The following is a 57,671-nucleotide window of genomic DNA, read 5'->3' on the forward strand; positions in this document are numbered from 1 at the left end:
CTTCCCCCCCCCACGCTCTACCGATCTCCGCCGGCGGGGCTGGAGGGGGCGGGTCGGAGCCCCGGGGTCTGCCCGGACTCGCGCCTCAAACGCCGGCGGGGCTGGAGGGAGCGGGTCGGAGCCCCGGGGTCTGCCCGGACTCGCGCCTCAAACGCCGGCGGGGCTGAGGGTGGGCGTAGGGGGGCTCCCGTGCCGGCGAGGCTGGGGCGGCACGCCGGGGCTGGGTGACGGGGCCCGGGGGGCTTGGTGGCGGTGCCCCCGGGGAAGGCGGGGCAGGATGGGGGGATGCGCATCGTGGTCACCGGCTCCGCCGGTCTCATCGGGTCGGCCCTCGTACGTTCGCTCCGCACGGACGGCCACGACATCGTGCGCCTCGTCCGCCGCGCTCCCGCCGCCGCGGACGAGGCCGAATGGGACCCGCGCCGCGGATACGTCGCCCCCGGCACCCTCACCGGCGCCGACGCCGTCGTGCACCTCGCCGGGGCGGGCGTCGGGGACCACCGCTGGTCCGCGGCGTACAAGCGGGAGATCCGGGAGAGCCGCGTGCTCGGCACCACCGCGATCGCCACGGCCGTCGCGGCAGCGGAGCGGCCCCCCGCCGTACTGGTCTGCGGCTCCGCCATCGGCTACTACGGCGACACCGGGCAGCGGGCCGTGGACGAGAGCGCCCCGGCGGGCACCGGCTTCCTGCCCTCCGTCTGCGTCGAGTGGGAGGCGGCCGCAGCCCCCGCCCACGCCGCCGGCGTACGGACCGTCTTCGCCCGCACGGGCCTGGTCGTCGCGGCCGAGGGCGGCGCCTGGGGCAAGCTCTTCCCGGTGTTCCGGGCCGGCCTCGGCGGCCGCCTCGGCGACGGCCGCCAGTACTGGTCGTACATCTCCCTACACGACGAGATCGCGGCCCTGCGTCACCTGATCGACACCCCCGCCCTGTCCGGCCCGGTGAACCTGACCGCTCCGGAGCCCCTGACCAACCGCGAGGTGACCGCGGCGATGGGGCGCGTACTGCGGCGGCCGACCGTCTGCGCCGTACCGGCCGCGGCGATGCGGCTCGCGCTGGGGGAGTTCGCCGAGGACGTGCTGGGCAGTCAGCGGGTGCGCCCCGCACGGCTGCTGGAGTCCGGATTCGTCTTCCGCCACCCCGGGATCGAGGACGCGATCCGGGCCGCGCTGGCGTAGGCCCTCCCCTCGCACGGGCCCGGGCGGACCCGGGGCGCACCGCCGGGCGGCCGCCCCTGCCCGTGCGACCGTTCGTGACCCCCATGCGACCCGGATGTGTCCGCAGTGCGACCGGTACGCAACGGGAACTGTTCGAAAAAGCGCGTCCAACTCGGGTTCTGCTGGAGCCGGTTGGGGGAAGGAGGACCAGACAAGCCGCGCCGACCTCGGGGAGGGGCACGTGCTCAGCAGCGCACACCATGCGGACGTAGTCATCGTAGGAGCCGGAGTCTCAGGACTCACGGCGGCACACCATCTGATCGCAGCGGGGGTCAGCGTCACCGTCCTGGAGGCCGCCGACGATCCCGGCGGCCGGATGGCCACCGAGCGGACCGACGGATTCCGGCTGGACCGGGTCGGTCAGCTCCTCAACACCTCGTACCCGGAACTCGCCCGCACACCCGCCCTGGAGGACCTGGTCCTGCGGCCCTTCGCGCCCGGCGTCCTCGTCCACACCGATGGCAAACAGGTCCGGGCCGGAGCCCTCACCCCGGCCCGCGCCCTCGCCAGCGGCTCGTTCGACCAGGCCCGGCTCAGCGCCGCGCTCGGCCGTCTCGCCGCACTGCCCGAGGAACGGATCCTGGCCCGGCCCGAGCGCACCGCGCTCGCCGCGCTGCGCACCCGGACCCTGCCCCCGCGCACGGTCGCCGGGGTCCTGCGGCCGCTGCTCGCCACCCTGCTCTGCGACCCGGACCTCACCACCTCCAGCCGCGTCGCCGACCTCGCGCTGCGCCGCTTCGCCCGCGGCCGCCTCGCGGTGCCCGAGGGCGGCGCCGCCGCGCTGCCCGCGCTCCTCGCGGCCGGCCTGCCGCCCGGCACCGTGCGCACCGGCGTGCGCGTGCGCTCGGTGGCCACCAACCTGGTGACCACCGAGGAGCACGGCGACTTCGCCTGCCGCTCCGTCCTGCTCGCCACCGGCGCCCGCGCCGCGGCCGAGCTGCTGCCCGGCCTGCGGGTGCCCCGCTTCCACCAGGTCACCGTCATCCACCACGCGACCGCCGCCGTACTGCCCTGGGACGGCTCGCTCCTGCTCGACGGCGATCCCCGGTGGCCGGTCGCCCACACCACCGTGATGAGCGCCGTCGACCCGAGCCGCGCCCCGGCCGGGCGGTCGCTCGTCAGCACCACCGTCCTCGGTCCGCCGCCGCCCGCCCGGACGGTGGCCTCCCGCCTCGCCCGGCTCTACGAGACCTCCACCCGGGACTGGGAGCTGCTCGCCGTCCACCACACGCCCGAGGCCGTTCCGGCCATGCCCGCGCCCTACGACATGCGGCGCACGGTCCGGGTGCTGGCCGGGCTGTACGTGTGCGGCGACCACCGGGACACCAACACGGTCCAGGGCGCACTGCATTCGGCGCGCCGCGCGACGACCGCCGTCCTGCGCGACTTCGGCATCCCGGTGCCGGCCGCCACGCCCGTCGTCCCGGCGGCGGCCTGAAACCACCCGGTGCGGGGCCCGGTTCCCTCCCGGGAGCCGGGCCCCCGGTGCGCCCCGGGCCGGGGGCGCCTACGCGAGCGACGCCTACGCCAGCGACGCCACCCGGTCCCGGTAGGTCCGTACGGCCGCCGCGTCCCGGTAGGGCTCCAGCCGCCGCTCGAAGTCCCGTACGTACTCCACCGCGCGCGCCGAGCGCATCTCCATCGCCTGCTGCGCCGCCTCCGCGCCCAGCGCGCAGGCCTGGTCCAGCTCGCCCAGCCCCAGCCGGGCCGTGGCCAGCACCACGCGGCAGAACAGCCGCGAGCGCGCGAAGCCCGGCGCCCGCAGCTGGAGCGCGCGCTCGGCGTGCTGCGCGGAGGCCCGGTACTGCTGGAGGTCGCGGTGGCAGTGCCCGAACTCGTCGGCCAGCTCCCCCTCGTCGAAGGTGCGCGCCCAGTGCGGCACGTCGTCCCCGGGGCGCGCCGCGCCGAGCGCCCGCTCCGCCCGGACGAGGGAGGCGGTGGCCGCCCGTACCTCGCCCAGCACCGCGTGCCCCCGGGCCTCCGCCGCGTGCAGCAGCCCCTGGACCACCTGGGGCGGGCCCGAGCCGACGCCCTGCTGGGCGACCCGGGCCAGCTGGACGGCCTCGCGCCCGTGGCCGAGGTAGACCGCCTGGCGGCTCATGGTGACCAGGACGTAGGCGCCGTAGGGCCGGTCCCCGGCGGCCTGGGCGAGGCGCAGGGCCTGCACGAAGTAGCGCTGGGCCAGCCCGTGGGCGGCGATGTCGTACGAGGTCCAGCCCGCCAGCCGGGTCAGGTCGGCGGCGGCCGCGAAGAGCCGCCGGCCGGAGTTCTCGCTGTAGGTGCCGCGCAGCATCGGTTCGGCCTCGTGCTCCAGGTAGCGCACCAGGGCCTGGCGGGCGTGGCCGCCGCCGTAGGCGTGGTCCAGGGCCCGGAAGAGGTCGCCGACCGATCTGAGCGCCGCGATGTCCCCGGAGGTGACCCGTTGGCCGGGTCCCCGGTCGGTCTGGCGCTGGCGGGGCACGGTGGACCGGCCCTGGGCCGGGATCCGGGAGGCGTCCGCGTCCGCGCCGCGGCCGACCCGCTCGTCGGCCCGGCCGATCAGCCAGTCCCGGCTGGGCACGACGAGCCCGGCCGGGGTGAAGGCGATCTTCCGCAGCTCGGCGTGCGAACCGGAGTCCTTGCGCCACAGGCCGCTCGCGATGTCCACCGCTTCCTCGGGGGTGGCCGCGAACTCCAGTCCGGCGTAGACCGGAGCGCAGGCGTCCAGCCCGAGGTCCTGCGCCGAGAGCCGCCGGCCGAGCCGCCGGGTGAACACCTCGGCGATCAGCGCGGGGGTGGTCCCGCGCGGTTGCTGGCCGCGCAGCCACCGGGTGACGGAGGTTTTGTCGTACCGCAGATCGAGACCGTGCTCCAGCCCTAGCTGGTCGACGCGGCGGGCGAGCCCGGCATTGGAGAACCCGGCCTCGGCGATCAGTGCCGCGAGCTGCCGGTTGGGGACGCGCTGGGCAGGTCGTTCCGTCATCGGCTCCACGGTCTCCTGACGTGACGGACCGGTGTCCCGGCCCTGTGAACGGCGTGAATGTAGCGGTCGGCTCCGCCCGGACCGCCCCTTCTATCCCACATTCATCCGATCGTGCGAAGAACCGGGCAGGCGCTTTACGGACGCCTCCGCCACCCCCGCGCATAAGCTGCCGGTATGACCCGCTCGCCCCAGGAGCGGCGTTCCGTACCGGAAGCCGTCGCGGATGCCGCCCCGGACACCGCCCCGGACGCCGCGCCGGAATCGACCGCACCGCTTCCCGCGCCCGAGATAACCGAAGCCGAGTGCCGGCGGTGCGGCACGCTGATCGCCGGGCTCGACGGGCGCTACGCCTGCGGGGTGTGCGGCTGGGTGAACGACCACTCCGAGGGGCACCGGCGGCTGCCGCGGGCCGACGAGGACCCGGACCGCCCGTCCCGGGGCCGCCGCAGGACCCGCCGGCCGCCGGCGGCGCCGCCCGGGCCGCCGGGCCCGCCACCGGGGCCGCCGCAGGGCCCGGCCGCGGGGCCCGCGTAGGGGGCCTGCCGAGCGGCGGCGGGAGCGCCGTACGCTGGGTGGGTGCGATATGGGTGCGATATGCACGCACAGCGGGTTCAACGAGGAGGCGCTGCGGTGGCTGAGCTGCGGTTTGTCCATCTGGGCTTCGGGCCGGATGCCGTCGAGTACACCGAGGCCTGGGAAGAGCAGCGGCGGGTCCACGCCGCGCGCTTCGCCGACGAGACCGAGGACACCTGCCTGCTGCTGGAGCACCCGCCCGTCTACACGGCGGGACGGCGCACGGCCGACAACGAGCGCCCCCTGGACGGCACCCCGGTGGTCGACGTGGACCGCGGCGGCAAGATCACCTGGCACGGCCCCGGCCAGCTCGTCGGCTACCCGATCATGAAGCTGCCCCGCCCGGTGGACGTGGTCGCCCACGTCCGGCGGCTGGAGGACGCGCTGATCCGCACCGCCGCCGACTTCGGTCTGGAGACCACGCGGGTCGAGGGCCGCTCCGGCGTCTGGGTGCTCGGCGACCCCGTCGAGGACCGGCCGAAGACCGGCGGCCTGTCGCTGGACTTCGACCCGCGGCTGGCGGACGAGGAGTTCGACCCCCGGCTGAACGGGCCCGAGTACGCGCCGTCCAACGCCGGCCAGCGCCGCGAGGACCGCAAGCTCGCCGCCATCGGCATCCGCGTCGCCAAGGGCGTCACGATGCACGGCTTCGCGATCAACGTGAACCCCGACAACACCTGGTTCGACCGGATCGTCCCCTGCGGCATCCGCGACGCCGGTGTGACCTCGCTCTCGTACGAACTGGGCCGCGAGATCACCATCGCCGAGGTGCTGCCGGTCGTCGAGGGCCACCTCAGGGACGTCCTCACGGGCGCGGAGCCGCGGCCCCGCGTCATCGAGCCCGCGGCGTCGTAGTCGCGGGGAATGAGCCCGGCCGCCCGCAGGTTGGCCGACGTAAGAACGTATGAAATTACGGGCGTACCCTGGTGGGCGCCGAAGAATCGAAGTCACAGGGAGCCGGTCGTGTCCGCAGTCGCACCCGACGGACGCAAGATGCTGCGCCTTGAGGTCCGTAACGCCCAGACGCCCATCGAGCGCAAGCCCGAGTGGATCAAGACCCGGGCGAAGATGGGCCCCGAATACACCAAGATGCAGGCCCTGGTGAAGGGCGAAGGACTGCACACGGTGTGCCAGGAAGCGGGCTGTCCGAACATCTACGAATGCTGGGAGGACCGCGAGGCCACCTTCCTCATCGGCGGCGACCAGTGCACCCGGCGCTGCGACTTCTGCCAGATCGACACGGGCAAGCCCGAGGCCCTGGACCGCGACGAGCCGCGCCGTGTGGGCGAGTCCGTGGTCACCATGGACCTGAACTACGCGACCATCACCGGCGTCGCCCGCGACGACCTGCCGGACGGCGGTGCCTGGCTGTACGCCGAGACGGTGCGCCAGATCCACCAGCAGACGGCGGGCCGCGAAGGCGGCCACACCAAGGTCGAGCTGCTCGCCCCGGACTTCAACGCCGTGCCGGAGCTGCTGGAGGAGGTCTTCGCCTCCCGCCCCGAGGTCTTCGCGCACAACGTCGAGACGGTCCCGCGGATCTTCAAGCGGATCCGCCCCGGCTTCCGCTACGAGCGCTCGCTGGACGTGATCACCAAGGCGCGCGAGTACGGCCTGGTCACCAAGTCGAACCTGATCCTCGGCATGGGCGAGGAGCGCGAGGAAGTCACCCAGGCGCTCAAGGACCTGCACGGCGCGGGTTGCGAACTCATCACGATCACCCAGTACCTGCGGCCCTCGCCGCGGCACCACCCCGTGGAGCGCTGGGTGAAGCCGGCCGAGTTCGTGGAGCTGGCCAAGGAGGCCGAGGACATCGGTTTCTCCGGCGTCATGTCGGGTCCGCTGGTGCGGTCCTCGTACCGCGCCGGCCGGCTGTACCAGCAGGCGATGGACCACCGCACGACTGTGTGAATTCGCGCACAAAGTCTTACCAGGCAGTAACAGCACGGCGACGCGGCCCCTAGGCTCTCTCAAGGGAGACACCTGGTGGGCCGCGTCAATGTTTCATCACCGTTTGACCAGTCGGTCATGCCCTGGTAACACCAATCAGTGACGCTGGATCCACGCACCGCACACGCGCCGTACGCGGCGAGCGCGTGCGGCGCACGCCCCGGCGCACGCGCACCACCCCCGCACCACCGCGCACCACCCCGTTCCGCACCGCGGAACCACGCAGCTCCATCGACGAGAGCACCAGAGAGGGATCGACATGCAGGCCGCGCCCGTTCGCGCCATCGCCATCCCGTCGTTCACCGATGCCTTCCGGGGCATCGAGTCGCTGCTCATGAGCGGCGCGCGTCGCAACGCCTGGACGGCGGTCCTGGAAGACCGCCGAAGGGCCAAGGACCGGGTCGAAACCGAGCACGTACTCGAGGCCGCGGCGACCCGGACCCCGCAGGCCACGTAAACTTCGCTGCATGGCGAGGAAGTCAAACGCAGAGACTGCTGCGAACCCCGGGCGACTGAAGCAGATCGCCCTGACGTACAAGATGACCCGTAAGGCCGACCCCAAGGTCGGCCTCATCGTCGCGGGCGTGGGAATCGTCACCTTTGGTGTCTTCCTCGGGATCGGCTTCCTGATCGGTCACCCGGTCTATCTGGGCATCCTGGGTCTCCTGGTGGCGTTCCTGGCGATGGCGATCATCTTCGGACGGCGTGCCGAGGCCGCCGCCTTCGGACAGATGGAGGGCCAGCCCGGCGCGGCCGCGGCGGTACTGGACAACGTGGGACGGGGCTGGACCACCACCCCCGCCATCGCGATGAGCCGCCAGCAGGACATCGTGCACCGCGCCGTCGGCAAGGCGGGCGTCGTGCTGGTGGCCGAGGGCAACCCGAACCGGGTGAAGAGCCTGCTCGCCGCCGAGAAGAAGAAACTGGCGCGCATCATGCCGGACATCCCGGTGCACACCGTGATCGTCGGCACGGGCGAGGGCGAGGTGCCGCTGAAGAAGGTGCGCACGACGCTCCTCAAGCTCCCGCGCGTCCTGCAGGGCCCCCAGATCACCGCGGTGAACGACAAGCTCCGCGCCATGGGCGACCTGATGAGCAACATGCCCATCCCGAAGGGTCCGCTCCCCGGCCGCGGCGCCCGGGGCGGTCAGCGGCCGCCGCGCGGCTGACCCGCGCGCATTGCATACAAGACGACACACGCCACGTGGGGCGCCCCCGGTCGATGACCGGGGGCGCCCCACGTGCTCGTCCTGCTTCTTGTCAGATGCGGACCTGGACCGCGCGGGAGAGGCGGTCGTGCAGGCCGCGGGCGTCGCGGTCCCAGATGACCGCCGGGATGACCAGGGCCAGCAGCAGGGTACGGAGCACCACGCGCCCGAAGCCGAGGCGGCCGCCGTCCTCCGAGATCACCCGGAGGCCGAGGATCCGCTTGCCGGGGGTGAAGCCCACGGTGCCCACCGTGAGGACGGCCAGGGTGACGAAGAGCGCCAGCGTCCAGTTGCCCGTCGCGCTCGCGCCGCCCCGCGTGATCAGGCCGTACGCGATGATCTGGCAGCCGATCCAGTCGATGGCCACGGCGCCCAGCCGACGGCCGAACCGCGCCACGGAGCCCGGTCCCTCCTGGGGGAGGCCGAGCCGCTGGCCCGGGTAGCCGAAGTCGGCGCCCATCTCCTCGGCGGCCGCGCGCGGGCCGGAGAGCCACGATCCGATTGCTTGCCTGTTGTCCACCCGACCACGGTACCCGTGGTGTTCCCGGCGCCTTCGCCGGGACCCTGGTTAACTTGTGCGAAACAAATGGGTCATGCTTGAGAAATCCCGTCTGCTTATGGTCGGGTCAGCGTGCGCCACCGCACTGGACGCACCACGCGCTATGCAGCCCGCCCCCGCCCGGGGGGTCGGGAGTAGGAGGAGTTGGATGTTCCAGAACGCCGACGAAGTGAAGAAGTACATCGCAGACAACGACGTCAAGATGGTCGACGTCCGCTTCTGCGACCTGCCCGGAGTGATGCAGCACTTCACGATCCCGGCAGGCGTCTTCAACCCGGACGATGAACTGGCGTTCGACGGCTCCTCGATCCGCGGCTTCCAGGCGATCCACGAGTCGGACATGGCGCTGCGCGCGGACCTGTCCACGGCCCGTGTGGACCCGTTCCGCCGCGACAAGACGCTGAACATCAACTTCTTCATCCACGACCCGATCACGGGCGAGGCGTACAGCCGCGACCCGCGCAACATCGCGAAGAAGGCCGAGGCGTACCTCGCCTCCACCGGCATCGCCGACACCGCGTACTTCGGCCCCGAGGCCGAGTTCTACGTGTTCGACAACGTGCGCTTCGCGACCAGCGCGAACGAGAGCTTCTACCACATCGACTCCGAGGCCGGCGCCTGGAACACGGGTTCGACCGAGAACAACCGTGGCTACAAGGTCCGCTACAAGGGCGGCTACTTCCCCGTCGCCCCGGTCGACCACTTCGCCGACCTGCGCGCCGAGATCTCCCTCGAACTGGACCGCCAGGGCCTCCAGGTCGAGCGCCAGCACCACGAGGTCGGCACCGGTGGCCAGGCCGAGATCAACTACAAGTTCAACACGCTGCTCGCCGCGGCCGACGACCTGATGCTCTTCAAGTACATCGTGAAGAACGTCGCCTGGCGCAACGGCAAGACCGCGACCTTCATGCCGAAGCCGATCTTCGGCGACAACGGCTCGGGCATGCACGTGCACCAGTCGCTGTGGGCGAACGGCGACCCGCTGTTCTACGACGAGGCCGGCTACGCGGGCCTCTCGGACACCGCCCGTTACTACATCGGCGGCATCCTCAAGCACGCGCCGTCGCTGCTGGCGTTCACCAACCCGACGGTGAACTCCTACCACCGCCTGGTGCCCGGCTTCGAGGCCCCGGTCAACATGGTCTACTCGCAGCGCAACCGCTCCGCGGCCATGCGCATCCCGATCACGGGCTCGAACCCGAAGGCCAAGCGCGTCGAGTTCCGCGCCCCGGACCCGTCGTCCAACCCGTACCTCGCCTTCTCGGCGCTGCTGCTCGCGGGCCTCGACGGCGTGAAGAACAAGATCGAGCCGATGGAGCCGATCGACAAGGACCTCTACGAGCTCTCGCCCGACGAGCACGCGAGCGTCCCGCAGGTCCCGACCTCGCTCGACGCCGTCCTGCGCGCGCTCGAGGACGACAACGAGTACCTCCAGGCCGGCGGCGTCTTCACCTCCGACCTGATCGAGACCTGGATCGACTACAAGCGCACGCACGAGATCGCCCCGATCGCCCTGCGCCCGCACCCGCACGAGTTCGAGCTGTACTTCGACCTCTAAGCCGCGCCGTAGCACTAGCGCCAGCGAGGGCCGCCGTCTCCCCAGGGGAGACGGCGGCCCTCGGGCGTTCGTGCGGTTCCGGTCACGAGCGGGTACCGCGGCGGGCCGCTGCACGGACGCTGTGGCGAGGGTCGAGGGAAAGCAAGTCGAGGATCTCTTCTGCCGGGCGACATCCCCGCGAGGCGGCTCGAACGGCGGCTTCGGCCAGCACGCGTCGCACTCGGAAGTTACTGTCGTGGGCCAGTCGCATCGCTGTGTCCCGGTACTGCTCTGCGTTCTGCATGCACATGATGGCGCTTGCCTGGCGGACCCCGACGTGGCTGTGAGCGGCCATGAGGCTGGCGTCGACCCCGGCGGCGATCTCCTGCGGCAGCCTGCTGAGTGCGGTCGCCGCAGCATGCAGGTCCGCGGTGTCCTCGGTAGCGAGGAGGCTGATCGCCTGAGCGCAGACCCAGGCTTGGTCTGCTGGGCCGGTGGCCGACGCGAAAGCCAAGAGCAGGGCCGCACCGCGAAGGGAGGCCGAGCCCATGGAGATCTTGACCGAGCTGAGCGGGTGCGGCCTGCCGGTCATTTCGCCGTCCAGGTAGCTGTCTTCCTGCTCACCTTGGACGAAGCTCTGGGCGGATCGGAACACCTGCTGCCGGACCTCGGCGGAGGCATCGATGACCAGGTTGCGGGCACCGTCCAGGGCGTCCCGCCTGCTCATGGCGACCTCACGCGCGTCCCTTGCGATGTCCAGCAGCTTCATGAGACACAGGGTGCGGTCATCCTCGTCGAGGCTGGTGACCAAATAGGCGTCGGTCACCAGCCGCGTTCCGAAGGAGGCAACGCCCGGCGTGGGGGCGGGTCGCTGCCGAATGCGTACGCACGCCTGCGCCGCGCGCTCACGGACGGCACGATGCTCCGGGTCGACCAGGGACCGTGCGACATCGGCTAGGTAGAGGCCCTTGTCGTCAAGGTGGCCGATTCGGCTCCGCAGCGCTCTCAGGCCGGCCTCGGGCAGATCGTGGTCAGCTTTTCCGGCGGGGAGGCCCGCGTGAGGTTGTCGTTCCGCCAGCATTTCGATCACCTCGTCCTGCACGACGAGTTCGAGTGCCTTCTGCGCGCCGCCATCTGCGAGGTCGAAGAGTCGGGTGAGAGCGGCCAGGGCAATGGCGGGATGTGCTCGGGTCATGTCGAGGCACGCGGCTGCGTGGCAGTCGTCGGAGTGGTGGTACTGGTTGGGTCCTCGAGGCACGTCGGGTGCCAACAGGTCCAGAAGTGTCATAGCCTGGGACGGGGTTCCGCGTGCTGCCAGGGCACATGCGCTTCTCACAGCCTGGTGCGCGAGGTTGTGGAAGGGGGAGTCCATCAGCTCGCCTGCCCGGCCGCGCTCAGCCACAGTCGTCAACGTGCCCAGAAGCGAGCCGGCCAGACCATCGTCGATCAGGTCCGCTTGTGCTTCGATGAGCGTGGCGCGCGCGTAAAGCGTCCACCACGGTGAGTCATCGATGGCTCCCACAGGAAGCACGACATCGCCTTCGGCAGCCATCTCCTTGAGCTTCTTGGCCTTGCCGGCGCGCTCGTAGAATTTTGCCGCCAGAGCAGGCTCCTGACCGTCTCGGTAGAGGTCACCCAGAAATTCCAGCGCCGCCATCTCGTCCGCCCAACTGCCCGTGATGATGGTGTCAGCAAGCCAGCGGCGAGCGGACAGCACGGCTTCAACGGGCTTGTCGGCCACCCTCGCCCACAGCGCCTGCTGCTTGGGGTCACGCATTCGGTCGAGCAGGTGTCCGCTCCCCGTCGCCCGAATGGCCTGTGCCAGGCGATGTTCGTCATCGATGTCCGCGGTGACCGGACCGTACTGGGCGTTTACGGCTCGGATGGCATAGAGCCAGTCGGCGGCTTCGTCGGAGAGCCCGGCGTGAATGGCTTCGTAGACTGCGTCGCGCCAGCACTCAAGGGCTTCGTCCGGTCGGCCTTCTAGAGCGCACAGGCGCGCTTCACGCGCATTGATCAAAGCCGCATGACGTCCTGTGAATTCATGGCGGCGGGCCGATCGATTGAGTTGATTGCGTTCCACGGTGCTGTAAGAGGCGCGCACCAGACGCAGTCGAATGACGGTGTCCTCGGTGACTTGGTCGGATTGACGTTCTCCTGCACGGTGAATCGCGTTTTGGAAGAGTGAATCCAGGGTCTCGAGCCGGTCGGGATCCGACGCCAAGAGTTGCTCGCCCAGCAGCAGGACCAGGAGTGGCTGATAGGCGGGTGCCTCCGAGGAGCCTTCGTTCAGAGCGCGCTCCAGGCTGATGAAGTCGCCCGTGGGGTGCAGAACGCTTCTCACGGCCGCACCGATCAGCTGGGCGTGCAGCTGAGTGCGGGCGACGTGCCGAGTCATGGACACTGTCGCGTCGCGTGCCAGTTCCTCAAGCTGCTTCAGCAGTCTCCTTGGTTCGAGCCGGTCGCCGAAATGGAGAGCTGTCACCGCGAGAGGCGCAGCAAGCTCAGCAGCTTCGTCGGCAAGTTGGGCATCCACGAGGGCCGCTAGCTGTTTGCTCCGCATGGCGACGGCGTGTCCCCGGAAACCGGCGCCCTCGAGCCTTTCGGCCAAGTCGCCATAGATCCGTGCGGATTCTTCCGGAGCGGCCACACGCTGTCCCTCGGCCTGGCGGAGAAACGGAGCGACGTCGTTCACCTTCAACGGACCGACCAGGATCCGCTGTGCTTGCTCCTGGCGGTCCGGCAAGGGTACGGGGAACCCGAGGAGGGGGGCGCCGGTGCAGAACGTGACGGCTGTCTCACGGGTCCAGAATCGTGCGACCACATCACCTAGATGGCGCAAATGTTCGTTGATCTGCTCGGATCCCCACAAGTCCAGTTCAAGGTCGGCGTGCTCATCCTGAAGCGCGGCAAGCTTGTCGGCTACCTGCGTGGTCTGTGTGGGTGCCGAAGTGGCCACGATGAAGCGGTAGGCATCGAAGGGGCGCCTGCCCGCGGCGAATGCTGTTACGGCCTTCTGGAGGTCTGCCGCAGTGAACTCTGCGTAGTCTTTGCATTGGATGACGGAGTAACGACCATCCGGTTCGCGCCCAGCGAGATCGATACCGTGTTGTGTTTGCCCAGGGACACCGTATCGACGGAATCTGATTCCTCTCAGACCGAGCACATTACGCGCTACGGCGAGGGTCAGTTGTTCGAAGCGGTCCCATCCGATGTGCAGGTCGAGGTCGTCACCGTGCGGTGCGCGACCGGGTGTACCTGGTTCGGGCGCGGAGCTGAGGTGCGGATCGGCGGAGCAGGATTCCCAGGGTTCACCAACCGAGAGTGGATCGAAGGTGGAACCTGACGGGTGACGGAGACCTTGAGCAGGCGTCCGGGGCTGTTCGCGGTGATTCATGGATCCCTTACTGCTCTGAGGGCCGGCTCTTTGGCGGCCGTTTGTCCGCGCGGCCCGACAGGTAGTCGCTGAGCATGTTCCACAGCGGCTCGTAGAGGGCCTGCGCGATGCGGCGGTCATGCGGATCCACCGTGCAGGTGGAATCGAAGTAGGGGCTGAGGGCATCGAACATGCTCTGCAGCCGACTGGAACGCGCTGTGTCCGGCTGCTCAGGGGTCAGGTGCCTGCCGGAGCCGAAGGCGGAATCGACCATGACCACGTGGATGGTCTCGCCGCCGTCCTGGGCCAGTCCCATGACCTGAGCCATGGTCGCGATCAGATCCCAGGTGACGGCGCTCCGGTCGTCGCCCAGTTCTCTCCAGGTTTCGCCGCGGTTCAGCAGTCGCGTCCATTCCCTGTCGGCGCGCCGGCGCAGGGCCAGTCCCGCTTCATCGAGTCCGGCCCCGGAGCGTAGCCAGTTGGTGCAGTCCCCATTTCTGGTGGCGCGGGTGATCCAACTGTTCAAGGCGCTCACTGCGGTCTCGGGATCCTGGGGAAAGTGGCCGGGACAACTGAGGAAATACACGCAGCCGAACGCACCGATTCCGCGAAGGTTGAGCACCCGGTGTCGCGGATCAAGGGCACTCAGCGGCACGACCAGTACATCGGCGTTCCGGGTGGGGAAGTCACCGAGGTCGCTGCGTGCAAGGACGCGTGCGCCGTCGTCGGGAGTGTCGGAGGGCAAGGAAGCGGCCGTGTCGTCTCGAGCGAGCCTCATGACCCGGCCATGCCACCGTTCGCCCATGTTGTGCAGCGCGTCGGCCACGATCTGGGCTTCGTCGTAGCTGCCCACGGTCATCAGCAAGTGATCTCGTCCGTCAGGGAGGAGCATCAGCTGCCGTTCCAGCGGGCCACCCGTATCGGCGCCTTCCGCTTCGCTCGCCCCCAGGACGGCGATGGCCCGCCTGAGGGCGACGGTCCGTTCGTCCGATGGAATCTCGGACAGTCGTAGGGCTTCCGATCCGGCGAGTTCCGGCTCGTGCCTCATCACACCAAGGGAAGCGGGACCTCTCGATTCCACCAACACTCCGACGGGTACTGCCAGGTGGGCTCTGGTGGCGGCGCCGGCCCACCCCGTGCCTGACATCAGCAGGACATTGGCCTGGGGCAGCCCGTCCGCCACCGGCAAGGTGTGCAGGCCGGTCAGGAGTTCCCTGCCCACACCGTGGCAGCGGAAGAAGCTGAGCTCCCCCGTCCCCGACTTGCGCACAGCGAAACGGAACCCGAGTACTTCGCCCATGGGAGGTTCAGGAACCAAGGGCAGGAAGTCGGCTGGAATGGTGGCGAGCGGGTTGAATCCCGCTCGGACGACGGGGTTCGCGCGGTGCCACGTGTCCAGGAGCAGGCCGAGGCGCGATTCCAGCGCGGACAGGAGGAGAAACAGCTCGAAGCGGGTCACGAGCGCATCCAGCTCCCGTGCTGACCGGTGCTCTTCGCTCAGGCGGGGGGTTAAGAGCCGTTCTGTGAACCACGTCAGTCGCGCGTGGGTGTTCCTGGGGTCTCCTGTTGTAAGAAGGTCATGCAGCAGAGCGGTCAGTTCCGCATGCGGACGGTCTGACGCCGGTGGCCGCCGCTCCCCGAACGGATCCGTGCGGAACTCATCGAGTTGCTCTGCCAGCGTCGTGTCTGCCGGAGCGCCACCGGGTCGGCGGTGGGAGTCCTCGACGATTGCCCGCTGGATGCTCTGCGCGCTGAAGCTGTTGAGATCGAAATCCGCCCCTGAGGTGCACCGCTCTTCCAGAAGATCGTGAACTTTCCGCGCCGTGATCCGGCTGGTGTCCAGCGCACCGGCCCACGTATCCGCACTCCTGTCGGAGGTTTCCGCGCGTCGCCCGCTTCGGGAGGTGCGGCGCCTGCGTTCGTGGAGTTCCTCAAGGAACTCGCGCCGACCGCCCACCAATGAGCGTGCGGGTGCGAAAGCTCGATCCAGTGCCTGCTGCACGCGGTCGGCATGGTCGACGAGAACGAGGTCGCTGCGCCGGCATGCCAGCTCCAGCAGCCGGACCTCCTCGGGGTTCTGTGCCGGGTGGGGTGACACTTCGAGGAGGCCAGGCAACGTGGCGACCCAGATGCTCGCGTCGACCAGCTCTTGATCCCCTCGATGACGGGGGCAAGCCGACACCATGGGGCAGGTGCGCTCGCCCTCTGGCCCCGCTGCGGCGGACACCGGACGAAGCCCGTGGCACGGAGCATCCCCGAAGGACAGAGGCGTGTTCGTGCCGGGCTCGGTGCGGAGCTCGTTCAGCGCGCAGGCGGTGCTGAGGTAGTCGAAGGCGGTCTCGTCGGTGCACAGGAGGCTCCGCCCGTACCGGCGGGACTGTTCCCTGTGTGCCCGTTCGATGTGCCACGGTCGGCCCGGGAGGGCGAGCACCGGTGCTGCCGCTCCTCGGGCATGGGCGTTGTAGAGCCGTACGAGATGCAGCGCGTCGGTCTCCTCTCCGACGATCACAGTGACGCGACCACGTCGCTGCCGGACCATGTGCACGGCAATGACATCCCGGAGAGTGTGCAGCATCCCGCGTTCGCGGCTTGCGAGGTGTTGTATACCGTCGACGGCGAATTCTCCCGTCCCGGAGAAGCCGAACTCGGTGCGCTCCGACCAGTGGATCGCATCGAGCCGATCCACCCAGGCGGCGGGGTGCCGGGCGTCCATCTCGGCCGCGGTGGCACGTAGTTCCTTGTATGAGAAGCGGACCGGCGAGTCGCCACGACGTGTCGCATTCAGGTCGTGTCCGCGAGGTGGCCGTAGGTCGACCATCGGGAGTTCGACGTGCGCGGTCGTGCGGCCGGCCGGGAAAGCGTGAAGTCCCGGGCCGGCCGGGCGTAGGTCACGTGTCCTGAACGGAGGAGCCTGTTCGAGCAGGCGCTGGTACGTCTGCCATCGATCGACGGCTGTTGGAGGCCGCCGCCTTTCGGCAGGGTGCTGCGTATTGCTGATGTCGTATCCACGCAGTTCAGCGGGCACCGTACGGTATGCGGTCAACGCGTCGCTCCATGTGGTCCGCCGTTGAAATGGCCAGAGGGTACGACGTGCCGTCATAAATGCGGCACCGGTGGAGGCGTCGAGCGGCGGCGTGGCCCAGGCCCGGGTGAACGGGTAACCGCTGAAGGCAGTCCAGCCCGCTAGCACGGGGGTACCGGGCAATGTGGTTTCGAGGAACAGCAGACCGGTCTCCAGCAGGCACAACTCCTCCAGCTGCGTCCGGTCGAGATCGTGTCCTGGGTGTGCGATGAGTTCCTCCACGATCAGCCTGATTACCGGCGTGATGTCACGCATCTGCCTCCTTCAATGCTGGGGTGCGTGTCGATGAAACGGGCGTGCCGCCGAGATCCTCGGGGCTGGTGAGTACGACTCTCGGGCTTGCAGTCACATCCAGGCAGGTCTCGAACGCCGCGCGGAAGCCGCGGCGTCGGAAGTGGTGGTCGGGCACGGCCACGGTCAGTGTCGCCTCGGTGCCCGACAGGAACTCGGACACCCGAGCTGCCAGCAGAGCGGGATGCCGGCGGTCGTAAACCCCTAGAAGCCGCGGCTCTACATTGGGTGGGGACGGCAGGCGGAAGAGGCTTCGGCCGAGATCGTGCAATTCCACTTCGATCCCCCGCTCCGTCAGCGTCTCTAGGACAGTGCGCTCGGTAGGAGCGGGAAGACACAGGAAGGCACGCAGTGCCGGATCGAGCAACAACGTGCCTTCCGGCATCGCCCGCACCCTCGGCGGTGGGGTTTCCCTGCCGCATTCCTCGCGTTCGCAGAGAGTCCGGGTGGCAGGCAGCCCGCAGCCGCTGCACACCAGCAGCCCCGACCCGGCCCTGGCGTACACGTGGTGGACGTGTTCCCACACGCGCACGTCCTGGTCCTGGGGGCGGAGGACGACTGGATGGTGGCGGAGGAAGGTCCGGCATTCGCGGAAGAGGACCGCCGAAGGACAGCCATCGGCCAGCCGGGTCAGTAGCCGCACCGCCTCTTGTTCGACCAAGCCGTGCGGTCCGTACGACGCGAGCTCGACGCAGGTACGGGTCGGGTGCGCGGCCCGTGGAGACAGCAGCCGGGCATCCGGCGTCACCACGTGGGCCGGTACGTCGACGGGCAGTTCTCCGATCGTCCGGCGTCGACACCAGTTGATGAGGGCGGGAAGGCTTTCCGGCGGATCGGTCTGCCGGACGACGCACCGGAGCACGATCTGGTCCAGGGCCGACTGCGCCATGGACGGGTACGGAAGTACGAAAGCGTGTCGTGGGTGCGACCTGGAAAGGATGATCAGGGCTCTGGCGAGCAGTGCCAGAACTTCCAAAGCGGACTGTGCGACTTCCTGCGACCGGCCGGTGGCTACGGAGTCGTCAACGGGCAAAGGTAGCCCTCCTCGGGGATGGTGTGCATGCGCGGTGTTGTCATCGGAGATCGGTTCAAGGTGCTCGAGCAGGTCGGGGAGGGCGGTAGCGGTCAGGGGGAGGTGTACCGGGCTGTCGAATTGACGACCGGGCGGGACGTGGCTGTAAAGGTCCAGCTCCCGCGACTGTTCGAGGACTCCTCCGAGTACAAGGACAACGGGGAGGACATGGAGAGGGAAGGGAAGCGAAGTGGCCTGTTGGCGGGCGATGGCATTCCCGAGGTCTTTTGGAAGGGGTCGCACGGGAGTCGCTATTGCATCGTCATGGAGTATTTGGAAGGGCCCACTCTCGCCGAGGCCCTCGCGCAGTGCCGTCCGGTGAAAGTGCCCACTGCCGCCGCCGTCGTCGCCCAACTCTGTCGGATTCTCGGACGGGTGCACGGCGAGAAACTGGTGCACCGAGACATCAAGCCGACGAACGTCATGATCGTCGGGGAGTCGGGGCGGGTTCACCTCCTCGATCTGGGGTGGGCCGCGCGTGCCGGGTGCGTGCCGGAGCGCACGGGGGGCACGGGCGGATGGATGGCGCCCGAGCAGTTCGACCCCAGGGCGGTGGTGACACCCGCCTTCGACATCTTCGCGCTGGGTTGTCTCCTCCTGCACATGACGGTCCTGACCCTTCCCTACGGCTCGACCGCCAGCAGCCGTCCGCAGGAAGGGGCGCCAGTGCTCCCCGCCGACCGGTTGGCCGCGTTGCCGTCCGAGCTCAAGGACCTGGTGCTCGCCATGGTGGCCTGGGCGCCAGGGGACCGGCCCGCATCGGCCCAAGAGGTGTTTCGCTCCCTGGCTCCGCTGGTTCCGGTCCCCGGAAGTCAGGCTCCGGGACGGGCGTTGAAGCCCGATCCGACGGCGTACTACCGGCTGACCGGCCGGTACCGCTGAGTCGGGTCGTTCTCACGGACCCGCGCGTCCAGCTCGCGGGCTCGGCGCAGGGACGTACGCACCTCGGCGCGTGCGCCCTCCTGCAATTGGACCTTGGCCAAGAGCCGCCGTGCCTGGGCTTCCCGTGCCCAGTAGTCCAGGCGCCGGTACAACTCAGCTGCGGACGTGTAGCTTGCGGCGGCCTGCTGGAGGGATCCGTCGCTCGCATGGATGTCGCCGAGGGTGACGAACACGTTGGCCTGGCTGCTGAGGTCCGACGTCAGCGCGAACGTCGCCCGGGCCGCGTCCGCGTGCTGAAGGGCTTCCCTGGTTTCCTGCCGGTCCAGTTCCAGACGGGCGATGCCGTTCAGAGCGTTCCCGGCGCCGAGGCGGTCGTCCAACTCCTGGAAGACGGTGAGAGCGTGGAGGAAGTGCCGGCGCGCTTCGTCGGCCATTCCCTGCTTTCGCCGAACCCCCGCGAGCATGTTCAACGACAGGGCCAGGCTCGTCCTGTCCTTCTCCGGTGCCAGATGCTCCGTCAAGGCGATTGCGCTCCGCAGCTGGCCGGCCGCGGCGTCCAGCTTGTCCATGTTCAGGTAGGACCCGGCTACCATCCGGTGGATCATTGCGCGCTCGCTGGAGCTGGTGATGTCATGGGACGTGGCGAGTACGCTCACCAAGTTCCCGGCGGCCTCGGCGTAGCGGTGGCGTCGCCACTGGTAGGTGACCAGCGCCATGGACAGCAGCCAAACGGTACGTGTGTCGCCCCACTCACGGGCCAGTCCGAGCACGGCGCAGGCGGTCGGGTACTCCTGGTCGAGGTATTCCATCGCCTCCAGTTCGCTCTGCGGCTCGTAGACCTTGAGTTCGGGTTGGTGTGAAACCGGTAGGTCACGGCCCTCAACGAGGGTCCGGTCGCACCTCCACACTTGCTGGAGCGTGTGAGCACAGATGACCTGCACGGTGCGGGAGCGCACTTCCTCGCTGAGACCCGAGGCGTGTTCCCGGGCGTACTCACGGATGAGGCCGTGCAGCGTGTGCCGTTCGTCAGTCCGACCCAGGAGGCTGGCCGAGTCCAGTTCGTCCGCTGCCTGGCCGGGGGCGGAGATGCCGGACGCCGGGCCGAGGGAGACGAGCGCCTCCCAGCTGATGGACGGCCCCGGGTGTACGGCGAGCTGTTGCAGCAGGAGGGCGGCCGGGGCTGAAAGCTCCCGGTAGGAGCAGTCGAACGCGACCCGCACGCCGATCTGGCCCTTGTCCAACGCGTCGAGCGCGTCGAGCCGGGCGTGGTGGCCACGGATCTCTGCCACGAGATGCCGGAGATCGGACGTGGGGCGGTGCCGGATGCGGCTCGCGAGGATGGTGAGGGCCAGCGGAAGTCCCTCACACACTTCGACCAGTTCGCTGACGAGTTGCTCGATCCATGCCGGATTGCCGGCCCTGTGCTCCGCCCTTACCGCATTCCGGAGCAGGGTGGCGGCGTCCGTGCTGTCGAGGGGATTGATGCGCATGCTGAGTGCCTCCTCGTTGTCGCACAGCCCACGGAGGGCGTTGCGACTGGTCACGATGGCGGCGCTGGTACCCGGCCCGGGCAGCAGGGGCTGGAGTTGTTCCATGTCCCGTGCGTTGTCGAGGACGACGAGCACCGAGCGCCTCGCCAGGACGGACCGGTAGGAGGAGACCTTGTCACTCAGTGAGGCTGGAACGGGTTCGCCGAGGGAATGCAGAAATCCGGACAGGACCTCCGCGGGGTCCGCCCGGTCGGCGTGTCCTGCGGTGTAGCCGTGCAGGTCCGCGTAGAGCGTTCCGTCAGGAAACGAACGGTCCTGGAAATGGGGGACGCACGCCAGGAGGAGAGCGGTCTTCCCCACTCCGGGAAGGCCGCAGAGCACCAGGACCCGCCAACGGTGCCTCGCGCCGCCGACGAGCGCCCGCTTGATCTGCGCGCGTTCGCCGGAACGTCCGGCCAGCGTCCGGCGGCCACCGGGAAGCTGCCGCGGTACCCGGGGGAGGACGCCGTATCCGTCCATGCGGCGCCCCTTCGGGTGGGACGTGATCCACGACTCGATACGTGCCTGTACCGCAGCGCTCAGCGGGCCCCAACGGGGCGCCCATTCCTCGACCTCCCGTTTGGCGGTCCAGGTGCCGTGGCACCGGAGGAGGGCCTGCACTCGGAACTCCAAGAGGTCCTGGTCGCCCGGCCAGCGTGTGGCCAGCCGCTCCGTGTCCTCAAGCACAGCTCCCACGTTGCCGAGCGTCAGTTCTGCCTTCAGGCATTCCAGCCATGCCCGGCGTGCTTCCCCGGCCAGCTGGGAACGCTCCGTTTCGAAATGCGCCGACCGGCAGTGCTGGAGGGGGCCGACGCCATGGTGCAGGGGCAGCACCTCGCGGAGCGCCCGTACCCGTTCGGTAGGCCCCTGAGCCAGGGCTCGGTCACGGACATCGCGGAAGTGCGCGAGGTCAACGTCTTTACTCGCGAGGTCCAGTGCGTACGAGCCATCCCGTGAGAAGTCCATTGGGGTGCAGGGAACGGCCCTGCGGAGCTCCGTGAAGCACTGACGAACCGTCGAGCCCTTCACGGCGGGATCGCCCCAGACTGTCGCCCGTAGGTGGTCGGCCGACGCCCGGAACCCCGGTGAGATCAGGAGGGCCGTGAGGAGTCGTGTCTTCGTCTGGTGTCCACGGAGGGCGGGACACGCTGCGAAAAAGGCATCGGACGGCCCGAGTACCGCAAATGTCATGGGTGTTCCTTCAAATGTGCACACGCCGTCACTGCGGCGGATCGGTCAAGCACCGTCTGGATCCTGGCACTTGAGGCCGTCCTTCATGCCTGGATTTCAGTTATGGCGGTTATTGGACCCTGTGGCTGGCGCTCACCTGGCGCCCGCCTGGCGCTGTGCCACTGGGGCGGCCCTTGGGTGCTGCGAACATCGATTTCGTCCGAGGGGGGCGGTGACCTTCGAACGTTGTTCGTCGGCAATTCCACCTCTCCTGAATATTCGTACGACCGTTCGTTCCGTTGTATTGAAGAGAGAGGGATACCCGTGCTCAAGCGCAAGAGGAAAAGTCGTGGCCGCTTCGGACTGGGCCGCTCGGACGGCTCTCCCCGCGTCGTGTCGCCTGCGACGCCGCCGGCCCAGGAGGTGACGCAGGAGCGCACGAACGCGGCTGATCAGCCGCCCAGCCGGACCTGATCGAGGGGGTCGGGTGTGCATCTCCCAGATGGATGCCCGACCCCTCTACCAGCATGTTTCCCGCATCTGCGAGCTGAGGAGCACACCGTGGCGCTCATCCGTTGGAATGGCATCCATGAAGCGATCGAAGAGCACGTCCGGGGCTCGGCGTTCTTCGGGCGGACCGAGTTCCTCGTGCCGATGGGGACGCGGACCATCCCCGTAGCGGCGTCGGAAGGTCGTGACGTGGTCTACGGGCCGCAGTGTGATGTCGCACTACGTGCTGCTCTCTGGCAATTGGTGGTCCGCAACGCGCGCGACGAGTGCAGCGAAGAGGAGGACTGGCGCATGTACGCGGTGTGGCTCGCCTCGCCGGGACTGCGGCGCACGAGCTACCGCGCAGCATCGCGCATGGGCGCCGAGCGCAAGGACGTGGAGGCCGAACTGCTGCTCGCGCTGATCGAAGAGATCCGGTCGTGTGACCCGGACGCTCCTGACGTGGGTACCCGAGTGCTCCGGGCGGTCCACGGGCGGGCGTGGACCTACGCCCGGACGGGCCGCCAGGAGGTAGCCGTGGCGGAGGTGACGGAACAGCACGCATCGTGGGATCCACTCCGTGAGGGGAACTCCGCGGACTCCGATCCCTCTTGGGCCCTGGAGGTTTCGTCGGAACCAACCACCGCAGGGCTCTCGGCGACCGTCCGTTTCACCGGATCCGCCGCGCGTCTGGAGGGGGAGCGGCTCGGGGTGTTGGCGGAGCGGCTGGGCTTGGAAGACGTGGTGTTCCGGGCCCGGCGCTCGCGTCGCGGCCGCCGCGTAGGGTCCTTGGCCTTGTGTGACGGCCGGGACGGCCGATGAACGGGCGCGCGGAGCCCTCGCTCACCTTCGCCGAGGCGTTCGGTCTGCCGCTGTCGGTCGACCTGCGCACTGCGGCCCGGGCCTTCGGCCTGTGCATGGGGACGGCGTACAAGCTGGTACATGGCGGCGGATTCCCGTGTGCCGTCGTACGGGTGGGCCGCAAGTTCCGGGTACCCACCGCCGACCTATTGCGCAGCCTCGGCATCGAGGAGGTGCCCGTACACCTGAGCGACATAGAAGCCGGTGCGCGATGGGCCGCCGGGCATCGGCTTCCGGGAGGGAGTTTCCAGCTGGTCATCGATTGCTGATCCACACGGGTTCGGACGGCCGCCCCGGTCGATGTCCGGCGGGGGCGGCGAGGTCGTCAGCGGAGCAGTGGCATGCCGCTCGTGAGGTCGTGGAGGCACTGGAGGGCCAGGGCGGCGGGGGAGGTGGGGCCCGTCGTGGGGGCGTCCGTCGTGGACCAGACCTCCAGGGCGATGCGGATCGCGTCGGTGGCCGCCGCGGCGAGGAGGCGGACCGACAGGGCGTCCGCTTGCGGGCCGGCCAGGCGGGCCAGCAGGGGGACGAGCTGTTCCTCCGACTCCTGGTTGACCCGGTACCAGACGGCCCGCAGGGCCGGGTCGTGCGCCGCGGCGCGCAGCAGGCCCCGGGTCACGGCCAGGCCCTCGCCGACGGCGAGCAGGTCGGTGAGGGAGCGGGTGACGGCGCGTTCCAGGGCCTCGGCCAGGGGGGTGCCGGGCCGCTCCTCGGCGAGCAGGGCCCGCCACGCGTCGCCGCCGCCCGCCAGCAGCGGCGCCACGGCCTCCTGCTTGTTGCGGAAGTAGCGGTAGAACGTGCGCAGCGCCACGCCTGCCCGGTGCGCGATGTCCTCGGCGGTGGTCCCGTCGGGACCGTGTTCGGCGAAGAGTTCGCAGGCGGCGCGGGCGATGTCCAGCTGGGTGGCCGCCTTGCGCCGTTCGGTCAGCGACCGCGCTCCGGGGCCGGGCTGGGGCGCGTAGGGGCGTGGGGATCTCACCCCTGAAGCCTACCCCTGGGCGCGGAGAGGGAGTGCATTCATTGTCGCTCTGGCAAAACGTGTCATGGGGTCGTACGCTCGCACCCATGAACCGTTACGCAGGACGTCGCGTCCTCATCACCGGCGGTGGCTCCGGCATCGGCCGGGCCACTGTCCACCGCATCCTCTCGGAGGGCGGCCGCGTCCACACCGTGGACGTCAGCGAAGCCGGTCTGAAGGCCACCGCCGAGCAGGCCGCGGCCGACGGACACGCGGCGGCGCTCACCACCGCCGTCCTCGACATATCCGACGAAGCCGCCGTACGGGCGGGCGTGGCCGCGGCCGTCGCGGAACTCGGGGGGCTCGACGTACTCGTCAACGCCGCCGGGATCCTGCGCTCCGCGCACACCCACCAGACCACGCTGGACTTCTGGAACAAGGTCATCACGGTCAACCTGACCGGCACCTTCCTGATGATCCGCGAGGCCATCCCGGCGCTGATCGAGGGCGACCAGCCGGTCGTCGTCAACTTCAGCTCCACCTCGGCGTCCTTCGCCCACCCCTACATGGCCGCCTACGCGGCGAGCAAGGGCGGCATCCAGTCGATGACCCACGCCCTCGCCGCCGAGTACAGCAAGCAGGGCGTGCGCTTCGTCGCCGTCGCCCCGGGCTCCATCGAGAGCGGGATGACCACCGGCAACGGCCCGGGCCTGCCCGAGGACACCGACTGGAGCCTGTTCACGAAGCTCGCCCCGGCCCTCGGCCAGGGCTTCGCCGGGCCGCAGACCGTCGCGGGCGTCGTCGCGATGCTCGGCTCCGAGGACGGCGCCTTCATCACCGGTACGGAGATCCGCATCGACGGCGGCACGCACTACTGACAGCACTACTGAACAGCGCCCTGCCACAGGGCGCCCCGCGGCGGATCAGTCGCCGAAGCGGTCCCACAGCCGGGGGAAGTGCTCCGCCAGCGCGGCCTCGTCCTCCAGGTCGAGCACGGTGCCCTCCGGCTCCGCGGCCTGCTGCGGGACGCCCAGGTCCGGCGGCTCCGCGCCGGTCAGCTGCTCGTACGCCTCGTCCGCCGCGTACCCCAGCTCCTCGCCGTCCCCGTCGATCTCCTCGTCGAACTCGTCCAGCAGCTCGGCGAGGTGGTCCGGATCGTGCACGGCGCCCTCGAAGACCTCCCGGCCCTGGCCGATCAGCCAGCAGCGGAAGTAGTCGAAGGCGTCGTCGCTCGCCCCGTTCAGCAGGATCGCGGCCGCGCCCCACAGTTCCCAGGTGTAGGCGCGGTTGTACCGGGCCTCGAAGTGCCGGGCGAAGTCCAGGACGGAATCCGGGTCGAGGCGCACCAGCCGCTCGACCAGCAGGTCGGCGTGTTCCTCGGGGTCGCCTCCGGCGGCCGCGCGGGTGCTGTCGACAATCTCCCAGAACTCCGTCTCGTCCATCACGGCTCCAGCATCACGGCTGCGCCCCCCACCCGCCACCGCGCGTACGGCGAAAGGCCGGTGTCCGCCCCTTCCGGGGCCGGACACCGGCCTTATGGCTCAGCGCGCGTGCGGCTCGTGCGGTACGGCTCAGAGGCCGTAGCGCTCGCGGGCCTCCTTGACGGACGAGGCCGGGACCTCGCCGCGGCGGGCCAGCTGGGCCAGCGACGCGACCACGATCGACTGGGCATCGACCCCGAAGTGGCGGCGCGCACCCTCGCGGGTGTCGGAGAGGCCGAAGCCGTCCGTGCCCAGCGAGGTGTAGTCCTGCTCGACCCACTGGCTGATCTGGTCCGGGACCTGGCGCATCCAGTCGGAGACGGCCAGCACCGGGCCCTGGGCGCCTTCCAGCGCGCGGGTCACGTACGGGGTGCGCACCTCGCCGCGCAGCAGCGCCTCGTCGCACTCCAGCGCCTCGCGGCGCAGCTCGCCCCACGAGGTGGCGGACCAGACGTCGGCGGAGACGTTCCAGTCGGCGGCGAGCAGCTTCTGCGCCTCGAGGATCCAGTGGATCGCCGTGCCCGAGGCCATGAGCTGGATCTTGGGCGCGTCGGCGGCCGGGGCCGCCTCCGCCAGGTCGGCCGCGGTGTTGAAGCGGTACAGACCCTTGAGGATGCCCTCCTCGACGCCCTCGGGCATCGCGGGCTGCACCTTCGGCTCGTTGTAGACCGTCAGGTAGTAGAAGACGTCTTCCGGCTTCTCGCCGTACATCCGGCGCAGACCGTCCTTGACGATCACCGCGATCTCGTACGCGAAGGCCGGGTCGTAGTTCAGCGACGCCGGGTTCGTGGACGCGATCAGGTGCGAGTGGCCGTCCGCGTGCTGGAGGCCCTCACCGGTCAGCGTGGTGCGGCCGGCGGTGGCGCCGACGATGAAGCCCTTGCCGAGCTGGTCGGCGAGCTGCCACATCTGGTCGGCGGTGCGCTGCCAGCCGAACATCGAGTAGAAGATGTAGAAGGGGATCATCGGCTCGCCGTGCGTCGCGTACGACGTACAGGCGGCGATGAAGTCGGCCATGGCGCCGGCCTCGGTGATCCCCTCGTTGAGGATCTGGCCGTCCTTGGCTTCCTTGTAGTACATGAGCTGGTCGCGGTCGACCGGCTCGTACGTCTGGCCCAGCGGCGAGTAGATGCCGGCCGACGGGAAGAGGGATTCCATGCCGAAGGTGCGGGCCTCGTCGGGGACGATCGGCACCCAGCGCTTGCCGGTCTCCTTGTCCCGCATCAGGTCCTTGACGAGCCGGACGAAGGCCATGGTGGTGGCCATCTCCTGCTTGCCGGAGCCCTTGAGCAGCGGGGCGAAGGAACGGTCCGCCGGAGCGGGCAGGGCCACGTGCCTGACCTTGCGGGCCGGGGCCGGGCCGCCGAGCGCCGCGCGGCGCTCGTTCAGGTACTGCACCTCGGGGCTGTTCGCGCCCGGGTGGCCGTACGGGACCTGGCCGTCGGCGAAGGCGCTGTCCGGGATCGGGAGGCCGAGCAGGTCGCGCATGTCCTTGAACTCGTCGACCGTCAGCTTCTTCATCTGGTGGTTCGCGTTCTTCGACTCGAACCCGGCGCCCAGCGTGTAGCCCTTGACGGTCTGCGCGAGGATGACGGTCGGCGCGCCCTTGTGCTCCAGGGCGGCCTTGTACGCGGCGTAGACCTTGCGGGGCTCGTGGCCGCCGCGGGAGCTGTGGAAGCACTCGGCGATCTTCGCGTCGGTGAGGACCGCGGCGAGCTGCGTCAGCTCGGCGTTCGCGCCGAAGAAGTGCTGCCGGATGTACGCCACGTCGCGCGTCGCGTACGTCTGGAACTGCGCGTCGGGCACCTCGCGCAGGCGGCGCACCAGGGCGCCCGTGGTGTCGAGCTGGAACAGCTCGTCCCAGGCGGAGCCCCACAGGGACTTGATGACGTTCCAGCCGGCGCCGCGGAACTGGGCTTCCAGCTCCTGCACCACGCGGAAGTTGGCGCGGACCGGACCGTCGAGGCGCTGCAGGTTGCAGTTGATGACGAAGGTCAGGTTGTCGAGCTGCTCGCGCGAGGCCAGGGCCAGGGCGGCGGTCGACTCGGGCTCGTCCATCTCGCCGTCGCCCAGGAAGGCCCAGACGTGCGAGTTCGCGGTGTCCTTGATGCTCCGGTTCTGCAGGTAGCGGTTGAAGCGCGCCTGGTAGATCGCGGAGAGCGGGCCGAGGCCCATGGAGACCGTCGGGAACTCCCACAGCCACGGCAGGCGCCGCGGGTGCGGGTAGGACGGCAGGCCGTTGCCGCCGGACTCCTGGCGGAAGAGGTCGAGCTGCTGCTCGGAGATCCGGCCGTCGAGGAAGGCGCGGGCGTAGATGCCGGGGGAGGCGTGGCCCTGGATGTAGAGCTGGTCGCCCGATCCGTCGGCCTCCTTCCCGCGGAAGAAGTGCTGGAAGCCGGTCTCGTAGAGCCAGGCCGCGGAGGCGAAGGTGGCGATGTGGCCGCCGACGCCGTACTTGGAGCCGCGGGTGACCATGGCCGCCGCGTTCCAGCGGTTCCAGGCGGTGATCCGGGCTTCCATCGCCTCGTCACCGGGGAACTCGGGCTCCGCGGCGGTGGGGATGGTGTTGACGTAGTCCGTTTCCAGCAGCTTCGGCAGCGCGAGGCCGGCGGCCTCGGCGTGCTGGAGGGTGCGGCGGAGCAGGTATTCGGCGCGGCGCGTACCGGCGGCCTGGGCGACGGCGTCGAGGGAGGCCGCCCATTCGGCGGTCTCCTCGGTGTCGCGGTCCGGGAGCTGGTCGAGCTCGCTCGGAAGCTTTCCTACGGGGTCGGACATCGGTGTGCGCCGCCTTCCGGACAAGGAGAGGTGGTGGAGAAATCCCTGACGGGCAGGACAGGGTCGTCGGACCCTGTTGGGGTCCGCGATGACTGTAAAGCGCTGATCGATGATCGATCAAACGAAAGTGGCGAAAAAATGGCCACAGGGCAAAAGTCGGCACTGCGTGCCAATGCTCAGGGCACGCAGTGCCGGGCAAAACGGGTCGAACCGGGCGCGGGAGCGGGCCTGCGGAAGGCCTGACTCAGGCGCGCGGAGCGCACCCCAGGACGTGCCGCTTCACCAGGAGACCGATCTCCGGATCCTGGTTGCGGAAGGCCTCCACCAGCGCCGCGTGCTCCTCCGCGTACGACTTCTGCACGGTCCCCAGCCAGCGGATCGACAGCGCCGTGAACACCTCGATGCCCAGGCTCTCCCAGGTGTGCAGCAGCACGCTGTTCCCCGCGGCCCGCACCAGCTCCCGGTGGAAGCCCACCGTGTGCCGCACCTGCGCGGTGCCGTCCTCGCTGCGGTCGGCCTCCCACAGGGCCGCCACGTGCGGCTCCAGGGCCGTGCAGTCGGCCGCCAGGCGCGGCGCCGCCAGCTCCGCGGCGATCTGCTCCAGGCCCGCGCGGACCGGGTAGATCTCCTCCAGGTCGGCCGCCGAGAGGTTGCGCACGCGCACGCCCTTGTTGGGCGCCGACTCGATCAGCCGCAGGGTCTCCAGCTCGCGCAGGGCCTCGCGGACCGGCGTCTGGCTGACCTCCAGCTCGACGGCGATCCGGCGCTCCACGATGCGCTCGCCGGGCTTCCAGCGCCCGCTGACGATGCCCTCCACGATGTGCTCGCGGATCTGCTCGCGCAGCGAGTGCACCACGGGTGGCGTGATCATCGGGTCTTCATCTCCTGATGGGTGTACAGGGCCGTGCGGACCGGACTCGGGCGGTGAAGGGGGAGCGGCGGCCCGATGCCTAGGGCGTGTCTGATGGATCTCCGTGGCGTCGCGACGCCCGGCACGCGCTCTCGCCGCACCGGCCGAAAGCCCAAGTACGTCCAGTACGCGAGCTTCCGGCCGGCACACCGAGAGCACGCACCGGACGCCACTCCTTACCCACGGAGATCCATCAGACACCCCCTAGACAATACGGCGGCGCCCCCGCCCGGAAGTATTCCGGACGGGGGCGCCGACGGTGAGGCTCGTTACAGCAACGGCACTGCTAGAGGCCGAGTTCGACCTCGAACTCGCCGGCTTCCAGGATCGCCTTGACGGCCGAGAGGTACCGGGCCGCGTCCGCGCCGTCCACCAGGCGGTGGTCGTAGGACAGGGTCAGGTACGTCATGTCGCGGATGCCGATGTTCGTGCCCTCGGGGGTCTCGATGACCACCGGGCGCTTGACCGTGGCACCGATGCCCAGGATGGCGACCTGGTTCGGCGGCACGATGACCGTGTCGAACAGCGCACCGCGCGAGCCGGTGTTGCTGATGGTGAAGGTCGCGCCCGACAGCTCGTCCGGCGTGATCTTGTTGCCGCGGACCTTGGCGGCCAGCGAGGCGGTCGCCTTGGCGATGCCCGCCAGGTTGAGGTCACCGGCACCCTTGATGACCGGGGTCATCAGGCCCTTCTCGGAGTCCACGGCGATGCCGATGTTCTCCGAGTCGAAGTAGGTGATGGTGCCCTCGTCCTCGTTGATCCGGGCGTTGACGACCGCGTGGGCCTTCAGCGCCTGGGCCGCGGCCTTGACGAAGAACGGCATCGGCGAGAGCTTGACGCCCTCACGGGCCAGGAACGAGTCCTTGGCCTGGCCGCGCAGCTTCATGATCTTGGTGATGTCCACCTCGACCACGGAGCTGAGCTGCGCCTGCGAGTGCAGCGCCTTCATCATGTTGTCGCCGATGACCTTGCGCATGCGGGTCATCTTGACCGTCTGGCCGCGCAGCTCGGACACCGCGGCGGCCGGGGCCTTCGCGGCGGGAGCGGCAGCCGGCGCCGGAGCGGCGGCGGCCTTGGCGGCCTCGGCGGCGGCCTGGACGTCCTGCTTGCGGATGCGGCCACCGACACCGGTGCCCGAGACCGTGGACAGGTCCACGCCGGACTCCGAGGCGAGCTTGCGCACCAGCGGGGTCACGTACGCGCCCTCGTCACCGGCGGGGGCCGGCGCGGCGGGGGCGGGGGTGACCGGCGCGGCGGCGGCGACCGGAGCCGGAGCCGCGGCGGCCGGAGCCGGAGCGGCGGCCACGGGCGCCGGAGCGGCCGGGGCCGGGGCGGCGGGAGCCGGAGCCTGGGCGGCCGGAGCGGCCTGGGGCGCCGGAGCGGCGGCCGGAGCCTGCGCCGCGACCGGAGCCGGGGCGGCCGGGGCCGGAGCAGCCGGAGCCGGGGCGGCGGGAGCCGGAGCCGGAGCGGCCGGAGCGGCCGCGGGAACCGCGCCCGCCACGCCGATGACGGCCAGACGCGCGCCGACCTCGGCGTTCTCGTCCTCGGCGACCAGGATCTCCAGCAGGGTGCCGGACACCGGCGCCGGGATCTCGGTGTCGACCTTGTCGGTCGAGACCTCCAGCAGCGGCTCGTCGGCCTCGACCGACTCGCCGACCTGCTTCAGCCAGCGGGTGACGGTGCCCTCGGTGACGGACTCGCCCAGGGCGGGGAGCACGACGTCCGTGCCCTCGGCGGAACCGCCGCCGGCGGCCGCTTCGGCCGTCGGAGCGGGAGCCGGGGTCTCGACCTCGGTGGACGGAGCGGCCTCGGGAGCCTGCGGGGCCTCCTGGGCCGGAGCCGCGGGAGCCTCGGCGGCGGGGGCCGCGGCCGGGGCCTCGGCGCCGCTGCCGTCGTCGATGACGGCCAGCTCGGCGCCGACCTCGACGGTCTCGTCCTCGGCGACCTTGATGGACGCGAGGATGCCCGCGACGGGAGAGGGGATCTCGGTGTCGACCTTGTCGGTCGAGACCTCGAGCAACGGCTCGTCGGCCTCGACGCGCTCGCCCTCGGCCTTCAGCCAGCGGGTGACGGTGCCCTCGGTGACGCTCTCACCGAGCGCCGGAAGGGTTACGGAAACCGACATGGTTTCAGTTGCTCCTAACGGTGGGGTCTCCCCCAGCTCGAGCGAAGTCGAGAGCTTGGGGAAGTGCGGAAGTGGTCGTCGCGCCCGTGACTGCGGATTAGTCGTGGGAGTGAAGCGGCTTGCCGGCCAGGGCCAGGTGGGCCTCGCCGAGCGCTTCATTCTGGGTCGGGTGCGCGTGGATGAGCTGTGCGACCTCGGCCGGCAGGGCTTCCCAGTTGTAGATCAGCTGGGCCTCGCCGACCTGCTCGCCCATCCGGTCGCCGACCATGTGGACGCCGACCACGGCACCGTCCTTGACCTGGACGAGCTTGATCTCGCCCGCGGTCTTCAGGATCTTGCTCTTGCCGTTGCCCGCGAGGTTGTACTTGAGCGCCACGACCTTGTCCGCGCCGTACAGCTCCTTGGCCTTCGCCTCGGTGATGCCGACGGACGCGACCTCGGGGTGGCAGTACGTGACGCGCGGCACACCGTCGTAGTCGATCGGGACGGTCTTGAGACCGGCCAGACGCTCCGCCACCAGGATGCCCTCGGCGAAGCCGACGTGCGCGAGCTGGAGGGTCGGGACGAGGTCGCCGACGGCCGAGACGGTCGGCACGTTGGTCTGCATGTACTCGTCGACCAGCACGTAGCCGCGGTCCATCGCGACGCCCTGCTCCTCGTAGCCCAGACCCTGCGAGACCGGGCCGCGGCCGATGGCGACGAGCAGCACCTCGGCTTCGAAGGTCTTGCCGTCGGCGAGGGTGACCCGTACGCCGTTCTCGGTGTACTCGGCCTTGTCGAAGAAGGTGCCCAGGTTGAACTTGATGCCGCGCTTGCGGAACGCGCGCTCCAGGATCTTCGAGCTGTTCTCGTCCTCGACCGGGACGAGGTGCTTGAGGCCCTCGACGACGGTGACGTCGGTGCCGAAGGACTTCCACGCCGAGGCGAACTCGACGCCGATGACGCCGCCGCCCAGGATGATCGCGGACTGCGGAACGCGGTCCAGGACCAGCGCGTGGTCCGAGGAGATGATGCGGTTGCCGTCGATCTCCAGGCCCGGCAGCGACTTCGGCACGGAGCCGGTCGCCAGCAGGACGTGGCGGCCCTGGACGCGGCGGCCGTTGACGTCGACGGAAGTCGGGGAGGAGAGGCGGCCCTCTCCCTCGATGTAGGTCACCTTGCGGGAGGCGACCAGGCCCTGCAGACCCTTGTACAGGCCCGAGATGACCTCGTCCTTGTACTTGTGGACACCGGCGATGTCGATGCCCTCGAAGGTGGCCTTTACACCGAACTGGCCCGCTTCGCGAGCCTGGTCGGCGATCTCGCCGGCGTGCAGCAGAGCCTTCGTGGGGATGCATCCGTTGTGCAGGCAGGTGCCACCGAGCTTGTTCTTCTCGATCAGGGCAACGTCGAGACCCAGCTGGGAGGCCCGCAGCGCCGCGGCGTAACCGCCACTGCCACCGCCGAGGATCACTAGGTCGAAAACGGTGCTGGCGTCGTTCGCCACGTCACGTCCTCCATGCATGTGCGCCGGGCGCCGGCCCTCTGGGACCGGGCGGCGGCTGGTAACGGCCGCTTTTCTTCGGCCCTGTGGTGGGGGCCCTGTCCTGCCGAGAACCCATCTTCGCATTTGTCGGGGGAACGCGGGACGCCGGGCCCGGCCTGCGACGGGTCGTTCCGCCCGAACCGACGGTTACCCAGGCGTAGAAACCTACGGAGCCGTGGATTTTCGTCGAGAGTGAACACGGCGCCGAAAGAGAGCGCCCCCGGGACCTCGGCCGGGTCCCGGGGACGCCCCCTCACTCTCGGTTCACCGCCGCGCAGCGGTACGTCAGCCCAGGTCGCCCGTGGCCGTCCGCTCGGCCAGCCGCACCAGGGTGCGCACGGCCGAGCCGGTGCCGCCCTTCGGGGTGTAGCCGTACGGGGCGCCCTCGTGGAAGGCGGGACCCGCGATGTCCAGGTGCGCCCAGGTGATGCCCTCGCCCACGAACTCCTGGAGGAAGAGGCCGGCCACCAGGCCGCCGCCCATGCGCTCGCCCATGTTCGCGATGTCGGCCGTGGGGGAGTCCATGCCCTTGCGCAGGTCGGCGGGGAGCGGCATCGGCCAGGAGGCCTCGCCGACCTCCTCGGCGATCTCGTGGATCGAGGTGCGGAAGGCGTCGTCGTTGGCCATGATGCCGAAGGTCCGGTTGCCGAGGGCCAGCACCATCGCGCCGGTCAGCGTCGCGACGTCGACGATCGCGTCCGGGTTCTCCTCCGAGGCGCGGGTCAGCGCGTCGCCCAGGACCAGGCGGCCCTCGGCGTCCGTGTTGAGGACCTCGACGGTCTTGCCGCTGTACATGCGCAGCACGTCGCCCGGGCGGGTGGCGGAACCGGAGGGCATGTTCTCGGCGAGCGCGAGCCAGCCGGTGACGTTGACCTGGAGGCCCAGCTTGGCGGCCGCGACGACGGCGGCGAACACGGCGGCGGCGCCGGACATGTCGCACTTCATCGTCTCGTTGTGGCCGGCCGGCTTGAGCGAGATGCCGCCCGAGTCGTAGGTGATGCCCTTGCCGACGAAGGCGAGGGTCTTCTCGGCCTTGGCGTGGGTGTAGGAGAGCTTCACCAGGCGCGGCGGGTTCTCGGAGCCCTTGCCGACGCCCATGATGCCGCCGTAGCCACCCTTGACGAGCGCCTTCTCGTCCAGCACCTGGACCTTGATGCCGTTCTCCTTCGCGGTCGCGGAGGCGACGGCGGCGAAGGCCTCGGGGGTGAGGTCGTTCGGCGGGGTGTTGATCAGGTCGCGGGCGATGTTCACCTCGGCGGCGACGATCACGGCGCGCTCGGCCGCGGCCTTGTGCTCCTTGTCGCGCGGCTTGGCGCCGAGCAGGGCCACCTCGGCGAGGGGCAGCTTCGGGCCGCCGTTCTTCGCGCCCTTCTTCTCGCCGCCCTGGTAGGCGGTGAAGGCGTACGCGCCCAGCAGCGCGCCCTCGGCGACCGCGGTCACGGCGGAGGCGTCGTCCAGCGGCAGCGCGAAGGCGGCCTTCTTGGTGCCGTGCAGCGCGCGCGAGGCGGCGCCCGCGGCGCGGCGCAGGGCTTCCTCGTCGTACGACTCGTCGGTGTCCGGAACCGGGCCGAGCCCGACCGCCAGCACGACCGGGACCTTCAGGCCGGCCGGGGCGGGCAGCTTGGTGATCTCGCCTTCGGCGCCGGAGGCACCGAGGGCTTCGAGCACGGCGCCCAGCTTTCCGTCGAACGCCTTGTCCGCGGCCTCGGCGCCGGCGGCGACTACGGGACCCTTGGGGCCCTTCGCCACGCCGACCACGAGGGCGTCGGCGCGCAGCGTCGCAGCGCCGGCAGTGCTGAGAGTCAGAGCAGTCACGGTGGTGAAGTCTCGCTTCCGTCTATGTGGTGTGAGGCTGCGGTCGGGTCGGGATCGCCGGCCGTTCCGGCAGCGATCGTATTCCGGCTCGGCGGCCGCCAGAAATGAGCCTACGCGTACGGACTCGTCCGTACGTCACTCGAAGGTTTGTCAAGTTGTTCGATCCGGAGGCCGGGAGGTTCACCCATCCGTGGTCTCCGTTCCAGGTTTCCCGTTTACACCTGAGCAGGTCCGAGAGACTCGAGCCACTCTCGCAAGGGGACGCGGGGTCCCTTTGCATGATTTCCACAGAGCCTCCTCGGACCGGCCGGCCGCCACAAGGCCGCAGCCGGGGGATGCCTGCGGGGGGAAGGCCGAAATGGTCAGTAAGAGCAGGATGTATAGGCTCGCCGCCGTGTGTGCAGCGGCTGCCATCACGTCCGTCGCGGTACCCGCCGCGACCGCGCAGGCGGTCACGGCGCCACGGATCGACCTGAAGGTGCTGGTCGTCGACGACGGCGGCAGCTCCGTCCAGGCGATCGCGGCGGAACTCGCGAGCAGCGGGGTTCCGTTCACCCGCGTCGACCTGGGCAGCGGCAGCCGCCCGGTGATCGACGCGGCATACCTCGCGGACACGGTCGACGGCCGTCCGCGCGCCAAGTTCCAGGGCGTCGTGCTGCCGAACGAGAACCCGTTCGGAGCGGGCTCGGCCGAGATGGCCGCGCTCGGCGCCTACGAGACGACGTACGGCATCCGCCAGGTCGACGCCTACACCTGGGCGCACCCGGAGGTCGGCCTGGAGTACACGGACAACGGGGGGTACAGCGGCTCGCTAGACGGCACGCAGGCGGCCGTCACGGCGGCGGGCAGGACCGGTCCCTTCGGCTACCTGGGGGGCCAGGTCGCCTTCGAGGACAACTCGCCGCTGATTCCGGAGAGTTACGGCTTCATGGCCAAGCCGCGGGCGGGCTACACCAGCTACCTGGACGCCCCGGTCGGCGCCGGGCGGGCCTCCCTCGTCGGCGAGTACGCGCACGACGGCCGCAAGGAACTGGTGGTCACCTTCGGCTACAACCAGTACCAGCAGCAGTTCCGGCTGCTGGCCCGCGGCATCGTCGAGTGGCTCACCCAGGGCGTCCACCTCGGCCAGAGCCGCAGCTACTTCGCGGTCCACGTCGACGACGTGCTGGCGCCGGACGCGCGCTGGAGCAAGGACCTCAACTGCACGCCGGGCGACTACGCCTGCGCGGGCGGCGAGGGCCAGGAGAGCGAGATCCGGATGACCGCCGCCGACGCGCAGTACCTCGCGCAGTGGCAGACGGGCAGGAACTTCAAGCTCGACATCGTCTTCAACGCCGGCGCGGGGGAGGAGTGGAAGGCCGAGCACGGCAACACCGACGCGCTCACCGCCCAGCTCCTCGCGGACAAGGCGAAGTACCGCTGGGTCAACCACACCTACACGCACCTGTTCCTCGGGTGCCTGCAGAACGTCGCCACCAACCCCTGGACCTGCCAGACCAACTCCCTGGGCGCAGTCCAGTGGACCAGCAGGGCCGACATCTCGAAGCAGATCAGCGACAACAACAACTGGGCCGCGTCCAAGGGGATCACCACCGACCGCTCCGAACTGGTCACCGGCGAGCACTCGGGCCTCAAGGTGGCGCCCCAGCAGCCCGTCGACAACCCCAACCTGGCCCCGGCGCTCGCCGACAACGGCGTGAAGTGGACCGCGAGCGACAACTCCCGCGAGCCGGCCATGCGGGCGGTCGGCGCCGCCCAGACCGTCCCCCGGTACCCGATGAACGTGTACTACAACACGGGCACCAACGCGGAGATGGCAGACGAGTACAACTGGATCTACACCAGCCGCGCCGACGGCGGCAGCGGGGCGTGCGAGGACAACCCGGCGACCTCCACCTGCCTGCCCGCCGCCCTCGACACGAACACCGGGTTCCTGAACTACATCGTCCCCCAGGAGGCCCGCACCGCCCTGCGGCACGTGCTCTCCAACGATCCCCGGCCGCACTACGTGCACCAGGCCAACCTCGCCGAGGACCGCACCCTCTACCCCGTCCTCGACCAGGTCCTCGACACCTACCGGACCCTGTACGCGCCCAGCGCCCCGATCGTGAACCAGAGCCAGAAGGACTCCGGAGTCGAGCTGAGCCGCCGGGCCGCCTGGGACAGGGCGCTCGCCGCGGGTCAGGTCACCGCCTACCGCATCGGCACCGACGTCACGGTCAAGGCCCCCGGCGGGGTCCTCGCGCCGGTCACCGCCCCGGAGGGCACCAGGAAGCAGATGCTGCTCGGCACCTCCGCCTTCGGCACGGCCTACGCGGGCAACCGCTCCGCCTGGACCGCACCGGAGGTCCTCCAGTCCGCCGTGACGCTCAAGCTGCCCAGCTGACCCGTCCCGCCCGAACCGCCCGCGCTGCCCGGCCGGACCGCCCGGCCGCCGGCCGCACGGCCGTACGACGAGGCGCGGGCAGCGCCTCGCACCACCCGCCCACACGCAGCACCACAGCGCCGGCGCTCCGCGAACCCACGGACGCCGGCCCCTTTTCCGTCCTGGGGGGACACACCGCATGAGCCATGGGCGTCACGTCACCATGCTCACCGAAGGCACCTACCCGCACGTCCACGGCGGCGTCAGCACCTGGTGCGACCAGCTCGTCCGCGGCATGCCGGAGGTCGACTTCAACGTCATAGCCCTCACCGGCTCGGGTCGCGAGCCGGTCACCTGGGAACTGCCGCGCAACGTCTACCGGCACACCGCCGTGCCCCTCTGGGGACCGGCCCCCGGCCGCGGCCGCCGCCGGACCCTGCGGGGCAGGGCCCACCGCCGCTTCACCGAGACCTACGAGCAGTTCCTGCTCTCGCTGCTCGCCCCGGCGCCCGGCCCCGGCAACGCCGCCTTCTCCGCCGCGCTGCACGAACTCGCCCTGCACGCCCGCAACGGCCTCCTCGCCACCGCCCTGCGCTCCGAGACCGTCCTGCGCACGCTCATGGCCGTGTGGACCCGCCCGGAGCTGCCCACCGCGGGCGCGGCCCCCACCATCCACGACGCGCTCACCGCCACCGACCTGCTGGAGCACGCGCTGCGCCCGCTCGCGGTGCGGATCCCGCCCGACAGCGTCGCGCACGCGGTCAGCAGCGGCCTCGCCACCCTCCCGGCGCTCGCCGCCAAACGCCTCGACGGGGTCCCGTTCCTGCTCACCGAGCACGGCATCTACCTGCGGGAGCGCTACCTCGGCTACCGCACCGCCGCGCAGCGCTGGCCCGTCAAGGCGCTCATGCTCGGCTTCTACCGCGAGCTGAACTCCGAGGGGTACCGCGAGTCCGACCTGATCACCCCGTGCAACCAGTACAACCGGCGCTGGGAGGAGCGCGGCGGGGCGCCCTCCGAGAAGATCCGCACGGTCTACAACGGCGTCGACCCGCACGCCTTCCCCGACGCCGGGCCCGAACCCGAGGTCCCCACCCTCAGCTGGTGCGGCCGCATCGACCCGATCAAGGACCTCGAAACCCTCATCCGCGCCTACGCGTTCATGCGCGCGGAACTGCCCGCCCTGCGGCTGCGGCTCTTCGGCCCCGTCCCCGCGGGCTGCGAGGACTACCGGCTGCGGCTGGAGAAGCTCGCCGCCGAACTGGGCGTGAGCGACGGGATCTCCTACGAGGGCCGCATCGAGGAGGTCGCGAAGGCCTACGCGGCGGGCAGCATCGTGATGCTCTCCAGCATCAGCGAGGGCTTCCCCTTCAGCATCATCGAAGCCATGTCCTGCGGGCGCACCACCGTCTCCACCGACGTCGGCGGGGTCCGCGAAGCCGTCGGCGACACCGGTCTCGTCGTGCCGCCCCGCGAACCCGAACTGATGGCGAAGGCCACCCTGGCCCTGCTGCGCGACGATGCCCGCCGCGCGGAACTCGGCCGGCTCTCGCGCCGACGCGTGGTGGAGAAGTTCACCCTCCACCAGTCCGTGGACGGCTTCCGGCACATCTACCGCGAACTCGCGGGGCAGCCCCTGCTGCCCGTCCACGCCGGCGACGACTGGACCCAGCGCCTCGCCGACCCCTGGTACCGCGAACTCGCCGCCGACGGGAGCCTGTGGTGAGCGGTTCCCTCTGGCTCAAGATCCCCGGCGGCGACACGCTGCCCGCCGTCCCCCGGCCCCGGCGCGCCGGGCCGGGGGCGTCCGCCGCCGACCCGATGGACGAACTCGCCGAGCGGTTCGGTCCCTTCGTCGCCGCCGTGCACCCCGACGAGATCGCCGCGGTCCTCGAATCCGACGGCATGACGGACGAGCACATCCGGCTCGCCTACGGCCGCCACGACTCCTTCGCGCTGGCCGAGGAGCTGTACGCCCGGGTGCCCCGCTCGTTCCCCGAACCGGCCGAGGCCCCCGACCCGTGGAAGGTCTCCCTCACCGGCTGCCTGCTGCGCGGGGTGATCTTCGCGCTGCCGGGACTCGCCTACGTCCTGGGCGCGCCCCTGCTGGAGGGGCCGCCCGACCGGCTCGGGCTGCCCGCCGGCACCCTGACCCTGCTCGCCGGGGCGCTGATCGGCTGGGTCTGGGACCAAACCCTGTCCCACCGTGCCTACTCCTGGCTGGGCCTGGGCGACCGGGCCGCCGCCGGGCGGACCCTGCTCGTCGGCGCCCCGGCGGGCGCCCTGCTGGGCAGCGCCGCCGCGCTGGCCGTCCCCGGGGGCCCCGCCTTCTCGTCCGCCTTCGCCGCCGGGCAGGCCCTGTACGTCGGGGCCGCGACGGTCCTGCTGGTGCTCGGCCGGGAGCGGCTGCTGCTGTGCGCCCTGCTGCCGATGGCGGTCGGCGCGGTGCTCTCGCTGACCGTCGGCCTGCCCACCCCGGCCCGGGTGGGGCTGCTCGCGCTGTCCCTGGCCGCGGCCTGCGCCCTCGCCCTGCGGGAACTGCCGCTGGCCGCGGGGGTGCGGGCGGCGGTGCGCCGGGTCCGCGGCCGGATCCGGCGGGGGCCCGGCGAGGGCACGGTGCGCTGGCGGATGCTCCGGGGCGCCGAGGAGGAGTTCGCGCCGCGCGGGCCCCGGCTCGCGGACTCGGTGCCCTTCGGGGTGTTCGGCCTGGGCACCGGCCTGCTCGTGCTCTACGCCGCCCTCGGCGAGGTGCTCGCGGGCGGCCCCGCCGAGGCGGTCGCGGCCCCCTCCGCGGTGGCCCTCACCCTCAGCATGGGCCCCGCCGAATGGCTGCTCCACCGCTTCCGCAGCGGCTCCCTCGCCGGGCTGCGGGCCGCCCGCTCCGCCCGGGGGTTCTGGGGGCGGATGCTGGGGACCCTGGCCCGCTGCCTGGCCGCGTACCTCACGGTGCTGCTGGCCCTCGGCGCCGCCGGAACGCTGCTGTGGCCGGGGGCGCCCGGCCTCACCTGGGTCCGGGTGGCGACCCTGCTGCTGCTCGGCGCCGTGATGTGGACCGGGCTGCTGCTCCAGTCCTTCGGCGCGGTCCGGGCCGCGGCCGGGGTGTGCGCGACGGCCGCCGCCGCACAGAGCCTCGCCCTGCTGACCGGCTTCGGCCAGCCGCGGCTGGTCCAGCTGGTGGTGGCGGGGACGGCGGCGGTGGCGCTGGCCGCGCTGGTCTGCGTACTCCTCGGCCGGGCGACGGCGCACCGCTGACATGACCCGAGAGAAGTGAAGGAACCCATGCTGCTGGTGCCCCTGTACGAGCACCCCGCCGACCGGCCGGAGGCCTGGGAGGCGCTGATCCGTGCCGCCGGCCGCCTGCACTCCGTCGTGCTCAACCCCGACAGCGGCCCGGGCGCCGCTCCCGACGCGCGGTTCGCCGCGGTCGCGGAGCGGCTGCGCGCGGCGGGCGTGCCCGTCCTGGGCTACGCCGACACCGACTACGGGCGGCGCCCGCACGCGGCCGTCGTCCAGGACCTGCTGCGCCACCGGGAGTGGTACGGCGCGGACGGCGCCTTCCTGGACCAGGCCGCCGCCGAGGCGGACCAGCTGGCCCACTACCGGCGGCTCGCCGTCGCCTCCCGGGCCGCGGGCGCCCGTACGCTCGTCCTCAACCACGGGGTGCACCCGCACCCCGGCTACGCCGAACTCGCCGATCTGCTGGTCACCTTCGAGGGGCCGTGGGACGCCTACCGGGACGCGGCGGCGGCCCCGCCGTGGACCGCGGACCATCCCGCGCAGCGGTTCTGCCACCTGGTGTACGCGGTCCCGCCGGGCGCGCCCGCCGCCGAACTGGCCGCGCAGCGCGGGGCGGCGGTGCACTGCGCGGTGCCGGGCACCGGGGCGCACCCGTGGGGGACGCTGCCGTACGCGCTGGAGGCCGCCGGATGAGGAGGACGCCCGGAGTCGGGCCGCGGTGGCGCCTGCTGTGGCTGCTGCCGGCGCTGCTGCTCGCGGCCTGTACGGCGGGCCCGCAGGACGACGGCGACGACGGCCCGGGACCGGATCCGGCGCCCACCCGCGCGCCGGGGGAGCGCTGGCAGCCCCGGCCGGGCCTCGGCTGGCAGTGGCAGCTCACCGGGAAGCTGGACACCTCGGTCGACGTGCCCGTCTACGACGTGGACGGCTTCACCACGAGCGCGGAGCAGGTCGCGGGCCTGAGGAAGGACGGCCGCAAGGCCGTCTGCTACCTGTCGACCGGCGCGTGGGAGGACTTCCGGCCCGACGCGGCCGACTTCCCGAAGGAGATGCTCGGCAAGGGCAACGGCTGGGAGGGGGAGCGCTGGCTGGACGTCCGGCGGCTCGCCGCCCTCGAACCGCTGATCGCGAAGCGGTTGGACATGTGCCGGGACAAGGGCTTCGACGCCGTGGAACCGGACAACATGGACGGCTACCGCAACGACACCGGCTTCCCGCTGACCGCCGACGACCAACTGCGCTACAACCGGCTGATCGCGAAGCTGGCGCACGACCGGGGGATGGCGGTCGGCCTCAAGAACGACCTGGACCAGATCCCGCAGCTCGTCGGCGACTTCGACTTCGCGGTCAACGAGCAGTGCGCGCAGTACGCGGAGTGCGAGCGGCTGACCCCCTTCGTGGCGGCGGGCAAGGCCGTCTTCCACGTCGAGTACGAGCTGCCGCTCGGCCGGTTCTGCGCCCGCTCCAAGGAGCTGGGGCTCAGTTCGCTGCTGAAGAAGTACGACCTGGACGCCTGGCGCAAGGCCTGCTGAAGGAACCGCCGGGGCTAAACCGGCAGGATGACGTGCACCCGGTAGCCGCCCCCGTAGCGGGGCCCGGCGAAGCAGGAGCCGCCCAGCGCCCCCGCCCGCTCCCGCATGCCGAGCAGCCCGTGGCCGCCCCCGGGGTCGGCGGGGGCGGGGGAGGGATCCGCGCCCGTGCCGCCGTCGTCGAGCACCGTGACCTCGGCCGAACCGCCGACCCGGACCACGCTCACCTCGGCGCGGGCCCCGGGCCCGGCGTGCTTGCGCACGTTCGTCAGCGCTTCCTGGATCACCCGGTAAGCCGCCAGGTCCACGGCGCCGGGCAGCGCGGCCCCGCCCTCCGGGCCCAACTGGACGACCACGTCCACCGGCAGCCCGGCGTGGCGGAAGGTGTCCACCAGCGCGTCCAGCACGGCGAGCCCCGGCGCGGGCTCGGTCGGGGCCGCCGGGTCACCGGACTGGCGCAGCAGCCCGACGGTGGCCCGCAGTTCGTTCAGAGCCGAGCGGCTTGCCTCGCGGACGTGCGCGAGGGCCTCCTTGGCCTGGTCGGGGCGCTTGTCCATGACGTGCGCGGCCACTCCGGCCTGCACGTTGACCAGGGCGATGTGGTGCGCCACCACGTCGTGCAGGTCGCGGGCGATGCGCAGCCGCTCCTCGGCGACCCGGCGCCGGGCCTCCTCCTCGCGGGTCCGCTCCGCGCGCTCGGCCCGCTCCCTGATCGCGTCGATGAAGGCGCGCCGGCTGCGGACGGCGTCCCCGGCGGCGGCGGCCATCCCGGTCCAGGCGAACAGCCCGAGGTTCTCCTGCGCGTACCAGGGCAGCGGCCCCGCGAGCATCGCCACGCCGGTCAGCCCGGCCATGGTCAGCAGGCCGACCCGCCAGGTCGTCGGCCGGTCGGTGCGCGCGCCCAGCGTGTACAGGGCGATCACCGCGCCCATCGCCACGGGCGCCCGGGGCTCCCCGGTGACCAGCTCGGCCAGGGCGAGCGCGCTGGTCGCGGCGAGCACGCCGAGCGGGTGGCGGCGCCGCAACACGAGGGCGGCCGCCGCGAGGACCATCAGCACCAGCGACAGGACGTGCGGGGTGCGGGTGCCGAAGGTCGGCTGGCCGTGCGGCCCGTGCGGGTCGGCGAACGACATGAGGACCATGGCGACGAACACCCCGAGCGAGAGCAGGGCGTCGGTGGCCAGCGGGTGGGCGCGCATCCAGTGCCGGGTACCGGCCAGGGGCGGACCGAAGGGTGTGGTCACGGGAGGCTACGGTACGGCGTGCGGGCCGCCCGGGGAGGAGCGGGCGGGCGGCGCCCCGGGCGGCGGTCCGCACCCCGGCGGGACGTCGCGGTGCCGCGCTCCCCACCTGGCGCGGACCAGGCACACCACCATGACCGCGGCGATGGCGGCCAGGTGCTCCTTGCCGGCCAGGTTGTTCTTCACCGCCACCTCGATGATCATGGCGGCGATCACCAGGCCCCCGGTGACGTACGCCCGGTAGCGCCAGCACACGAACACCGCGAGGCCGACGACCGCCGCGGAGGGCCCGGTGTCGTTGACGACGCGGTCCGTCAGCGGCAGCCCGAAGGGGTGCTCCGGGCTCAGCGACAGCCCGATCCGCGCGTACGTCGTCCCCGCCAGCGTGGCCACGTACCCGATCAGCAGCGTCCGCCACCAGCCGATGCAGATCTCCGCGATCCCGAATACCAGCAGCATCTGCAGCAGCGCGCCCCAGACCGGCAGGTCCAGGGCGGGCACGAACAGCGAGAGCGGGGTGCGGATCAGCGCGAGCCACAACGGGTCGGCGGCCTTCACCGACCCGAGGTTCTGCACCGGCTGGAAGCCCCACGGCTGGTTCTGCAGGATCTGGAAGACCGAGGTCAGGGCGACCGCACCGAGCGACATCGGGACCGCCCGCCACCGCTTGGCGGCGAGCGCGTCCCGCACGGTCCGGTACAGGGGCCCCCACTCACGGCGCGCGAACCGCCGCAGGGAGGATGCGGTCCTCGCGGTCAACGACGGGTCTCCAGGTGTCTGCGGTGCAGCCACTTCGGCAGGCCGGGAGCCTCCAGGAAGCCCTCGGCGCGGCCCGCCGCGATGCCGATCCGCAGCAGGTCCGAACTCTTCTCGAAGAGCATGAACCGCGGTTCCCAGATCGGCCGGTATTTGGCGTTGGCCCGGTAGAGGGACTCGATCTGCCACCACCGAGAGAAGAAGCTGAGCAGCGAGCGCCACATCCGCAGCACCGGGCCCGCGCCGAGCTTGGAGCCGCGCTCGAAGACGGAACGGAACATCGCGAAGTTCAGCGAGACCTGGGTGACCCCGATCTCCTTGGAGCGCTCCAGGAGTTCGATGACCATGAACTCCATCAGACCGTTCTCGGAATCCCGGTCACGGCGCATCAGGTCGAGCGAGAGGCCCTTGGGCCCCCACGGCACGAACGACAGCACGGCGCGCAGGTCGCCGTTGCCGTCGGTGCACTCCAGCATCACGCACTGGCCGTCCGCCGGATCGCCGAGGCGGCCCAGCGCCATCGAGAAGCCGCGCTCGGTCGCGCCGTCGCGCCAGTCGTCGGCCCGCTGCAGCAGGACGTCCATCTCCTCGGCGGGAATGTCCTCGTGCCGCCGGATCCGCACGGTGTACCCGGCCCGCTTGACCCGGTTGTAGGCCTGCCGGACGGTCCGCATCGCGCGGCCGTCCAGCGTGAACTCGTCGGTCTCCACGATCGCCTCGTCGCCCAGCTCCAGGGCGTCCAGGCCGTGCCGGGCGTAGATCGTGCCGGCCTCCTCGCTGGCGCCCATCACCGCGGGCACCCAGCCGTGCTCCCGGGCCTCGGCCAGCCACGGGTCGATCGCCCCGGGCCACGCCTCGGGGTCGCCGATCGGGTCGCCGGAGGCCAGCGAGACCCCGCCGACCACCCGGTAGGTGACCGCGGCCTTGCCGGTGGGGGACCAGATGACGCTCTTCTCGCGGCGCAGCGCGAAGTAGCCCAGCGAGTCGCGGTCGCCCTGCTTGGCGAGCAGCGCGCGCAGCTGCTCCTCGTCGGCCTCGGTGAGCGGGTCCACCGCCCGGCGGGAGCGGAAGGCGGCGAACAGCACCGCCAGCAGCAGCACGGTCGACATCACGTTGATGAAGACGTCCACCCAGGCGGGGGTGCTGATCCCGCTCAGCGCCTGGTCGTCGGGGGCCAGCGTGACCAGCCGCATCACGCCGTAGCGCCAGCGGGTCAGGAACGTCACCCCGGACTGGTCCGGGGCGTCGTTGGTCGCGCCCACCAGCAGCGCCGCGACCAGCGAGGTCAGCAGCAGCCCCACCGCCCCGACGACGGTCGCCAGCTTCGGGTTCGAGCGGTCGCCGCGCGCGTAGAACTCCTTGCGGCCCAGCAGCAGCGCCCCGACGAACGAGGCGGTCAGGACCAGCGAGATCCAGTTCTGCGCGTGCTGACGGAACTCGGGGTAGTACGACGTGAAGGTGACCAGCGCGAAGGCGAGCAGCAGCAGCCCGCTCAGCACGAGGTTCAGGATCCACGCGGCCCGCTTGCGGCGGCCCATCGTCACCGCGAGCATCAGCGAGAACAGGCCGGACGCGAAACCGGCCGTCAGCAGGTACGGCGTGTAGAAGTCGGCGGTGTTGTGGTCGCGCAGGTCCTGCCCGAGCGAAAGCCACACCGCGCTGAGGAAGTTGACGAAGGTCACGGCCCGCAGGTACCACACCGCGAAGGCGGCGCTGCGCCGCGAACGGGCGCTCCCCCTGCCGGTGTCGCGGCCCCCGGCCCCCGGTTTTCCGGCGTCCGCGCCGGAGTCTTTCCTGCCGCTCGGAACGCCGCCGGGTCCGCGGTCGGTGTTCCGGTCGGTGTCTGCGCTGGTCAAACGGACCTCTCCCATGGAAAGCGATGATATGGGGCCCGCCTTCCCCGGAAGGGCCGGAGGACCCCGGGCCGGGTCAGGGCGCCAAGGGTCCCCGACCCGTTACTGCGCCGACGGTCCGGCCGGTTCGGCCGGCCCGGTCGGCGCGGCGGGTCCGGCCGGTTCGGCCGTCCGCTCCGGGAGGTCCGCCGCGAGTGCGGCGGCCGCCTGGACCAGGGGAAGGGCGAGCAACGCCCCGGTTCCTTCCCCCACAGTGACGCCGTGGTCCAGCACCGGGTTGAGCGCCATCCGGTCCAGCGCCTTCGCCTGGCCCGGCTCGCCGCTCGCCTGGCCCGCCAGCCACCAGTCCGGGGCGCGGAAGGCGGCCCGCTGGGCCACCAGGCCGCAGGCCGCCGAGACGATTCCGTCGAGGATCACCGGCGTACGGCGCACCGCGCACTGGAGCAGGAACCCGGTCATCGCGGCGACGTCCGCCCCGCCGACCGCCGCCAGCAGCGCCACCTGGTCCCCGAGGACCGGGCGGGCGCGGCGCAGCGCGTCACGGATCGCCGCGCACTTGCGCATCCAGGTCAGGTCGTCGATGGGCGCGCCGCCGCGCCCGGTGACCACGGAGGCGTCCGTTCCGCACAGGGCGGCGACGAGGGTGGCGGCCACGGTGGTGCCGCCGACGCTGAGATCACCGAGGACGACCAGGTCCGTACCGGAGTCGGCCTCCTCGTCGGCGATCGCGATGCCGAGGCGCAGGGCGTCCCGGGCCTCCTCGACCGTCATGGCGTCCTCGGTGTCGATGCGCCCGCTGCCCCGGCGGACCCGGTGCCTGACGACGTCCTCGGGCAGCAGCCCGGGGTCGCAGTCCAGGCCCGCGTCCACGACCCGCAGCCCCGCGCCGAAGCGGGCGGCCAGGATCGACACCGGGCTGTTCCCGTCGAGCACGGAGCGCACCAGCAGGTGGGCGGAGCCGGCGGGGCGCGCGGAGACGCCCCCGGCCGCGATCCCGTGGTCGGCGGCGAACAGCACGACGCGCGGGCGCGCGACCGGCTTCACCGGTACCGAGCCCTGCGCCGCCGCCAGCCACTCGGCCAGCTCGTCGAGGCGCCCCAGCGCCCCCACGGGCACCGCCAGCCGCTCGCGGCGCTCCTCGGCGTCTCGCCGGACGCCCCCGTCGGGGCGCTCGATCAGATCGGAGAAGTCGTCGAGATTCAGCGTGGTCATCTGCCGAAGAGTACCCGTGACCGCCCGCCGGTCCGTGCCCCGGCCGCCCGCGGGTTCGCGGCCCGCGCGGCCGCGGAGCCCGCGCCCTCGGCGGCGGCGACGCCGGGCGGGCCGCGGGCTCCTGGCGGTCCGTCAGTCCTTGAGCACCAGCGGCTGGCCGGACACCACCAGCAGGACGTGCTCGCACTCCGCCGCCACCGCCGCGTTCAGCCGCCCCAGCTCGTCCCGGAACCGCCGCCCCGACGCGGTCGCGGGGACGATGCCGGACCCCACCTCGTTGCTCACCAGCACCACCCGGCGCCGGGTCGTACGGACGGCCTCCACCAGCGCCGCCGTGCGCGCCAGCAGCTCCTTGCGGCCACCGGCCGCCCACGTCGCGTCGTCCCAGGCGCCGACCCGGTCCATCGCGTCGGTGAGCCACAGCGCCAGGCAGTCGATCAGCAGTGCCGGGCCGCGCGCGCCGTCGTCCTCCAGCAGCTCCACCAGCTCGCAGGTCTCCACCGTCCGCCAGGCGCCCGGCCGCCGCTCCCGGTGCAGCCCGACCCGCGCCGCCCACTCCGGGTCGCCCTCGCGGGTGCCGCTCGTGGCGACGTAGAGGACCTCGGGGAAACCGGCCAATCGCCGCTCCGCCTCCAGGGACTTGCCCGACCGGGCGCCGCCGAGCACCAGCGTGCGCCGCGGCACGTCCGGCACCGCGTGGTAGGCGCCTGCGGTCAGCGTGGTCCCGTCCGGCACCACCCGCGCCCCCGCGGCCGCGCACCGGCGCGCCAGTTCCCTGCCCGGCGGCACGTCGTGGTCGAGGTGGACGGCGATCACGTCGGTGGCCGGGCCGACCGCGCCGCTCGCCCGCAGCCGGGCCAGCGCCTCGGGACGCCCCAGCACGTCCAGGAGCACCATGTCGTAGGGCTGCTCGGAGGTCCCGTCGGTGCCGGCGGGCGCCCCGCCGGGCGGCAGGTACAGCAGCCGGTCACCGTCGGGCCCGGTCACCTCGTACCCGGTGCCCGGCGCGTCCATCGCCACCGCCCGCACCCGGTGCCCGCTGATCACCGCCAGCCGCTGCCCGTCCGGCACGCGCCCCGCGGCGGGCAGCCCCTGCGGCAGCTCCACCGCGGGCCCGTCGTGCGGATGGGTCAGCAGCACCTGGCGCACGCCGCCCAGCGAATGCCCGGCCCGGGCGGCGGCCAGTACGGCGCCGGGGACGAGGTCGAGCAGCAGCGCGCCGTCGACCAGGACGGCGGTGGCGGCGCGCGCCCGGGTGCCCACGGAGACGGCGCAAGCCGCACAGGGACAGCCGGGGCGGGGCAGTCCTTCGGGTGTGCCGGTGCCCAGCAGAGTCAGTTCCACCCGATGATCCTCCCGCGTCCGCGAGAGTGCTGCGCGCGCGGTTAGTCTGCGGGCAGACTTCACGGGGAGCACCCGGCCGCGGACCGGACGGGTGCCGGACGAGCAACGGAGGCGGACATGGCGTGGACCTGGCGGTTCGAGACGGCCGATGGCAGCGAGTCGACCCCGGCGGTGACGCCGGAGGAATTCACCACGCAGGGCGACGCGGAGTCCTGGGTCGGCGAGTACTGGAAGGAACTGCTCGAAGGCGGCACGGAGCGGGTGAAGCTGTCCGACGACGGCGGCACCGAGCTTTACACGATGAGCCTGCGCGAGGCCCTGGACGCCTGAGGCGCCGGGCGGTGGTCCGGGGGCCGGGCCCCCGGACCGCGGTTCAGCCCCGGACCCCGCACAGGTGCAGCAGCGCCGCGACCCCGCGGTAGGGGTCGGTGCGCCCGGCCCGGTCCTCGGCCGCCAGCAGCAGGTCCAGCTGGTCCTGGGGCGGCAGCGCCTCGCCCGCCTCGCTGCCGTCGGTGAAGACCCGTACGCCGTACCAGGCCTGCAGCGGCGCGCCGATCCCGGACAGGGTCGCGGTGAGCGTGGCCAGCCGGTCGGCCCGTACGTCCAGGCCGAGGCGGTTCGTGTAGCCGACGGTGTCGAAGGCGGCCAGCGCGCCCGTCCAGTCACCGCAGAGCGCGGGGCGCATCGCGAGGGCGTCGCCGTTGCGCACCAGCAGCGAGAGCAGGCCGCCGTGGGCCAGCATCCGGGCCAGCCCGGCGAGCATGGCGTCGGGCTCCGGTACGTACATCAGGACGCCGTGGCAGAGCACCACGTCGAAGCTGCCCGGCAGGAAGTGCACGCCGGTCTCGCGGCCGTCGCCCTCCATCAGCTGCACGCGGTCGCGGATCCCGGCCGGCTCGCCGGCGAGCGCCTCGCGGGCCACGGCGAGCATGGCGGGGTCCTGCTCCAGGCCGGTCACCCGGTGCCCGGCCCGGGCCAGGCGCAGGGCCTGGGTGCCCTGGCCCATGCCGACGTCGAGGACGCGCAGCCGCTGCCCGACGGGGAAGCGCTGCGCTATCTGCTCGTCGACCTGTCGGCCGACGAGTTCCTGGCGGACCGCGTTACGCAGGCCCCCCAGCCCCTCCAGCCACAGCCGGGCGCCGGCCGCGAAGCCGTCGCCCGCGGCTGCGGACGGCCCTGCGGTCAGGGCCGTTCCCCACGCTTGACCTGCGGCTTCGGCAGGCGCAGACGGCGCATCTGGAGCGTGCGCATCAGGCCGTACGCGACGGCGCCGCGCTTCGGCTCGTCCGGGAAGCGGGTGTTCAGCGCCTTGCGCAGGCGGATGAACAGGCCGATCGAGTCGATGATGATCAGCACGATCACGCCGAGCCACAGCAGCAGGGCGATGTTCTGGATCGAGGGGACCCGGACCATGCTCAGCACCAGGATGATCACCGCGAGCGGCAGGAACATCTCGGCGACGGAGAAGCGGGAGTCCACGAAGTCACGGGCGTACTTGCGGACCGGGCCCTTGTCACGGGCGGGCAGGTAACGCTCGTCGCCACTGGCGAGGGCCTCGCGCTGCTTGGCCATCTCGGTCCGGCGGCGTTCACGGGCGCGCTTGGCATCCTCCTTGCGATTGCCGGTCGAGGCCACCACGGCCTTGCGCTGCGACTGGGCCACAGCACGCTTCGGCGTCGGGCGGCCCTTCGGGGCCTGCGGGTCACGGGTCTGCGAGAGGTCGGCGCTCACCTTGTCGGTGGCGGCGGCCTTCTCTTCCTTGGAGGAGCGGCTACCAAACACGAAACCAACCCTACGTGGTCGCGGGCACGCCCCCCCACCCCGGCGGGGAACGATCCCGCAACGGCGGGCGTCTTACCGGTGACGGGTCCGCCCGTCGCGCGCCGCCTCCCGGGGGCCACCTACTCCTCCAGCGTGACGGGGCGGAGCGGGAGTCGTCCTGGAGGAGGAGCGCATCCGTACCGGAACAGTGCGGTAATGGAGACAGGGCCCGTACTGTGGGTTCTGTAGGTCACCACGAGCCGAAGTCCTTCAGAAGGGGGCGCGCGAAGCCCATGAGCGGTGTCATGAAGCGTATGGGGATGATCTTCCGCGCGAAGGCGAACAAGGCCCTCGACAAGGCCGAGGACCCGCGCGAGACCCTCGACTACTCGTACCAGAAGCAGCTCGAACTGCTGCAGAAGGTCCGCCGCGGGGTCGCCGACGTCGCGACCTCCCGCAAGCGCCTGGAACTCCAGCTCAACCAGCTCCAGGGACAGTCCGCCAAGCTGGAGGACCAGGGCCGCAAGGCGCTGGCGCTCGGCCGCGAGGACCTGGCCCGCGAGGCCCTGTCCCGCCGAGCCTCGCTCCAGCAGCAGGTCAGCGACCTCGAAGTGCAGCACCAGACGCTCCAGGGCGAGGAGGAGAAGCTGACCCTCGCGGCGCAGCGCCTCCAGGCCAAGGTGGACGCCTTCCGCACCAAGAAGGAGACCATCAAGGCCACCTACACCGCGGCCCAGGCCCAGACCCGGATCGCGGAGTCCTTCTCCGGCATCTCGGAGGAGATGAGCGACGTCGGCCTCGCCATCCAGCGCGCCGAGGACAAGACCGCCCAGCTCCAGGCGCGCGCGGGTGCGATCGACGAGCTGCTCGCCTCCGGTGCCCTGGACGACCAGAGCGGCCTGGGCTCCCGGGACGACATCCAGACCGAGCTGGACCGCCTCTCCGGCGGTACGGACGTCGAGCTGGAGCTGGCCCGGATGAAGCAGGAGCTGGCGGGCGGCCCGTCCGCGCAGCAGCAGGCCATCGAGGGCGGCGGCGCGGGCAGCGGCCAGCAGCCGCAGCCCCAGCACCGCTTCGACAAGCAGTAGGAACGGGGCCCGTCATGATCGTCCGCATCATGGGGGAAGGCCAGGTCCGGCTCGACGACGCGCACGTCACCGAGCTGAACGCGCTGGACGACGAACTGCTCGCGGAGATGGAAGCGGGTGACGAGGAAGGCTTCCGGCGGACGCTGGGCGGCCTCCTCGACGCCGTGCGCCGCCTGGGCAGCCCGCTCTCGGACGACGAGCTGGAGCCCTCCGAGCTGATCCTGCCCGCGCCGGACGCGAGTCTGGACGAGGTCAGGGAGATGCTCAGCGACGACGGCCTGATCCCGGGCTGAGGGCCTGGTCCCGGGCTGACGGCCTTCCCGGGCTGAGGCGCCCGGGGCCCGCGGCGGCGCCGGGGCGTGCCGTCACAACTTGGTGTCCCGCTCCTTCCTGATCCGCTCGCGCAGTGCCCGCGTGGTCTTCGGGGCGCCCAGCTCCGGGTCGGGCGTTCCGCCGATGAAGTTCTCGAACCGGCGGCGCGGCGCCGCCCAGCGCCGGTCGTGATGGAACGCCCGCAGCCCGGCCTTCGCCCGGGCCCGCGGGCGTTTCGCGTAGAACCTGCGCGCGTACGGGGAACCGGGCCGGGCCAGGCGGACCGAGCCGATCAGCGCCACGAACGGGATCACCGTCCCCAGCAGCGCGGTGCGCGGTTTCCCCTTCCACAGGGCGATCAGGGCCAGGAAGAAGTTCGTGGCCGTGTTCATCACGACCAGCCCCCGGTTCTGCCGCTCGGCGGAGGTCAGCTCGTTGACCCCGAACGGCAGGAACCCGCCGAGCACCAGCGCCACCAGCGCCGCGGTGAGCACCACGATCTCCACGCTCTTGCGGCCCTGCTCGCTCCAGTACACGTCGTCCAGGTGCAGGACCAGCGCGAACTCGTCCAGCACCAGACCGGCGCCCAGCCCGAACAGCACGGCGGAGATCAGCGCCCCGACGCTGTGCCGACCGCTGCCCACCGCGCCGAAGCCGCCGATGATCGTCAGCACCACGCCCGGCACCACGTGGTGGACGTGCATGCCGCCCGGGGTGATGTTCTTGAAGGGGCCGCGGCCCGCCCGGATCAGCCGCGTGATCGTCCGGGTGACCAGGAAGGACAGCACGAACGAGAACAGGGCGAGGAGCAGCGGAAGCTTCCCCGGTTCCAGGATGTTGCGGTACCACCAGTGACCCATGACACCAGCTCCCCATTTGGCCTGTAATGGGCAATTTACCGTCAGCATCGAGCGGGTAGCGTTCCCGCGGTGACCGATCCGCGCCCCGATCCGCTCTCCGAGCCGCCGCCGGAGCCCCCGTACGAGCCCGGCGCCGAGCCCCCGCCCGCACCGCTGCCCGGCTCGTCGCCGCGCCCGCCCGCCGAGCGCGCCGCGCTCCGCGACGGCCTGCGCTTCGCCTTCGGGACGCTCACCGTCCTGCCCGCCCGCATCACCCGCTGGGACCGCCCGGCCGCCCGCACCGGCATGGCCTGCGCCCCGCTGGCCGGGCTCGTCGTCGGGCTGCTCGCGGCGGGGCTCGGCTGCCTGCTGCTCCTGCTCGGGGCGGCGCCGCTGCTGGTGGCGGCCGCCACCGTCGCCGTGCCCGCCGCGCTGACCCGCGGGCTGCACCTCGACGGGCTGGCCGACACCGCGGACGGCCTGGGCAGCGCCAAGCCCGCCGAGACCGCGCTGCGCATCATGAAGCAGTCCGACATCGGGCCGTTCGGGGTCATCTCCCTGGTCCTGGTCCTCCTCGTGCAGGCCGCCGCGCTCGCGCAGGCCTACGCCGACGGCTGGGCCCGCGGCGCCCTCGCCACCGTGGTTGCGGCCGTCGCCGCCCGCACCGCCCTGACCCTGGCCTGCCGCGACGGGGTCCCCCCGGCGCGCCACGAAGGCCTCGGCGCGGCCGTCGCCGGAGCCGTCCCCGCCGGGGCCGCCGCCGCGGTCGCCGCCATCACCATGGCCGCCGCCGCGGCGGCCGCCCTGCCCCTGGGCCCGGCCGCCGCCGCGCAGCACGCCCTGGCGGTCCTGGCCGGGCTTGGCGCCGCCGAACTCCTGCTGCGCCGGTGCGTACGCCGCTTCGACGGGGTCACCGGGGACGTCTTCGGCGCCCTGGCCGAGAGCGCGGCGACGGTGGCGCTGGTGGTCCTCGCCCTCGGCTGAGCCGGGTCCGGGCGCGGCGGTGCGGGCCGCTCCCGCGCCCGACGGACCGCCGGGCGCGGGGGCGCCGTACGCTCTCTTCCCGTGGACCACACGCCGAGCGACCCGCAGCCCCCCGCCGCGCCCATCCGGGTGCTGCTCGCCGACGACCAGGCCCTGCTGCGCAGCGCCTTCAAGGTGCTGGTCGACTCCGAACCGGACATGGAGGTCGTCGGGGAGGCCGCCGACGGGGCGCAGGCCTATGCGCTGGCCCGCGAGCGGCGCGCCGACGTGGTCCTCATGGACATCCGGATGCCCGGCACCGACGGGCTCGCCGCCACCCGGATGATCAGCGCCGACCCGGAACTCGCGGGCGTGCGCGTGGTGATGCTGACGACCTTCGAGGTCGACGAGTACGTCGCCGCGGCCCTGCGGGCGGGCGCCTCCGGCTTCCTCGGCAAGGGCGCCGAACCGGACGAACTGCTGAACGCCATCCGGATCGCCGTCGCGGGCGAGGCCCTGCTCTCCCCGGCCGCCACCAAGGGCCTCATCGCCACCTTCCTGGCCCAGGGCGGCGGCGCGGGCCCGGCCGCCGCCGCCCCGGGCGCGCACGCGGAGCGGCTCGCCGCGCTGACCGTCCGCGAGCGCGAGGTGCTCGGCCTGGTCGCCGGCGGCCTGTCCAACGACGAGATCGGCGGCCGCCTGGAGGTCAGCCCGCTCACCGTCAAGACCCACGTGAACCGGGCGATGGCCAAGCTCGGCGCCCGCGACCGGGCGCAATTGGTGGTCATCGCGTACGAATCGGGCCTCGTGCGGGCCCGGTCCGAGTGACGGAGCAGGGGCGGCGTACTGCGGACGCGGTACACGCCGGATAAGGACGGGACCTGCGGGCGACGCCGGGACCCCACGGCGGGGGACACAGTGGGGGGACCCTCGCTCGACTCGGCAGAGAGATCTCATCCATGTCCTGGCTGTCCCGCTTCAGCCTTGCCCAACGGGCGCTGATCGGCCTCGTGTCGATCGTCGCGCTCCTGTTCGGCGCCATAGCCATCCCGCAGCTCAAGCAGCAGCTGCTGCCCTCCATCGAGCTGCCGATGGTGTCCATCCTCGCGCCGTACCAGGGCGCTTCGCCCGACGTGGTCGAGAAGCAGGTCATCGAGCCCATCGAAGCCACCCTCAAGGGCGTCGACGGCATCACCGGCATCACCTCCACCGCCAGTGAGGGCAACGCCCTCATCATGGCGAAGTTCGACTTCGGCGACAGCGGCACCAAGCAGCTCGTCGCCGACGTCCAGCAGGCCGTCAACCGGGCCCGCGTCCGGCTGCCCGCCACCGTCGATCCCCAGGTCGTGGCCGGCTCCACCGACGACATGCCGACCGTCGTCCTCGCCGCCACCTCCGACAAGGACCAGCAGGCCCTCGCCGACCAGCTCCAGCGCAGCGTCGTCCCCGTCCTCCAGGACATCCCCGGCGTCGGCCAGGTCAGCGTCAACGGCGTCCAGGACCTCCAGGTCACCATCACCCCCGACCGGGCGAAGCTGGCGGCCGCCGGCCTCGACACCGCTGCGCTCGCCAAGGGCCTGGAAGCGGGCGGCGCCACGCTGCCGGCCGGTTCCTTCGACGAGGAGGGCAAGAACCGCACCGTCCGCGTCGGCGGCGGCTACACCTCCCTCGCCCAGCTGGAGGACCTGCGCCTGAGCCCCGGCCCCGGCCGGCAGGCGGTCCGCCTCGGCGACCTCGCCACCGTCCGGCAGGAGCCCGCCAAGGCCGTCTCCCTCACCCGCACCAACGGCAAGCCGAGCCTGGCCGTCGTCGTCACGATGGACAAGGACGGCAGCTCGGTCGCCATCTCCGACGCCGTCAAGGACGAACTGCCCGGGCTGCGCACCGCGCTCGGATCCCGCGCGAACCTCACCATGGTCAGCGACAACGGCCCCGCCGTCGCCACCGCCATCTCCAGCCTCACCACCGAGGGCCTGCTCGGCCTGGTCTTCGCGGTGATCGTGATCCTGGTCTTCCTCGCCTCGATCCGCTCGACCCTGGTCACCGCGGTCTCCATCCCGCTGTCCATCGTCCTGGCCCTGATCGTGCTGTGGACCCGCGACCTGTCGCTGAACATGCTGACGCTCGGCGCGCTCACCATCGCCATCGGCCGGGTGGTCGACGACTCCATCGTCGTGCTGGAGAACATCAAGCGGCACCTGTCCTACGGCGAGGAGCGCGAGGCCGCGATCATCACCGCGGTCAGGGAAGTGGCCGGCGCGGTCACCTCCTCGACCCTCACCACCGTCGCCGTCTTCCTGCCGATCGGCCTGGTCGGCGGCATGATCGGGGAGCTGTTCAGCTCCTTCTCGCTCACCGTGACCGCCGCCCTGCTGGCGTCGCTGCTGGTCTCGCTGACCGTCGTACCGGTCCTGTCGTACTGGTTCCTCAGCGCCCCCAAGGGCGCGGACGGCGCCCCCGTCGACCCGGCCGCCGCCCGCCGCGCCGCCGAGGAGAAGGAGTCGCACAGCCGCCTCCAGACCTCCTACGTCCGGGTGCTGCGCTTCGTCGCCCGTCGGCGCCTGGCCACCGTGGCCGTCGCCTGCGTGGTCCTCGTCGCCACCTTCGCCATGGCCCCCCTGCTGAAGACCAACTTCTTCGACAAGGGCGAGCAGGACGTCCTGACCATCAAGCAGTCCCTGGCCCCCGGCACCTCCCTGGCCGCCTCCGACGAGGCGAGCCGCGCGGTGGAGAAGGTGCTGGCCTCGACCGACGGCGTCAAGGACTACCAGGTCACCGTCGGCTCCTCCGGCTTCATGGCGGCCTTCGGCGGCGGTACGGGCACCAACCAGGCCTCCTACCAGGTGACCCTGAAGAACGCCAAGGACGGCGAGGCCGTCCAGCGGCGCATCGAGGAGCGCCTGGCCGCGCTCTCCGGCATCGGCCGCACCGCCGTCTCGGCGGGCGCCGCCTTCGGCAGCCAGGACCTCAGCGTGGTCGTCAAGGCCGGCGACGCCGCCGTCCTCGCCAAGGCCGCCGAGCAGGTCCGCGCCGAGGTGGCCACCATCAAGGACGTCAGCGAGGTCCGCAGCGACCTCTCCGAGTCCGTGCCCCGGATCTCGGTCACCGCCACCGCCAAGGCGGCCGACGCGGGTCTGAACCAGGCGGCGCTCGGCGGACTCGTCGCCCAGGCCGTCCACGGCACCCCCGCGGGCAAGGCCGTCCTCGGCGACACCGAGCGGGACATCGTCATCGCCCCGGCGCAGCCCGCCAGGACCCTCGCCGAACTCCAGGCGCTGCCCGTCGGGCCCCTCAGGCTCGGTGACGTCGCCGACGTCAAGCTGGTCCCGGGCCCGGTCGCGATGACCCGGATCGACGGCGCCCGCGCCGCCACCGTCACGGCGAAGCCGAACGGCGACAACACCGGCGCCGTCAGCACCGAACTCAGCACCAAGCTCAAGGCCCTGGACCTGCCCGCCGGAGCCACGGCCACCATCGGCGGCGTCTCCTCCGACCAGAGCGAGGCCTTCGGCTCGCTGGGCCTGGCCATGCTCGCGGCCATCGCGATCGTGTTCATGCTGCTGGTGGCGACCTTCCGCTCGCTCGTCCAGCCGCTGATCCTGCTGGTCTCCGTCCCCTTCGCGGCCACCGGCGCGCTCGGCCTGCTGCTCGTCACCGGCACCCCGATGGGCGTCCCGGCGATGATCGGCATGCTGATGCTCATCGGCATCGTGGTGACCAACGCGATCGTCCTGATCGACCTGGTCAACCAGTACCGCGCCCAGGGTCTGGGCGTCGTCGAAGCCGTCGTCGAGGGCGGCCGCCACCGGCTGCGCCCGATCCTGATGACGGCCCTGGCGACGATCTTCGCGCTGCTCCCGATGGCGCTCGGCGTCACGGGCGGGGGCGGCTTCATCTCGAAGCCGCTGGCGGTCGTGGTCATCGGCGGCCTGATCAGCTCCACCCTGCTGACGCTGCTCCTGGTGCCGGCCATCTACACGATGGTGGAACTGCGCAAGGAGCGCCGCGCGGCCAAGCGCGCCGCCAAGCGCTCGGCCCGCCCGACGGCCGCCCCCACCCCGTCCGCCACCGCGGCGGACGAGGACCCGGTCAGCGTCTGACCGCCCGTCCGGACACACGCCGAAGGGTCGCCCCTCCCACGGGAGGGGCGACCCTTCGGCGTCACTGCGCCTCGCCCTACGGGAGCGCGAGCATGCGCTCCAGGGCCAGCTTGGCGAAGGTCTCGGTCTCCTTGTCGACCCGGATCTGGTTGACGAGGTTGCCCTCGGCCAGGGACTCCAGGGTCCACACCAGGTGGGGGAGGTCGATGCGGTTCATCGTGGAGCAGAAGCAGACCGTCTTGTCGAGGAAGACGACCTCCTTGTCCTCGGCGGCGAAACGGTTCGCCAGGCGCCGGACCAGGTTCAGTTCGGTGCCGATGGCCCACTTGGAACCGGCCGGGGCCGCCTCCAGCGCCTTGATGATGTATTCCGTCGAGCCGACGTAGTCCGCGGCCGCCACGACCTCGTGCTTGCACTCCGGGTGGACCAGGACGTTCACGCCGGGGATGCGGGCGCGCACGTCCTCGACCGACTCCACGGAGAAGCGGCCGTGCACGGAGCAGTGCCCGCGCCACAGGATCATCTTGGCGTTCCGCAGCTGCTCGGCGGTCAGGCCGCCGTTCGGCTTGTGCGGGTTGTACAGGACGCAGTCGTCCAGGGACAGGCCCATGTCGCGCACGGCGGTGTTGCGGCCCAGGTGCTGGTCCGGCAGGAACAGCACCTTCTCGCCCTGCTCGAAGGCCCACTCCAGGGCCTTCTTCGCGTTGGACGAGGTGCAGATCGTGC

General features: G+C 71.5%; 45 protein-coding genes (1 of these 45 running past the window's edge). 23 read left to right on the forward strand and 22 right to left on the reverse strand.

The window, feature by feature from the left end; genetic code table 11:
* Positions 1-285 precede the first annotated feature (285 nt).
* On the forward strand, positions 286-1,176 hold the full coding sequence (locus ABZY31_RS14870; protein WP_356409553.1) for a TIGR01777 family oxidoreductase: 891 nt from the start codon (positions 286-288) through the stop codon (positions 1,174-1,176).
* A 220-nt stretch (positions 1,177-1,396) separates the two neighbouring features.
* Complete coding sequence (locus ABZY31_RS14875; protein WP_356409556.1) at positions 1,397-2,653, forward strand: NAD(P)/FAD-dependent oxidoreductase; 1,257 nt, start codon at positions 1,397-1,399, stop codon at positions 2,651-2,653.
* A gap of 84 nt (positions 2,654-2,737) precedes the next feature.
* Here the strand turns inward: ABZY31_RS14875 and ABZY31_RS14880 are convergent, their stop codons facing one another.
* Complete coding sequence (locus ABZY31_RS14880; RefSeq protein ID WP_356409559.1) at positions 2,738-4,177, reverse strand: regulator; 1,440 nt, start codon at positions 4,175-4,177, stop codon at positions 2,738-2,740.
* Positions 4,178-4,351: 174 nt separating this feature from the next.
* On the opposite strand from ABZY31_RS14880, the gene ABZY31_RS14885 reads away from it, so the two are divergent.
* The 5 genes from ABZY31_RS14885 (at position 4,352) to ABZY31_RS14905 (ending at position 7,869) form a co-directional block, all read left to right on the forward strand.
* On the forward strand, positions 4,352-4,711 hold the full coding sequence (locus ABZY31_RS14885) for a hypothetical protein (RefSeq protein ID WP_356409562.1): 360 nt from the start codon (positions 4,352-4,354) through the stop codon (positions 4,709-4,711).
* A gap of 96 nt (positions 4,712-4,807) precedes the next feature.
* Entirely contained in the window at positions 4,808-5,605 is a 798-nt protein-coding gene (lipB, locus tag ABZY31_RS14890; protein WP_356409564.1) for a lipoyl(octanoyl) transferase LipB, read from the forward strand.
* 108 nt (positions 5,606-5,713) lie between these two features.
* Positions 5,714-6,661 carry a lipoyl synthase gene (gene lipA / locus ABZY31_RS14895; RefSeq protein WP_356409566.1) on the forward strand — a complete coding sequence of 316 codons (948 nt, stop codon included), beginning with the start codon at positions 5,714-5,716 and terminating at the stop codon, positions 6,659-6,661.
* A gap of 298 nt (positions 6,662-6,959) precedes the next feature.
* The gene (locus ABZY31_RS14900) at positions 6,960-7,157 is read left to right on the forward strand and encodes a hypothetical protein (RefSeq protein ID WP_214937012.1); all 198 of its coding nucleotides are present in this window, start codon (positions 6,960-6,962) and stop codon (positions 7,155-7,157) included.
* A gap of 10 nt (positions 7,158-7,167) precedes the next feature.
* Positions 7,168-7,869: a DUF4191 domain-containing protein gene (locus tag ABZY31_RS14905; protein WP_356409569.1), complete on the forward strand. Its 702-nt coding sequence runs from the start codon at positions 7,168-7,170 to the stop codon at positions 7,867-7,869.
* A 91-nt stretch (positions 7,870-7,960) separates the two neighbouring features.
* Here ABZY31_RS14905 and ABZY31_RS14910 read toward each other — a convergent pair whose 3' ends face one another.
* A complete protein-coding gene (locus ABZY31_RS14910; protein ID WP_356409572.1) occupies positions 7,961-8,428 on the reverse strand; it encodes an RDD family protein in 468 nt (155 codons plus the stop codon).
* A 187-nt stretch (positions 8,429-8,615) separates the two neighbouring features.
* On the opposite strand from ABZY31_RS14910, the gene glnA reads away from it, so the two are divergent.
* The gene (glnA, locus tag ABZY31_RS14915) at positions 8,616-10,025 is read left to right on the forward strand and encodes a type I glutamate--ammonia ligase (protein ID WP_356409575.1); all 1,410 of its coding nucleotides are present in this window, start codon (positions 8,616-8,618) and stop codon (positions 10,023-10,025) included.
* A gap of 82 nt (positions 10,026-10,107) precedes the next feature.
* Here the strand turns inward: glnA and ABZY31_RS14920 are convergent, their stop codons facing one another.
* Genes ABZY31_RS14920 through ABZY31_RS14930 form a run of 3 tightly spaced genes read right to left on the reverse strand, consistent with a single transcriptional unit; the run spans position 10,108 to position 17,786 of the window.
* Positions 10,108-13,401: a hypothetical protein gene (locus ABZY31_RS14920; RefSeq protein ID WP_356409577.1), complete on the reverse strand. Its 3,294-nt coding sequence runs from the start codon at positions 13,399-13,401 to the stop codon at positions 10,108-10,110.
* Between the two features lie 7 nt (positions 13,402-13,408).
* Entirely contained in the window at positions 13,409-16,717 is a 3,309-nt protein-coding gene (locus ABZY31_RS14925) for a hypothetical protein (protein WP_356409580.1), read from the reverse strand.
* A complete protein-coding gene (locus ABZY31_RS14930) occupies positions 16,710-17,786 on the reverse strand; it encodes a hypothetical protein (RefSeq protein WP_356409583.1) in 1,077 nt (358 codons plus the stop codon). The genes ABZY31_RS14925 and ABZY31_RS14930 overlap by 8 nt, the downstream gene beginning before the upstream one ends.
* A gap of 27 nt (positions 17,787-17,813) precedes the next feature.
* Here ABZY31_RS14930 and ABZY31_RS14935 point away from each other — a divergent pair, with 27 nt between their 5' ends.
* The gene (locus tag ABZY31_RS14935; RefSeq protein WP_356409586.1) at positions 17,814-18,707 is read left to right on the forward strand and encodes a serine/threonine-protein kinase; all 894 of its coding nucleotides are present in this window, start codon (positions 17,814-17,816) and stop codon (positions 18,705-18,707) included.
* Here ABZY31_RS14935 and ABZY31_RS14940 read toward each other — a convergent pair.
* Positions 18,680-21,202, reverse strand: a complete 2,523-nt coding sequence (locus ABZY31_RS14940; RefSeq protein WP_356409589.1) for a tetratricopeptide repeat protein — start codon at positions 21,200-21,202, stop codon at positions 18,680-18,682. The two genes, ABZY31_RS14935 and ABZY31_RS14940, sit on opposite strands and share 28 nt — an antisense overlap.
* Positions 21,203-21,967: 765 nt before the next feature.
* Between ABZY31_RS14940 and ABZY31_RS14945 the strand changes: the two genes are divergently transcribed.
* Positions 21,968-22,717, forward strand: a complete 750-nt coding sequence (locus ABZY31_RS14945; protein ID WP_356409592.1) for a hypothetical protein — start codon at positions 21,968-21,970, stop codon at positions 22,715-22,717.
* Positions 22,714-23,025, forward strand: a complete 312-nt coding sequence (locus ABZY31_RS14950) for a helix-turn-helix domain-containing protein (RefSeq protein WP_356409595.1) — start codon at positions 22,714-22,716, stop codon at positions 23,023-23,025. Before ABZY31_RS14945 ends, ABZY31_RS14950 begins: the two co-directional genes overlap by 4 nt.
* Before the next feature lie 56 nt (positions 23,026-23,081).
* Here ABZY31_RS14950 and ABZY31_RS14955 read toward each other — a convergent pair whose 3' ends face one another.
* Positions 23,082-23,735: a TetR family transcriptional regulator gene (locus ABZY31_RS14955; protein WP_356409598.1), complete on the reverse strand. Its 654-nt coding sequence runs from the start codon at positions 23,733-23,735 to the stop codon at positions 23,082-23,084.
* 86 nt (positions 23,736-23,821) lie between these two features.
* On the opposite strand from ABZY31_RS14955, the gene ABZY31_RS14960 reads away from it, so the two are divergent.
* Entirely contained in the window at positions 23,822-24,592 is a 771-nt protein-coding gene (locus tag ABZY31_RS14960; RefSeq protein ID WP_356409601.1) for an SDR family oxidoreductase, read from the forward strand.
* Positions 24,593-24,637: 45 nt separating this feature from the next.
* Here the strand turns inward: ABZY31_RS14960 and ABZY31_RS14965 are convergent, their stop codons facing one another.
* The 6 genes from ABZY31_RS14965 to ABZY31_RS14990 form a co-directional block, all read right to left on the reverse strand.
* Entirely contained in the window at positions 24,638-25,156 is a 519-nt protein-coding gene (locus tag ABZY31_RS14965) for a DUF4240 domain-containing protein (RefSeq protein ID WP_356409603.1), read from the reverse strand.
* Positions 25,157-25,285: 129 nt separating this feature from the next.
* Complete coding sequence (gene aceE, locus ABZY31_RS14970) at positions 25,286-27,970, reverse strand: pyruvate dehydrogenase (acetyl-transferring), homodimeric type (RefSeq protein WP_356409606.1); 2,685 nt, start codon at positions 27,968-27,970, stop codon at positions 25,286-25,288.
* Between the two features lie 244 nt (positions 27,971-28,214).
* Positions 28,215-28,838, reverse strand: a complete 624-nt coding sequence (locus ABZY31_RS14975; RefSeq protein ID WP_356409776.1) for a GntR family transcriptional regulator — start codon at positions 28,836-28,838, stop codon at positions 28,215-28,217.
* Between the two features lie 328 nt (positions 28,839-29,166).
* Complete coding sequence (gene sucB, locus ABZY31_RS14980; protein ID WP_356409609.1) at positions 29,167-31,005, reverse strand: 2-oxoglutarate dehydrogenase, E2 component, dihydrolipoamide succinyltransferase; 1,839 nt, start codon at positions 31,003-31,005, stop codon at positions 29,167-29,169.
* A gap of 97 nt (positions 31,006-31,102) precedes the next feature.
* Complete coding sequence (lpdA, locus tag ABZY31_RS14985; RefSeq protein WP_356409612.1) at positions 31,103-32,491, reverse strand: dihydrolipoyl dehydrogenase; 1,389 nt, start codon at positions 32,489-32,491, stop codon at positions 31,103-31,105.
* Positions 32,492-32,815: 324 nt separating this feature from the next.
* Complete coding sequence (locus ABZY31_RS14990) at positions 32,816-34,345, reverse strand: leucyl aminopeptidase (protein ID WP_356409615.1); 1,530 nt, start codon at positions 34,343-34,345, stop codon at positions 32,816-32,818.
* Between the two features lie 358 nt (positions 34,346-34,703).
* Between ABZY31_RS14990 and ABZY31_RS14995 the strand changes: the two genes are divergently transcribed.
* From ABZY31_RS14995 to ABZY31_RS15015, 5 genes are all read left to right on the forward strand, one after another.
* The gene (locus ABZY31_RS14995) at positions 34,704-36,731 is read left to right on the forward strand and encodes a hypothetical protein (RefSeq protein WP_356409618.1); all 2,028 of its coding nucleotides are present in this window, start codon (positions 34,704-34,706) and stop codon (positions 36,729-36,731) included.
* Between the two features lie 178 nt (positions 36,732-36,909).
* On the forward strand, positions 36,910-38,436 hold the full coding sequence (gene pelF / locus ABZY31_RS15000; RefSeq protein WP_356409621.1) for a GT4 family glycosyltransferase PelF: 1,527 nt from the start codon (positions 36,910-36,912) through the stop codon (positions 38,434-38,436).
* Positions 38,433-39,962 (forward strand): hypothetical protein, encoded by a 1,530-nt coding sequence (locus ABZY31_RS15005; RefSeq protein ID WP_356409624.1) that lies wholly within the window; start codon positions 38,433-38,435, stop codon positions 39,960-39,962. Before pelF ends, ABZY31_RS15005 begins: the two co-directional genes overlap by 4 nt.
* 27 nt (positions 39,963-39,989) lie before the next feature.
* Positions 39,990-40,640 (forward strand): spherulation-specific family 4 protein, encoded by a 651-nt coding sequence (locus ABZY31_RS15010; RefSeq protein WP_356409627.1) that lies wholly within the window; start codon positions 39,990-39,992, stop codon positions 40,638-40,640.
* Entirely contained in the window at positions 40,637-41,479 is an 843-nt protein-coding gene (locus ABZY31_RS15015; RefSeq protein WP_356409630.1) for an endo alpha-1,4 polygalactosaminidase, read from the forward strand. Before ABZY31_RS15010 ends, ABZY31_RS15015 begins: the two co-directional genes overlap by 4 nt.
* 14 nt (positions 41,480-41,493) lie before the next feature.
* Here the strand turns inward: ABZY31_RS15015 and ABZY31_RS15020 are convergent, their stop codons facing one another.
* From ABZY31_RS15020 to ABZY31_RS15040, 5 genes are all read right to left on the reverse strand, one after another.
* Positions 41,494-42,675 (reverse strand): histidine kinase, encoded by a 1,182-nt coding sequence (locus ABZY31_RS15020; protein ID WP_356409779.1) that lies wholly within the window; start codon positions 42,673-42,675, stop codon positions 41,494-41,496.
* A gap of 51 nt (positions 42,676-42,726) precedes the next feature.
* The gene (locus ABZY31_RS15025) at positions 42,727-43,476 is read right to left on the reverse strand and encodes a hypothetical protein (protein WP_356409633.1); all 750 of its coding nucleotides are present in this window, start codon (positions 43,474-43,476) and stop codon (positions 42,727-42,729) included.
* Positions 43,473-45,344 carry a phosphatidylglycerol lysyltransferase domain-containing protein gene (locus ABZY31_RS15030; protein WP_356409636.1) on the reverse strand — a complete coding sequence of 624 codons (1,872 nt, stop codon included), beginning with the start codon at positions 45,342-45,344 and terminating at the stop codon, positions 43,473-43,475. The genes ABZY31_RS15025 and ABZY31_RS15030 overlap by 4 nt, the downstream gene beginning before the upstream one ends.
* Before the next feature lie 84 nt (positions 45,345-45,428).
* Positions 45,429-46,538, reverse strand: a complete 1,110-nt coding sequence (gene cobT / locus ABZY31_RS15035) for a nicotinate-nucleotide--dimethylbenzimidazole phosphoribosyltransferase (RefSeq protein ID WP_356409639.1) — start codon at positions 46,536-46,538, stop codon at positions 45,429-45,431.
* A gap of 132 nt (positions 46,539-46,670) precedes the next feature.
* On the reverse strand, positions 46,671-47,882 hold the full coding sequence (locus tag ABZY31_RS15040) for a bifunctional adenosylcobinamide kinase/adenosylcobinamide-phosphate guanylyltransferase (protein ID WP_356409642.1): 1,212 nt from the start codon (positions 47,880-47,882) through the stop codon (positions 46,671-46,673).
* A gap of 117 nt (positions 47,883-47,999) precedes the next feature.
* Here ABZY31_RS15040 and ABZY31_RS15045 point away from each other — a divergent pair, with 117 nt between their 5' ends.
* Positions 48,000-48,212, forward strand: a complete 213-nt coding sequence (locus ABZY31_RS15045) for a hypothetical protein (protein WP_356409644.1) — start codon at positions 48,000-48,002, stop codon at positions 48,210-48,212.
* Positions 48,213-48,255: 43 nt separating this feature from the next.
* On the opposite strand, the gene ABZY31_RS15050 is transcribed toward ABZY31_RS15045, so the two are convergent.
* Together ABZY31_RS15050 and ABZY31_RS15055 are read right to left on the reverse strand one after the other, a co-directional pair.
* Positions 48,256-49,014 carry a methyltransferase domain-containing protein gene (locus ABZY31_RS15050; protein WP_356409781.1) on the reverse strand — a complete coding sequence of 253 codons (759 nt, stop codon included), beginning with the start codon at positions 49,012-49,014 and terminating at the stop codon, positions 48,256-48,258.
* Positions 49,015-49,064: 50 nt separating this feature from the next.
* Positions 49,065-49,664, reverse strand: a complete 600-nt coding sequence (locus tag ABZY31_RS15055) for a DUF3043 domain-containing protein (protein WP_356409647.1) — start codon at positions 49,662-49,664, stop codon at positions 49,065-49,067.
* 272 nt (positions 49,665-49,936) lie between these two features.
* On the opposite strand from ABZY31_RS15055, the gene ABZY31_RS15060 reads away from it, so the two are divergent.
* Positions 49,937-50,731, forward strand: a complete 795-nt coding sequence (locus tag ABZY31_RS15060) for a PspA/IM30 family protein (RefSeq protein ID WP_356409650.1) — start codon at positions 49,937-49,939, stop codon at positions 50,729-50,731.
* A 14-nt stretch (positions 50,732-50,745) separates the two neighbouring features.
* Entirely contained in the window at positions 50,746-51,024 is a 279-nt protein-coding gene (locus ABZY31_RS15065; protein ID WP_356409653.1) for a hypothetical protein, read from the forward strand.
* Positions 51,025-51,096: 72 nt separating this feature from the next.
* On the opposite strand, the gene ABZY31_RS15070 is transcribed toward ABZY31_RS15065, so the two are convergent.
* Positions 51,097-51,903, reverse strand: a complete 807-nt coding sequence (locus ABZY31_RS15070) for a hypothetical protein (RefSeq protein ID WP_356409656.1) — start codon at positions 51,901-51,903, stop codon at positions 51,097-51,099.
* Positions 51,904-52,056: 153 nt separating this feature from the next.
* Between ABZY31_RS15070 and ABZY31_RS15075 the strand changes: the two genes are divergently transcribed.
* The 3 genes from ABZY31_RS15075 to ABZY31_RS15085 all read left to right on the forward strand — a co-directional run bounded on the left by ABZY31_RS15075 (position 52,057) and on the right by ABZY31_RS15085 (position 56,945).
* Positions 52,057-52,866, forward strand: a complete 810-nt coding sequence (locus ABZY31_RS15075) for an adenosylcobinamide-GDP ribazoletransferase (RefSeq protein WP_356409784.1) — start codon at positions 52,057-52,059, stop codon at positions 52,864-52,866.
* An 81-nt stretch (positions 52,867-52,947) separates the two neighbouring features.
* A complete protein-coding gene (locus ABZY31_RS15080) occupies positions 52,948-53,673 on the forward strand; it encodes a response regulator transcription factor (RefSeq protein ID WP_356409659.1) in 726 nt (241 codons plus the stop codon).
* 131 nt (positions 53,674-53,804) lie between these two features.
* A complete protein-coding gene (locus tag ABZY31_RS15085; protein ID WP_356409662.1) occupies positions 53,805-56,945 on the forward strand; it encodes an efflux RND transporter permease subunit in 3,141 nt (1,046 codons plus the stop codon).
* Positions 56,946-57,021: 76 nt separating this feature from the next.
* Here ABZY31_RS15085 and nadA read toward each other — a convergent pair whose 3' ends face one another.
* A protein-coding gene (nadA, locus tag ABZY31_RS15090) for a quinolinate synthase NadA (RefSeq protein WP_356409665.1) crosses the window boundary here: on the reverse strand, positions 57,022-57,671 show its 3' portion. The gene runs 538 nt beyond the window's last position; 650 of the gene's 1,188 nt are visible here — the last part of the coding sequence; its start codon lies off the right edge, out of view; the stop codon is at positions 57,022-57,024.

It is taken from the genome of Streptomyces sp. NPDC006529 (assembly GCF_040611795.1).
In the GTDB taxonomy this organism is placed as follows: Bacteria; Actinomycetota; Actinomycetes; order Streptomycetales; family Streptomycetaceae; genus Streptomyces.

What these genes read in the sequence shown, in the direction of transcription:
- ABZY31_RS14870 (WP_356409553.1), top strand. Translation starts at nt 286, where the DNA reads ATGCGCATCGTGGTCACCGGCTCCGCCGGTCTCATCGGGTCGGCCCTC.
- ABZY31_RS14880 (WP_356409559.1), bottom strand. Translation starts at nt 4,177, where the DNA reads ATGACGGAACGACCTGCCCAGCGCGTCCCCAACCGGCAGCTCGCGGCA.
- ABZY31_RS14885 (WP_356409562.1), top strand. Translation starts at nt 4,352, where the DNA reads ATGACCCGCTCGCCCCAGGAGCGGCGTTCCGTACCGGAAGCCGTCGCG.
- ABZY31_RS14900 (WP_214937012.1), top strand. Translation starts at nt 6,960, where the DNA reads ATGCAGGCCGCGCCCGTTCGCGCCATCGCCATCCCGTCGTTCACCGAT.
- ABZY31_RS14905 (WP_356409569.1), top strand. Translation starts at nt 7,168, where the DNA reads ATGGCGAGGAAGTCAAACGCAGAGACTGCTGCGAACCCCGGGCGACTG.
- glnA (WP_356409575.1), top strand. Translation starts at nt 8,616, where the DNA reads ATGTTCCAGAACGCCGACGAAGTGAAGAAGTACATCGCAGACAACGAC.
- ABZY31_RS14920 (WP_356409577.1), bottom strand. Translation starts at nt 13,401, where the DNA reads ATGAATCACCGCGAACAGCCCCGGACGCCTGCTCAAGGTCTCCGTCAC.
- ABZY31_RS14925 (WP_356409580.1), bottom strand. Translation starts at nt 16,717, where the DNA reads ATGCGTGACATCACGCCGGTAATCAGGCTGATCGTGGAGGAACTCATC.
- ABZY31_RS14935 (WP_356409586.1), top strand. Translation starts at nt 17,814, where the DNA reads ATGCGCGGTGTTGTCATCGGAGATCGGTTCAAGGTGCTCGAGCAGGTC.
- ABZY31_RS14940 (WP_356409589.1), bottom strand. Translation starts at nt 21,202, where the DNA reads ATGGACTTCTCACGGGATGGCTCGTACGCACTGGACCTCGCGAGTAAA.
- ABZY31_RS14950 (WP_356409595.1), top strand. Translation starts at nt 22,714, where the DNA reads ATGAACGGGCGCGCGGAGCCCTCGCTCACCTTCGCCGAGGCGTTCGGT.
- ABZY31_RS14960 (WP_356409601.1), top strand. Translation starts at nt 23,822, where the DNA reads ATGAACCGTTACGCAGGACGTCGCGTCCTCATCACCGGCGGTGGCTCC.
- ABZY31_RS14965 (WP_356409603.1), bottom strand. Translation starts at nt 25,156, where the DNA reads ATGGACGAGACGGAGTTCTGGGAGATTGTCGACAGCACCCGCGCGGCC.
- aceE (WP_356409606.1), bottom strand. Translation starts at nt 27,970, where the DNA reads ATGTCCGACCCCGTAGGAAAGCTTCCGAGCGAGCTCGACCAGCTCCCG.
- sucB (WP_356409609.1), bottom strand. Translation starts at nt 31,005, where the DNA reads ATGTCGGTTTCCGTAACCCTTCCGGCGCTCGGTGAGAGCGTCACCGAG.
- ABZY31_RS14995 (WP_356409618.1), top strand. Translation starts at nt 34,704, where the DNA reads ATGGTCAGTAAGAGCAGGATGTATAGGCTCGCCGCCGTGTGTGCAGCG.
- pelF (WP_356409621.1), top strand. Translation starts at nt 36,910, where the DNA reads ATGAGCCATGGGCGTCACGTCACCATGCTCACCGAAGGCACCTACCCG.
- ABZY31_RS15010 (WP_356409627.1), top strand. Translation starts at nt 39,990, where the DNA reads ATGCTGCTGGTGCCCCTGTACGAGCACCCCGCCGACCGGCCGGAGGCC.
- ABZY31_RS15015 (WP_356409630.1), top strand. Translation starts at nt 40,637, where the DNA reads ATGAGGAGGACGCCCGGAGTCGGGCCGCGGTGGCGCCTGCTGTGGCTG.
- ABZY31_RS15020 (WP_356409779.1), bottom strand. Translation starts at nt 42,675, where the DNA reads ATGCGCGCCCACCCGCTGGCCACCGACGCCCTGCTCTCGCTCGGGGTG.
- ABZY31_RS15030 (WP_356409636.1), bottom strand. Translation starts at nt 45,344, where the DNA reads ATGGGAGAGGTCCGTTTGACCAGCGCAGACACCGACCGGAACACCGAC.
- cobT (WP_356409639.1), bottom strand. Translation starts at nt 46,538, where the DNA reads ATGACCACGCTGAATCTCGACGACTTCTCCGATCTGATCGAGCGCCCC.
- ABZY31_RS15045 (WP_356409644.1), top strand. Translation starts at nt 48,000, where the DNA reads ATGGCGTGGACCTGGCGGTTCGAGACGGCCGATGGCAGCGAGTCGACC.
- ABZY31_RS15060 (WP_356409650.1), top strand. Translation starts at nt 49,937, where the DNA reads ATGAGCGGTGTCATGAAGCGTATGGGGATGATCTTCCGCGCGAAGGCG.
- ABZY31_RS15065 (WP_356409653.1), top strand. Translation starts at nt 50,746, where the DNA reads ATGATCGTCCGCATCATGGGGGAAGGCCAGGTCCGGCTCGACGACGCG.
- ABZY31_RS15070 (WP_356409656.1), bottom strand. Translation starts at nt 51,903, where the DNA reads ATGGGTCACTGGTGGTACCGCAACATCCTGGAACCGGGGAAGCTTCCG.
- ABZY31_RS15085 (WP_356409662.1), top strand. Translation starts at nt 53,805, where the DNA reads ATGTCCTGGCTGTCCCGCTTCAGCCTTGCCCAACGGGCGCTGATCGGC.